Annotated in this window: 52 protein-coding genes (2 of these 52 running past the window's edge); 27 read left to right on the forward strand and 25 right to left on the reverse strand. The window is 72.0% G+C overall.

The features are described from left to right. The 3 genes from ACGFIB_RS16880 to map all read right to left on the reverse strand — a co-directional run. A protein-coding gene (locus tag ACGFIB_RS16880) for a hypothetical protein (protein ID WP_393372576.1) crosses the window boundary here: on the reverse strand, positions 1–819 show its 5' portion. The gene continues 168 nt to the left of window position 1, outside the view; 819 of the gene's 987 nt are visible here — the first part of the coding sequence; the start codon lies at positions 817–819; its stop codon lies off the left edge, out of view. Continuing rightward, entirely contained in the window at positions 816–1,511 is a 696-nt protein-coding gene (locus tag ACGFIB_RS16885; RefSeq protein WP_357239576.1) for a VC0807 family protein, read from the reverse strand. Before ACGFIB_RS16885 ends, ACGFIB_RS16880 begins: the two co-directional genes overlap by 4 nt. Positions 1,512–1,678: 167 nt before the next feature. Next, the gene (map, locus tag ACGFIB_RS16890) at positions 1,679–2,446 is read right to left on the reverse strand and encodes a type I methionyl aminopeptidase (RefSeq protein ID WP_142569698.1); all 768 of its coding nucleotides are present in this window, start codon (positions 2,444–2,446) and stop codon (positions 1,679–1,681) included. A 54-nt stretch (positions 2,447–2,500) separates the two neighbouring features. On the opposite strand from map, the gene ACGFIB_RS16895 reads away from it, so the two are divergent. Then, positions 2,501–2,776, forward strand: a complete 276-nt coding sequence (locus ACGFIB_RS16895; protein WP_393372580.1) for a helix-turn-helix domain-containing protein — start codon at positions 2,501–2,503, stop codon at positions 2,774–2,776. Between the two features lie 254 nt (positions 2,777–3,030). After that, positions 3,031–3,567, forward strand: a complete 537-nt coding sequence (locus ACGFIB_RS16900; RefSeq protein ID WP_393372583.1) for a hypothetical protein — start codon at positions 3,031–3,033, stop codon at positions 3,565–3,567. A gap of 22 nt (positions 3,568–3,589) precedes the next feature. On the opposite strand, the gene ACGFIB_RS16905 is transcribed toward ACGFIB_RS16900, so the two are convergent. Then, on the reverse strand, positions 3,590–4,801 hold the full coding sequence (locus ACGFIB_RS16905) for a serine hydrolase domain-containing protein (RefSeq protein WP_393372585.1): 1,212 nt from the start codon (positions 4,799–4,801) through the stop codon (positions 3,590–3,592). 114 nt (positions 4,802–4,915) lie between these two features. Beyond that, the gene (locus tag ACGFIB_RS16910) at positions 4,916–5,788 is read right to left on the reverse strand and encodes a LysR family transcriptional regulator (protein ID WP_393372588.1); all 873 of its coding nucleotides are present in this window, start codon (positions 5,786–5,788) and stop codon (positions 4,916–4,918) included. A gap of 76 nt (positions 5,789–5,864) precedes the next feature. Here ACGFIB_RS16910 and ACGFIB_RS16915 point away from each other — a divergent pair, with 76 nt between their 5' ends. Next, positions 5,865–6,815, forward strand: a complete 951-nt coding sequence (locus ACGFIB_RS16915; protein ID WP_393372591.1) for a threonine ammonia-lyase — start codon at positions 5,865–5,867, stop codon at positions 6,813–6,815. A 43-nt stretch (positions 6,816–6,858) separates the two neighbouring features. Here ACGFIB_RS16915 and ACGFIB_RS16920 read toward each other — a convergent pair whose 3' ends face one another. Then, positions 6,859–7,644 carry a hypothetical protein gene (locus ACGFIB_RS16920; protein ID WP_393372593.1) on the reverse strand — a complete coding sequence of 262 codons (786 nt, stop codon included), beginning with the start codon at positions 7,642–7,644 and terminating at the stop codon, positions 6,859–6,861. Between the two features lie 31 nt (positions 7,645–7,675). Beyond that, positions 7,676–9,502 carry an extracellular solute-binding protein gene (locus ACGFIB_RS16925; protein ID WP_393372596.1) on the reverse strand — a complete coding sequence of 609 codons (1,827 nt, stop codon included), beginning with the start codon at positions 9,500–9,502 and terminating at the stop codon, positions 7,676–7,678. Between the two features lie 30 nt (positions 9,503–9,532). Here ACGFIB_RS16925 and ACGFIB_RS16930 point away from each other — a divergent pair, with 30 nt between their 5' ends. Together ACGFIB_RS16930 and ACGFIB_RS16935 are read left to right on the forward strand one after the other, a co-directional pair. After that, on the forward strand, positions 9,533–10,588 hold the full coding sequence (locus ACGFIB_RS16930; RefSeq protein WP_393372599.1) for an RpnC/YadD family protein: 1,056 nt from the start codon (positions 9,533–9,535) through the stop codon (positions 10,586–10,588). Positions 10,589–10,978: 390 nt separating this feature from the next. Continuing rightward, complete coding sequence (locus tag ACGFIB_RS16935) at positions 10,979–12,268, forward strand: pectate lyase (protein ID WP_393372602.1); 1,290 nt, start codon at positions 10,979–10,981, stop codon at positions 12,266–12,268. A 111-nt stretch (positions 12,269–12,379) separates the two neighbouring features. Here the strand turns inward: ACGFIB_RS16935 and ACGFIB_RS16940 are convergent, their stop codons facing one another. Further along, complete coding sequence (locus tag ACGFIB_RS16940; protein ID WP_357265675.1) at positions 12,380–13,732, reverse strand: M20/M25/M40 family metallo-hydrolase; 1,353 nt, start codon at positions 13,730–13,732, stop codon at positions 12,380–12,382. Positions 13,733–13,975: 243 nt separating this feature from the next. Here ACGFIB_RS16940 and ACGFIB_RS16945 point away from each other — a divergent pair, with 243 nt between their 5' ends. After that, on the forward strand, positions 13,976–15,358 hold the full coding sequence (locus ACGFIB_RS16945) for an aspartate aminotransferase family protein (RefSeq protein ID WP_142569720.1): 1,383 nt from the start codon (positions 13,976–13,978) through the stop codon (positions 15,356–15,358). A 68-nt stretch (positions 15,359–15,426) separates the two neighbouring features. Then, positions 15,427–16,542 carry an alanine dehydrogenase gene (gene ald / locus ACGFIB_RS16950; protein WP_393372605.1) on the forward strand — a complete coding sequence of 372 codons (1,116 nt, stop codon included), beginning with the start codon at positions 15,427–15,429 and terminating at the stop codon, positions 16,540–16,542. 25 nt (positions 16,543–16,567) lie between these two features. Here ald and ACGFIB_RS16955 read toward each other — a convergent pair whose 3' ends face one another. The 3 genes from ACGFIB_RS16955 to ACGFIB_RS16965 are packed head-to-tail and all read right to left on the reverse strand — an operon-like array spanning position 16,568 to position 19,487. Continuing rightward, the gene (locus ACGFIB_RS16955) at positions 16,568–18,124 is read right to left on the reverse strand and encodes a tetratricopeptide repeat protein (RefSeq protein WP_142569724.1); all 1,557 of its coding nucleotides are present in this window, start codon (positions 18,122–18,124) and stop codon (positions 16,568–16,570) included. 59 nt (positions 18,125–18,183) lie between these two features. After that, complete coding sequence (locus ACGFIB_RS16960; protein WP_357250869.1) at positions 18,184–19,284, reverse strand: urease accessory protein UreH domain-containing protein; 1,101 nt, start codon at positions 19,282–19,284, stop codon at positions 18,184–18,186. A gap of 2 nt (positions 19,285–19,286) precedes the next feature. Beyond that, the gene (locus ACGFIB_RS16965) at positions 19,287–19,487 is read right to left on the reverse strand and encodes a hypothetical protein (protein ID WP_357250866.1); all 201 of its coding nucleotides are present in this window, start codon (positions 19,485–19,487) and stop codon (positions 19,287–19,289) included. Between the two features lie 49 nt (positions 19,488–19,536). Between ACGFIB_RS16965 and ACGFIB_RS16970 the strand changes: the two genes are divergently transcribed. From ACGFIB_RS16970 to murQ, 7 genes are all read left to right on the forward strand, one after another. Further along, positions 19,537–19,674 carry a hypothetical protein gene (locus tag ACGFIB_RS16970; protein WP_357024604.1) on the forward strand — a complete coding sequence of 46 codons (138 nt, stop codon included), beginning with the start codon at positions 19,537–19,539 and terminating at the stop codon, positions 19,672–19,674. Positions 19,675–19,741: 67 nt separating this feature from the next. Next, positions 19,742–21,556 carry an ABC transporter substrate-binding protein gene (locus tag ACGFIB_RS16975; protein ID WP_393372611.1) on the forward strand — a complete coding sequence of 605 codons (1,815 nt, stop codon included), beginning with the start codon at positions 19,742–19,744 and terminating at the stop codon, positions 21,554–21,556. A gap of 3 nt (positions 21,557–21,559) precedes the next feature. Then, positions 21,560–22,567, forward strand: coding sequence for an ABC transporter permease (locus ACGFIB_RS16980; RefSeq protein ID WP_357024598.1), 1,008 nt, complete (start codon positions 21,560–21,562; stop codon positions 22,565–22,567). Beyond that, the gene (locus tag ACGFIB_RS16985; RefSeq protein ID WP_357250858.1) at positions 22,564–23,472 is read left to right on the forward strand and encodes an ABC transporter permease; all 909 of its coding nucleotides are present in this window, start codon (positions 22,564–22,566) and stop codon (positions 23,470–23,472) included. Before ACGFIB_RS16980 ends, ACGFIB_RS16985 begins: the two co-directional genes overlap by 4 nt. 2 nt (positions 23,473–23,474) lie before the next feature. Beyond that, positions 23,475–24,518 carry an ABC transporter ATP-binding protein gene (locus tag ACGFIB_RS16990; RefSeq protein WP_393372616.1) on the forward strand — a complete coding sequence of 348 codons (1,044 nt, stop codon included), beginning with the start codon at positions 23,475–23,477 and terminating at the stop codon, positions 24,516–24,518. Then, positions 24,515–25,531: an ABC transporter ATP-binding protein gene (locus ACGFIB_RS16995; protein WP_357265661.1), complete on the forward strand. Its 1,017-nt coding sequence runs from the start codon at positions 24,515–24,517 to the stop codon at positions 25,529–25,531. The genes ACGFIB_RS16990 and ACGFIB_RS16995 overlap by 4 nt, the downstream gene beginning before the upstream one ends. Before the next feature lie 65 nt (positions 25,532–25,596). Beyond that, on the forward strand, positions 25,597–26,655 hold the full coding sequence (gene murQ / locus ACGFIB_RS17000) for an N-acetylmuramic acid 6-phosphate etherase (protein WP_393372621.1): 1,059 nt from the start codon (positions 25,597–25,599) through the stop codon (positions 26,653–26,655). Positions 26,656–26,662: 7 nt separating this feature from the next. Here murQ and ACGFIB_RS17005 read toward each other — a convergent pair whose 3' ends face one another. Then, a complete protein-coding gene (locus ACGFIB_RS17005) occupies positions 26,663–27,562 on the reverse strand; it encodes a MurR/RpiR family transcriptional regulator (RefSeq protein WP_142569742.1) in 900 nt (299 codons plus the stop codon). Between the two features lie 243 nt (positions 27,563–27,805). Between ACGFIB_RS17005 and ACGFIB_RS17010 the strand changes: the two genes are divergently transcribed. Further along, positions 27,806–29,371: a glycoside hydrolase family 10 protein gene (locus ACGFIB_RS17010; RefSeq protein ID WP_393372624.1), complete on the forward strand. Its 1,566-nt coding sequence runs from the start codon at positions 27,806–27,808 to the stop codon at positions 29,369–29,371. A 91-nt stretch (positions 29,372–29,462) separates the two neighbouring features. On the opposite strand, the gene ACGFIB_RS17015 is transcribed toward ACGFIB_RS17010, so the two are convergent. After that, positions 29,463–29,882: a winged helix-turn-helix transcriptional regulator gene (locus ACGFIB_RS17015; RefSeq protein WP_393372627.1), complete on the reverse strand. Its 420-nt coding sequence runs from the start codon at positions 29,880–29,882 to the stop codon at positions 29,463–29,465. A gap of 132 nt (positions 29,883–30,014) precedes the next feature. Here ACGFIB_RS17015 and ACGFIB_RS17020 point away from each other — a divergent pair, with 132 nt between their 5' ends. Then, the gene (locus ACGFIB_RS17020) at positions 30,015–30,887 is read left to right on the forward strand and encodes an aldo/keto reductase family oxidoreductase (RefSeq protein ID WP_393372630.1); all 873 of its coding nucleotides are present in this window, start codon (positions 30,015–30,017) and stop codon (positions 30,885–30,887) included. Between the two features lie 57 nt (positions 30,888–30,944). On the opposite strand, the gene ACGFIB_RS17025 is transcribed toward ACGFIB_RS17020, so the two are convergent. Continuing rightward, on the reverse strand, positions 30,945–31,655 hold the full coding sequence (locus ACGFIB_RS17025) for a carboxymuconolactone decarboxylase family protein (RefSeq protein ID WP_393372633.1): 711 nt from the start codon (positions 31,653–31,655) through the stop codon (positions 30,945–30,947). A 76-nt stretch (positions 31,656–31,731) separates the two neighbouring features. Between ACGFIB_RS17025 and ACGFIB_RS17030 the strand changes: the two genes are divergently transcribed. Together ACGFIB_RS17030 and ACGFIB_RS17035 are read left to right on the forward strand one after the other, a co-directional pair. Next, a complete protein-coding gene (locus ACGFIB_RS17030) occupies positions 31,732–32,376 on the forward strand; it encodes a TetR/AcrR family transcriptional regulator (protein ID WP_357265649.1) in 645 nt (214 codons plus the stop codon). A 20-nt stretch (positions 32,377–32,396) separates the two neighbouring features. Then, positions 32,397–33,557 (forward strand): anhydro-N-acetylmuramic acid kinase, encoded by a 1,161-nt coding sequence (locus tag ACGFIB_RS17035; RefSeq protein ID WP_393372635.1) that lies wholly within the window; start codon positions 32,397–32,399, stop codon positions 33,555–33,557. A gap of 41 nt (positions 33,558–33,598) precedes the next feature. Here ACGFIB_RS17035 and ACGFIB_RS17040 read toward each other — a convergent pair whose 3' ends face one another. After that, on the reverse strand, positions 33,599–34,516 hold the full coding sequence (locus ACGFIB_RS17040; RefSeq protein ID WP_393372638.1) for an NmrA/HSCARG family protein: 918 nt from the start codon (positions 34,514–34,516) through the stop codon (positions 33,599–33,601). Between the two features lie 173 nt (positions 34,517–34,689). On the opposite strand from ACGFIB_RS17040, the gene ACGFIB_RS17045 reads away from it, so the two are divergent. Further along, the gene (locus ACGFIB_RS17045) at positions 34,690–35,337 is read left to right on the forward strand and encodes a TetR/AcrR family transcriptional regulator (protein ID WP_393372641.1); all 648 of its coding nucleotides are present in this window, start codon (positions 34,690–34,692) and stop codon (positions 35,335–35,337) included. Between the two features lie 21 nt (positions 35,338–35,358). Beyond that, on the forward strand, positions 35,359–36,177 hold the full coding sequence (locus tag ACGFIB_RS17050; protein WP_357250824.1) for a MerR family transcriptional regulator: 819 nt from the start codon (positions 35,359–35,361) through the stop codon (positions 36,175–36,177). A 14-nt stretch (positions 36,178–36,191) separates the two neighbouring features. Here the strand turns inward: ACGFIB_RS17050 and ACGFIB_RS17055 are convergent, their stop codons facing one another. Then, entirely contained in the window at positions 36,192–36,854 is a 663-nt protein-coding gene (locus ACGFIB_RS17055) for a response regulator transcription factor (RefSeq protein WP_357250821.1), read from the reverse strand. Further along, positions 36,851–38,008, reverse strand: coding sequence for a sensor histidine kinase (locus ACGFIB_RS17060; protein ID WP_393372644.1), 1,158 nt, complete (start codon positions 38,006–38,008; stop codon positions 36,851–36,853). Before ACGFIB_RS17060 ends, ACGFIB_RS17055 begins: the two co-directional genes overlap by 4 nt. A 173-nt stretch (positions 38,009–38,181) precedes the next feature. Between ACGFIB_RS17060 and ggt the strand changes: the two genes are divergently transcribed. Next, the gene (gene ggt, locus ACGFIB_RS17065; RefSeq protein ID WP_357250816.1) at positions 38,182–39,960 is read left to right on the forward strand and encodes a gamma-glutamyltransferase; all 1,779 of its coding nucleotides are present in this window, start codon (positions 38,182–38,184) and stop codon (positions 39,958–39,960) included. Positions 39,961–40,060: 100 nt separating this feature from the next. Here ggt and ACGFIB_RS17070 read toward each other — a convergent pair whose 3' ends face one another. Together ACGFIB_RS17070 and ACGFIB_RS17075 are read right to left on the reverse strand one after the other, a co-directional pair. After that, on the reverse strand, positions 40,061–41,524 hold the full coding sequence (locus ACGFIB_RS17070; RefSeq protein ID WP_393372648.1) for a flavin-containing monooxygenase: 1,464 nt from the start codon (positions 41,522–41,524) through the stop codon (positions 40,061–40,063). 204 nt (positions 41,525–41,728) lie between these two features. Continuing rightward, on the reverse strand, positions 41,729–41,905 hold the full coding sequence (locus ACGFIB_RS17075) for a hypothetical protein (RefSeq protein ID WP_191054634.1): 177 nt from the start codon (positions 41,903–41,905) through the stop codon (positions 41,729–41,731). 138 nt (positions 41,906–42,043) lie between these two features. Here ACGFIB_RS17075 and ACGFIB_RS17080 point away from each other — a divergent pair, with 138 nt between their 5' ends. Together ACGFIB_RS17080 and ACGFIB_RS17085 are read left to right on the forward strand one after the other, a co-directional pair. Then, a complete protein-coding gene (locus ACGFIB_RS17080; protein ID WP_357250811.1) occupies positions 42,044–42,844 on the forward strand; it encodes an SURF1 family protein in 801 nt (266 codons plus the stop codon). Between the two features lie 68 nt (positions 42,845–42,912). Continuing rightward, positions 42,913–43,233, forward strand: a complete 321-nt coding sequence (locus ACGFIB_RS17085; RefSeq protein ID WP_357250808.1) for a DUF3817 domain-containing protein — start codon at positions 42,913–42,915, stop codon at positions 43,231–43,233. A gap of 69 nt (positions 43,234–43,302) precedes the next feature. Here the strand turns inward: ACGFIB_RS17085 and ACGFIB_RS17090 are convergent, their stop codons facing one another. Both ACGFIB_RS17090 and ACGFIB_RS17095 read right to left on the reverse strand, forming a co-directional pair. Continuing rightward, entirely contained in the window at positions 43,303–43,524 is a 222-nt protein-coding gene (locus ACGFIB_RS17090) for a hypothetical protein (RefSeq protein ID WP_357250805.1), read from the reverse strand. A gap of 265 nt (positions 43,525–43,789) precedes the next feature. Then, complete coding sequence (locus tag ACGFIB_RS17095; protein WP_223853051.1) at positions 43,790–44,383, reverse strand: hemerythrin domain-containing protein; 594 nt, start codon at positions 44,381–44,383, stop codon at positions 43,790–43,792. A 200-nt stretch (positions 44,384–44,583) separates the two neighbouring features. On the opposite strand from ACGFIB_RS17095, the gene ACGFIB_RS17100 reads away from it, so the two are divergent. From ACGFIB_RS17100 to ACGFIB_RS17110, 3 genes are read left to right on the forward strand one after another with little or no spacing between them, the layout of a single operon-like run. Further along, positions 44,584–45,273 (forward strand): response regulator transcription factor, encoded by a 690-nt coding sequence (locus tag ACGFIB_RS17100; protein ID WP_142569770.1) that lies wholly within the window; start codon positions 44,584–44,586, stop codon positions 45,271–45,273. Between the two features lie 24 nt (positions 45,274–45,297). Then, entirely contained in the window at positions 45,298–49,254 is a 3,957-nt protein-coding gene (locus ACGFIB_RS17105) for a DUF4153 domain-containing protein (RefSeq protein ID WP_393372655.1), read from the forward strand. 13 nt (positions 49,255–49,267) lie between these two features. After that, a complete protein-coding gene (locus ACGFIB_RS17110; protein ID WP_393372658.1) occupies positions 49,268–50,824 on the forward strand; it encodes an N-acyl-D-amino-acid deacylase family protein in 1,557 nt (518 codons plus the stop codon). A 161-nt stretch (positions 50,825–50,985) separates the two neighbouring features. On the opposite strand, the gene ACGFIB_RS17115 is transcribed toward ACGFIB_RS17110, so the two are convergent. Next, positions 50,986–51,669 (reverse strand): response regulator transcription factor, encoded by a 684-nt coding sequence (locus tag ACGFIB_RS17115; RefSeq protein WP_357265632.1) that lies wholly within the window; start codon positions 51,667–51,669, stop codon positions 50,986–50,988. Between the two features lie 4 nt (positions 51,670–51,673). Beyond that, on the reverse strand, positions 51,674–52,807 hold the full coding sequence (locus ACGFIB_RS17120) for a sensor histidine kinase (protein WP_393372662.1): 1,134 nt from the start codon (positions 52,805–52,807) through the stop codon (positions 51,674–51,676). A 229-nt stretch (positions 52,808–53,036) separates the two neighbouring features. On the opposite strand from ACGFIB_RS17120, the gene ACGFIB_RS17125 reads away from it, so the two are divergent. Next, a complete protein-coding gene (locus ACGFIB_RS17125) occupies positions 53,037–54,614 on the forward strand; it encodes a nitrilase-related carbon-nitrogen hydrolase (RefSeq protein WP_393372665.1) in 1,578 nt (525 codons plus the stop codon). A gap of 133 nt (positions 54,615–54,747) precedes the next feature. Here ACGFIB_RS17125 and ACGFIB_RS17130 read toward each other — a convergent pair whose 3' ends face one another. Continuing rightward, on the reverse strand, positions 54,748–55,614 hold the full coding sequence (locus tag ACGFIB_RS17130; protein ID WP_393372667.1) for an alpha/beta fold hydrolase: 867 nt from the start codon (positions 55,612–55,614) through the stop codon (positions 54,748–54,750). 138 nt (positions 55,615–55,752) lie between these two features. Then, a protein-coding gene (locus tag ACGFIB_RS17135; protein ID WP_393372669.1) for a hypothetical protein crosses the window boundary here: on the reverse strand, positions 55,753–56,197 show its 3' portion. 260 nt of this gene lie beyond the right edge of the window; only the last 445 of its 705 coding nucleotides appear in the window; its start codon lies off the right edge, out of view; it ends in the stop codon at positions 55,753–55,755.

Genomic DNA, 56,197 nt, shown 5'->3' on the forward strand with positions numbered 1-56,197 from the left:
GCCCTCCTCCTGGAACACGCCGAGCAGTTCGCGCAGGTAGCGGACCTGCTCGCCCTCGTCGCGGCGGTAGTCGCCGTCCAGCCGGGGCGGATTCGCGGTGTGGTCCACGATGGCCCACGCCATGCCCCCGCGTGCGCCTGCCCCTGTGTAGGCGCACGTGCCGAACTCGGTGACCGCCACCGGCTTGCCGAACCGGAAGCGGGAGCGCAGCTCCTCGCGGTAGGACGCGGTGTTGCGCTCGTCGCGGTAGGCGTCCACCGCGACGATGTCGAACGGGCCCCAGTCGACGCCTTCCCAGTCGCCCGAGGCGTACGTCACCCGGCCGCCGAAGCGCTTGCGGGCGGCCTCGGCGGTCTCCGCCAGGAAGGGGTTCAGCCGTGCGGGGATCTCGGCGAACCGGGCGTACAGCTCGGGATCCTTCTTGACGACCGCGGCCATGCGGTCGAAGAAGGTGTCTCCAGGCAGGAAACCGGCCGCGAAGAAGCTCAGCTCGCACCCCGTCACGAGCACCACCTCCGCGCCGTCGCGCCGCACCTGCTCTGCCCGCTCAGCGCATTCGGCGAAGAACGGCGCGAGCTCCCGCGTCGTCATCTCGCAGGGGAACGGCGCGAACCACACCTCCAGACCGGCGTCGGCGGCGTGCCGAGCGGCGACGCTGAGCCGCTCCGGGTGGCCGCCGGTGATGCGGACCGCGGTGCAGTGCAGCTCGTCGGCGATGACCCGCATCTCCGCGCGGACCGTCTCCGGGTCGAACGTTTCCCGGCTGGTGTGCCCGCCCGGCAGGAACCCGGTGTCGTAGTTGATGCCCCTGCCCCTCATCGGGCGGCCCGCGTCTCGTTGTTGATCATCCACATGATCTGGCCGGAGCCGAACACACCCGCCACCACGAGCCCCACCGCGAGGGCGGCGATCAGCAGCACGTTGGACAGCCAGACCATGGTGGACACCGGCAGCGTGAACGCGCCGATCAGCCGGGCCACGCAGTCGGCGAGCATGGCCGCGCCCCAGATGCCGGTGAAGCGGCGCTCCGCGCGGCGGAACCGGGTGGAACTCGCGAGCCGTTCCCAGGCGGCCTCCCGCACCGCGTTTCCCCGGGTGATGAACGCGCGCATGCCCGGCGTCATCACCGGGCGCGCGGTGAACGCCGTGAGCATCATGAACAGGCTGATCACGCCGCTGAGGGCCGAGTCCTTGGCGATCATCATGCGGGCGTCGCCGGTGACGAAGCTCAGCGCGATGCCCGCCACGTTGACCGCCAGCGTCAGCCCGGCCAGCCCGTTCAGCGTCCGGTCCCTGACGATCCCGGCGATCACCCGGACGGCCGGGATCACGCCGCTCAGGGTCAGCGCGGCGACCTCGCTCATGCCGAGCGCGCCGTGCAGGAGGTAGTAGCACGCCATCGGCGCGGCGACGTCGAGCACCAGCGGCATGAGCACCGTGCGGAGGTTGCCCCGCCGGGGCTGCGCGGCCGTCGCCGGGGCGGTCAGGGTCTGGGCCATCGGTTCCTCCATCGCGTCTCCTTGTGCGCATCTAGCGTCTCGAAAGCCGGAGGAGCCGGGCAGATGCAGCGATCCCGATTGCGGCAGTACAAATGTCCCGGGTAGCCGCCCTGCCGTGCGCGGCCCGGGCGGCGGCTCGCCGCGTTCTCGCCCCCCTGCGATGCGTGCACCCGAGGTCTCTAGAGCAGGGTCAGCACGCGGGGGCCGTCCTCGGTGATCGCGATGGTGTGCTCCATGTGCGCGGCCCGGCTGCCGTCCACGCTGTGCAGCGTCCAGCCGTCGCCCGCCGTGCGGTAACCGTCCCGGCCTCCGGCGACGAACATCGGCTCGATGGCCAGTGCGAGGCCGTGCCGCAGCGGGTAGCCCCGGCCGGGCCGGCCGTGGTTCGGCACCGACGGGTCCTCGTGCATGCGGCGGCCGATGCCGTGGCCGCCGAAGTCCCTGGGCATGCCGTACCCGGCATTCGCGGCGACCGCGCCGATCGCCGCGGAGATGTCCCCGATGCGGTTGCCTACGGTGGCGGCGGCGATCCCGGCGTCCAGCGCCCGGCGCGTGGTGTCGACGAGCTCCAGGTCGCCGGGCCGTGGCGTGCCCACGATGAACGTGACGGCGGCGTCGGCCGTCCAGCCGTCGAGTTCGGCGCCGCAGTCGACGCCGACGACGTCACCGTCACGCAGCCGGTAGTCCGTCGGGATGCCGTGCACGATCGCGTCGTTGACGGACACGCAGATCACGGCGGGAAACGGGGTCGGCGCGAAGGGCGGGCGGTAGCCGAGGAACGGGGAGCTCGCCCCGGCCTCGCGCAGCACCGCCCGCGCCGCCTCGTCCAGGCCGGTGAGCCGCACCCCCACGGCCGCGGCCTTCCGTACGGCGTCGAGTGCGCGGGCCACGACGCGCCCCGCCTCCCGCATCGCGTCCAGCGCGGCGTCGGTCTTGATTTCCACCATGACACGGCCCTCCCAAGTGGCGCCAATAACAATACCGGTATTAGTATCACGGTCATGGTGAGAGTGCCCCTGACCCCCGAGGAGCGGCTGCGGGGGGAGCGGTTCGGCGCCCTGCTGCGGCAGGCGCGCGGTGAGCGCAGCATGGTCGAGGTCGCCGCGGCGGCAGGGCTGTCGGCCGAGACGCTGCGCAAGATCGAGACCGGCCGCGCGCCGACTCCGGCCTTCTTCACCGTCGCCGCGCTCGCCGCCGCGCTCGGCCTGTCGCTGGACGAACTGGCCGTCGCCTGCGCAGAGGGTGCGCAGGCCGGCGAATTCCGCCAAGCCGGCTGACTCCTGCCTCTGAATCTTTCACCGGTCGTCGCCGGGCGGCGACTCGTGCCGGGTGGCGTTCGCCGCAGGTGAACGGCCGGCCGCCGGTCGTACGCCCGGGGCCCCGGGCCGCCGCAGTGGGGCGCTTGCTGTACAGGCCGCGACGCAGACCGGACGCTGGGATCACCTGGGATCACCTGGGATCACCGGGGATCATCGCCGGCGATCAACGGCAGCCGGCCCGAGGCGGTTGTCAGCTCACCATGGAGGTGCCGATGCGATTCCCCCACGGCCGGTTACGTCGCTCGGTCGTCCTCGCGTCCGTCGTGGCCACCGCGTCCGCGGTGACCGGGCTCGTCCCGGGCACGGCCGACGCCGCGCCGCGCGGATCGGCCGGCGTGGTCCGCCTGCTGCCGAGTTCGGTTCCCACTCCCACTCCCACGCCGAGTGTGAGCGCCACGCCGAGCGTCATGGTCACGCCCGCCCAGGTGGTCGTGCCCGAAGGAGGCTCGGCGCTCATCTACGTACGGCTCAGCCAGAGGCCGTCGTACGGCTGGGTGACCGTCGACAGCCAGCGGCTGTCCGGCGACTCGGACCTGTCGATCGGCCCCCGGCTGCTCTTCCCCGCGGACCGGTACAGCGAATGGCAGTCCCTCCTCGTCTTCGCCGAGGAGGACGACGACGCGACGGACGGCACCGCCACGTTCGAGTCCAAAATCAGTCAGCTGCCGGGCAGCGGCGTCGCCGTGTGGAGCGCCATCGAGCTGGACAACGACGCGCCCACGCCGTCGCCCGCACCGAGCCCGAGCTGACCGGAGCCATGAGCGGGCGGCGTCAGAAGTAGCGCGGGAAGAGGTCGGTGGCCGGCCATGTGGTCACCTTGCCGATCTGCGCGTTGACGAGCGGACTGAGCACGTCGAAGTCGAGCGAGCCGGTCTCCTCGCGGCGGTTGAACAGCGCGGCGTAGGTGAAGCCGTTCTGCAGGCGGGCGGTGTAGGTGTAGGTCCCGGGCAGCGAGCCGTCGTGCCAGGTGTTGACGTGCCCGGTGACCTGGCGGACCCACAGCCCCGCGCCGTACCAGGAGCCGCTGCCGGTCACGCCGGTCTCCGGTTTGGCGATCATCCTGCCGATGGAGGTCGAGTTGAGCACGGTGTTCGGCGCGTCGAGCACCATCGCGAGGCGCACCAGGTCGACGGCGGAGGCGAGCCAGCCCCCGCCGGGCGCGCGGTTGGGCATGCTGAACCCGCCGTACGGCGTGGGCACGATCGTGCCCGAGGCGTCGGTGACGGTCTTGCTCGTGTACCGCGACTCGTAGACGACCTCGCCGAGCGCGGCCTCCGACCGGAGCGTGCGGCCCAGGCGGAGCCGGGTGATCCCCAGCGGCGCGAGGATCTTCTGCTTGACGTACGCCTCGTAGCTCATGCCCGAGACCTTCTCGATGATGCGGCCGAGCAGCATGTAGCCGTAGTTGCTGTAGGCGTACCGCGTGCCGGGGTCGAAGTCGAGCGGGCGGGCGCAGGCGTACTTGATGATGTGGTCCTGGCTGATCGGCAGCGGGACGCCGAGCGCGGCCGCGATCTCGTGGTCCATGTACAGGTAGTCGCCCGAGACGTCGCGGTCCCACCCGCCGGTGTGCTGCAGCAGCCGCCACACGGTCACCTTCGCGAGCCGCGGGTCGGCCGTGGTGGACAGGCCCAGAAGCGTCGCGGCCGAGGCGGTCAGGCTGAGCTTGCCGTCCTGGGCCAGCCGCATGATCGCGATGGCGGTGATGTGCTTGCTCAGGCTCGCGAGCCGGAACAGTGACGTGGGCGACACCGGGGGGATGTACCGGCTGCCGTCGGAGTAGCGGTAGCCCCTGGCGAGCACCAGCTTGCCGTTCTTGGTGATGGCGAGCTGCGCGCAGGTGATGCCCCGCTCCTTGACGTAGGTCTGCATCAGCGTGTCGAACCCGGCGAGCGCGGTGGGCGCCACTCCGGTGGTCTCCACGACGGGCGAGGGGAGCGCCCGCGCACCGAACGTGAGGGCGGGCACCGTCAGGGCGCCCATCTGGAGGAAGCTCCTCCTGCTCAGGCCTCCCTGATCCTCAGATACGGACATGTACGGCGGCGTTCTCCACATGTCCCAATTTCTAGTGGATCTTTGACTCGCCGCGCAGACAATTCACGTGATTGCCTGCAAAGCGGCGACCAGGGCGGCCACGGCGGGCGGGTCGGGCGGCTGGCCGTACGTCGCGGCGTAGACCCCGCGGTCCGATCCCGGCAGCTCGGACACCCGCACGTCCGGGCGGCGGTGGGCCGACAGCGCCAGCCGGGGGAGGAGCGCCACGCCCAGCCCGGCCGCGACCAGGGCCTGCACGGCCACGTAGTCGTCCGTGGTGAACGAGACGCGCGGCGCGAAGCCCGCCTGCGCGCACAGCGCGAGCAGGTGCGCGCGGCACCGCTCACACCCCGCGATCCACGGCCCGTCCGCGTACGCCGCCAGATCCCCCGCGCCGCCGTACGCCGCGGGCGTGACGAGGAAGCTCGGGTCGTCGAGCAGGTGAACGAGGCGGACGCCGTCGTCCTCGGGCGCGCTCTCGCCGTAGTGGAAGACCACGGCGACGTCCACCCGGCCGGCCCGCAGCAGGCGCAGCGCCTCGGGCGGCTCGGCCTCCATCAGGTGCAGGTCCAGCCCCGGATGGTCCCGCGCGAGCCGCGCGGCGGCGTCCGGGACGAACGTGCCGAGGGCGGAGGGGAACGCCGCCAGTCGTACGCGTCCGGCCCGCAGCCCGACGTGCGCGGCGAGCTCCTCGGACGCCGCGTCGAGGCGGCCGAGGATCTCCGCGCTCCGCTCGGCGAGCAGGCGGCCCGCCTCGGTGAGGCGGATGCCGCGCCCCGCGCGCTGCACCAGCTTCGCGCCCGTCTCCGCCTCCAGCCGGGCGAGGTGGTGGCTCACCGAGGGCTGCGAGTAGTGGAGCTCCCGCGCCGCGGCGGTCACCGTGCCGGTCCTGGCCACGGCCACGAGCACCCGCAGTCGTACGACGTCGAGCGGCATTCATCGATCCCGTCTATGGGTTCGCCTCGGAACTTCAGTTGGACCTATTGTCCCGTCGGCGGCCAGGCTGAGCGTCATGACCGAAATTCGCGACATCCTGGACGCTCGGCGGCTCATCGCCCCGCACCTGCCCGAGACTCCCATGTGGTCTTATCCCGTGCTCGACGCGGCGGTCGGCACCGAGGTCCACGTGAAGCACGAGAACGTCCAGCCCACGGGGGCGTTCAAGGTGCGCGGCGGCATCACCCTGCTGGCCCGCATGGCGGATCGCCGTCGCGGGGTCGTCACGTACTCGACCGGCAACCACGCCCAGTCCGTCGCGTACGCCTCCCGCCTGTACGGCGTGCCGTGCGCCGTCCTGATGCCGGAGAACCCGAACCCCGCCAAGGTCGCCGCGGTCCAGGCGCTCGGGGCGACCGTCGAGGTCCGGGGCGCGACGATGGTGGAGACCGCCGAACACGCGCGCGACCTCGCCGAGCGCGCGGGACGCAGGCTGATCAGCCCGGCCGACGAGCCGGACATCCTGGCCGGGGTGGGCACGCTCTACGTCGAGATGTTCACCGCACGGCCGGACCTGGAGGCGGTGTTCGTGCCGGTGGGCAGCGGCAGCGGGGCCGCCGCCGCGTGCCTCGCCGCCGCCGCGCTCGCGCCGGACTGCCGGGTGATCGCCGTCCAGTCGGCCCAGGCTCCGGCCGCGCACGACTCCTGGCGGTTGCGGACACCGGTGACCAGGTCCATGAAGACCGTCGTGGAGGGGCTCGCCACCGGTTCCGCGTTCGCGCTCCCGCAGGCGGTGATGCGGGACGGTCTGGCCGACTTCGTGCTGGTGGACGACGACGACATCCTGCGGGCCCAGCGGCTGCTGCTCACCGAGGCCCACACCCTGGCGGAGGGAGCGGGGGCCGCCGCGCTCGCCGGACTGCTGGCCCGGCGCGAGGAGTTCGCCGGGCGCAGGGTGGCCGTGGTCTGCACGGGCGGCAACGCCGGCCCGGCCGAGCTCGCCCGCCTTCTGGGCACGCTGAATTAGGCGACCGGCCGCCTCCCCGGGCTGAGCGGGGAAACGAGGGGGCTCAGGGGCCGATGTCGTGCCGGGCGGCCTTCTCGACCTCGTGCAGGCTCTGCCGGGTCAGATCGAGCTCCGAGGTCAGCTCGTCGAGTGCGTGGGCGCCGTCGCCCACACCGTCGCCCACGCCCACGCCGTCGGAGGCCGTCGTCATGGCGGAGATCTCGACGGCCCGCGCGACCAGGCCCTCCAGGCTGATGGCGCCCGACTGCAGCCGGGCCAGCACCCGCTCCCGCGCGCCCGACAACCTGTCGTACACCTCGCGCTGCGCGTCCAGGGCGGCGATCGACCGGTCGAGGTCGCCCGCGACCTCCTGCCGGGCCGTCTGCCGCGCCTGCGCGAGCCGTACGCGCTCCTGCTCCAGGAACCGCGGGTCGAAGCGGGCCAGCGCCGAGGCGGTGACGGAGGCGTGTCCGGCCAGCCGGCGCAGCGTGCCGACGGTGTCGTCCACCTGCGGGCGCATCGCCGCGATCCGGTCGAGCAGGAGCTGTCCGCGCATCGAGGCGGTCAGGTCGGCGAACGACGCAGCGGCCCGCTCCGCCCGCCGCAGCCACGCCTCCTCCGCGCTGCCCGGTGTTACGGCGCTTCCAGCTGCGACCGGCCGCGCCGGTTCCGTACGGCTCTCGCCTCCGGTGGACTGCCACGCGGAGGCGAACGCCTTGATGAGCCAGACCGCGACCCCGGCGACGGGCACCCCCACAGGAGGGACGCCGACCGCCCAGGCCGCGCCCGCGGCGGTGGCGCCCAGGAGCAGCGCCCAGGGGTCGCGGAGTTCCTCGGTGAAGCGGGACAAGGGGGCTCCCGGGTCGGAAGGTGGCGGTCGTTCAGAAGTTGGAGATCACGGCGGTGAAGACCTCGTCGATGCTTCCCGGCTTGCGCGAATCGTAGGCCGCCGCGTCCGTGGTCTGCGAGATGCGCCGCAGGACGTCGAGGTCGGCGTCGGCGCCGTACGCGATGGTGAACATCCGCACGGTCTCCTGCCCGGCCTCCTGGCGCAGGTCGGGCAGCAGGTTGTCGAGCGAGATGGAGTTGTTGTCCTCGTTCTTGCCGTCCGTCAGGAACACGACCGCGTTGATCGCGTCGTCACTCTGGTGCCGCGTCACGTACTGGTAGGACGCGAGGGCCGTGTCGTACAACCCGGTGCCGCCGCTGGGGATGAGGCCACCGATACGGCTCTTGAGCCGCGACTGGTTGCCCCTGCCCAGGGGGACGAGCTCGCGGTAGTCCTTGTCGCCGTCCTGCTTGAGGCTGAACAGCCACAGCCCGACCCGGTCGTTCGGGCCGAACTGCGACAGCGCGTTGATGGCGGCCTGCTTGGCGAGGTCGAGCTTGGTCTTGCCGGTGCCGGCGACGTCGGCGCCCATCGAGCCGGAGACGTCCATCACCATCAGCACGTTGGCGGGCTTGCGCAGCTCGGCCCAGCTCTTGAGGATCCGGTCCAGCACCTGGGGAGTCGGGGTGTTGAGTGTGGTCGCCGGCTGCCTGGGGTCGAGGCCGTTGGCGGTCGTGATGAGGTCGCCCGGCTTGCCGTCGAACGACCGGAAGGCGTACTTCTCGAACACCCGCTGCCGATCGGGCTCCCGCAGATACTTCAGGAAGTCCGCCGCGGCGGCCTTCTTCGCGGCGTCCGCCGAGGACAGCACGGCGTACGGGTGGTCGGACAGGAGCGTGCCCTCCTTCGGGTAGATCGCCACCAGCGGGACCTTCGGCTTGGCGTGGTCGCCGAGCGTCGTGGGATCGCCCGTGGGGTTGCCCTGGTTGTAGTCCCACACCGACTTCTCCTCCACCGTCACGGCGGAGATGTACGACATGGCCGTTCCCGAGTCGTCGGCGTGCTGGAGGTTGGACAGGAAGGTGAGGGTGGTGTCGCCGTAGTGGACGATGGACCGCTCGACCCCTCTCACGAAGTCGCGGGTCTTCGCCGCGGCGACGTCCCGTTCCGTCAGGTCGCCGGACAGGCCGGTGGCCGCGAAGTACGCCCCGACGGTGGCGTTGAGGCCGGACGTGGAGAAGTTCGGGTTCGTCTTGCCGAGGCGGAACGCGCCCCACTCCGGGTGGTCGTACTTCGCCCAGCCCTTGGGGTCGTTGGCGAGGTCCAGGACGTCCGACCAGCCGATCTTCTTCGACGGCCACCCGAGCGCCTGCGCCATCGGCTTGGGCATCGCGATGACCAGCGGAGACGTGGCGATCGTCGGATTGTCCGCGGCCACCGGAGACGCCTGGTCGCCGCCCTCGACGCGCTGGCGCAGGAGGGTGACCCAGCCGGTGCTCGCCGGTGTCCAGACGTCCGGCTCAGGGCCGTCCTGCCGCTCGTCCCAGCCGCGCGCCAGGGCCTGCATCGCCCCACCGGACGCCTTGGAGTTCACGACCACGTCCACGCACTGCCCGTCCACCTCGTGGCCGTTGTAGTCGTTGGCCATCGTGCGCAGCAGTTCGGCCTTCTCGCTCGACGCGGCGATGGTCAGCGTGATCCCGTCGTCGCCGCAGGCGCGTCTGCTTGCACTGCCGCCGTTCTCGTCACCGGCGTTCCCGCCGCCCGAAGTTCCGCCGAACAGCAGTTTCAGTCCGACGATGAGTGCTCCCGCGAAGATGACCGCGATGACGAACGGCGCCACGCTGCGGCGGCGCTTCTGCTGCGGTGGGGGATACACCGGTCTCCTCCATTGTCACGGGATACCTGCATGTATCCCGACGAACGGCGGATCACGTTAGTTGCCGATCATCTCGTCCTGCTAACGCCCCAGCGCCGTTCCCACGCCCATCCACAGGGCGGGGTAATTCTCCGTAATCAATCGAACACAAAGAGTAAAGTCCATCGGGTGCCGAAACTCATCCATCAGCAGACCGTTGACTTCTTCCACGAGCAGCCCATGGCCGCCGTGGAGTTGTTGCGCGAGGTCGGCGGCATCGAGCCGCCCGAGTTCGCCATGGCCACGGCGGAGGCGGTGGACGCCACGCAACTGGCCCCCGTGGAATACCGCGCGGACGCGGTCGTGGTGCTCCGCGACGACTCGGGAACGGCCCGCCTCGCGGTGATCGTCGAGGTGCAGTTGCGTCGTGACGTGAAGAAGCGCTTCAGCTGGCCCGTGTACGCCGCCGCGCTCCGGGCCCGGCTGAAGTGTGACACCGCCCTGCTGGTGGTCTGTCTGAGCCGGGCGGTGGGCCGCTGGTGTGAACAGCCCATCTCCATGGGGCCGAGCGGGACCGTCACCCCGGTGGCGATTCATTCGGACCGTCTGCCTCTGATCACCGATCTGGACGAGGCGCGCAGGCGCCCCGAGCTGGCCGTGTTGTCGGTGGCCATGAACGGCGACCACCCCGACATCGACAAGGCGCTGGAGGTCATGCTGCAGGGTCTGAACGAGATGGACCGGCAGGGTGTGCAGCTATATTTGAGCTACGTGTTCGGTCTGGTACCCACAGTAGTGGGTGAGCGCCTGAAGGAGCTTCTGATGACAGCGTCAGCCGACTACGAGAAGGTGATCGGCGCCCGCTACTTCTCCGAGTGGGTGAACAAGGGCCTGGAGCAAGGCCTGGAGCAGGGTCTGGAGCAGGGCCGCGCGGAAGGGCGCGCGGAGGCGGAGATCGATGCTGTCCTGGCGGTGCTCGACGCCCGCGGGCTGGACGTTTCCTTCGAAGCGCGTGAGCGGATCAGCCGATGCTCCGACCTGAATCTACTGGAGAGGTGGATTCGCCGGGCGGCGACGGTGACGTCGGTGGACGAACTCTTCCTCTGACGCCTACGCCCGTTGAGGGCGAGACGCCCCGCACCGGCTCGCCCGCACCGCTCCGGCTCGCCCGCACCGCTCCGGCTGGCCCGTTTCGCGATCGCGTCGACGGTGGTGGCGGTGAAGCTCCGTGGGCTCCTCCGGCGTGTCCGTGTTTCATGAAAATTTCACCGCCGAATGGGGGGTGCGTCGGCTCTCACCTGCCCGAATCGGCGGGTGCCCGGCTCACTCGTGGGCCGGTCGGCACGCAGCATTGACCCGGGTTCCCATGGTCCGTACTTTTGGCCGTGTTCCGACTCATGGATGTTGTTCACATTCATGAAACTCCCAGCAGGATCAGGAGTGGCGCCGGCCACCGCCTCGGTCAGGGGTCCTGCACGACCTGCGAGGAGCTCGGCTTTGAGAAGGAGAACCAGAACCGGAGTCGGGGTGATCGGCACCCTTGCCGGGGTCGCCGCCCTGGTCGGCGGCGTCTTCGCCGGCGTCTCCAACGCGGCCCCCAGCGCGGGCGCCTATCGCATCGTGAACGGCGCCAGCGGCCTGTGCCTCACCGTTCCCGGCGGCAGCACCTCCGACGGCGTGCAACTCACGGTTTCCAGCTGCAACGGCGCGAGCAACCAGACCTGGAACCTGTCGGCCCAGGGCAGCGGCTTCCGCCTGGCCGCGGGTAACAGCGGCAAGTGCGCCGGCGTGAAGGACGCCTCCACCTCCGCCGGCAAGGCCGTCCAGCAGGAGTCCTGCACCGGCGCCTCCTCCCAGACCTGGGAGCCGACCGCCTCAGGCTCGAACTACCGCCTCGTCAACGCCAACAGCGACAAGTGCCTCAACACCACGGACAACTCCACCTCCTCCGGCGCACTCGTGCAGCAGAACTCCTGCGACTCGGTGTCCACCAAGCAATGGTCGCTCCAGCCCGCCGGATCCCAGCCGTCCTCCACCCCCACCGTCACACCGACGAGGAGCCCGTCGCCCACACCGACCGGCAACCCGACGTCGCCGTCGGGCTGGCCCAGCGCGAACGGCTCGCAGGCGGTCACCAGCACGATCAGCGTCTCCGGCACCATGGACGGCGGCCTGAAGCGCTACTACGCCGGCGGGGCCATGGGTGACGGAGGGCAGAGCGAGAGCCAGGACCCGATCTTCGAGCTGGCCAACGGCGCGACACTCAAGAATGTGATCATCGGTTCGCCCGGCGCCGACGGCATCCACTGCCTGGGCAGCTGCACCCTGCAGAACGTCTGGTGGGAGGACGTCGGCGAGGACGCCGCGACCCTGCTGGGCAGCTCGTCGTCGCAGGTCATGACCATCGACGGCGGCGGAGCCAAGAGCGCCTCCGACAAGGTGTTCCAGCACAACGGCCCCGGCACCATGGTCATCAAGAACTTCCAGGTGGACAACTTCGGGAAGCTCTACCGCGCCTGCGGCAACTGCACGAACTCCTACCAGCGGCACGTCCAGATGTCGAACATCGTGGCGACCTACCCCGGCAAGGCGCTCGCGGGCATCAACACCAACTGGGGCGACACCGCGCGCTTCTCGAACATCACGATCAAGAACGACCCCAACCACAAGATGATCGTGTGCTTGAAGTACAAGGGCGTGCCGAAGGGCAGCGAGCCGACGGAGATCGGTAGCGGCGCCGACGGGACGAACTGCATCTACAGCTCATCCGACATCCACTACCAGTAGACGCCCCCGCCCGGTCCCGAGATCTCCGGGGCCACGTGTGCCGGCGGTGTGAAAGGACGGAAGGCCCGGTGGCTTCCCCAGCCACCGGGCCTTCCGCTTCAACGATCGGCGTCAGGCCGTGCCGTTCCAGCCGCCGTAGTCGGCGAGGAACAGGGCCTCGGTCGTGATGATGCGGCGCAGTTCCTCCAGCACCACCCGCTCGTTGGGAGCGTGGATCGAGGCGCCGTCGTCCTCGGCGCCGTACAGCAGGATCTCGGCCTTGGGGAACTGCCGGGCGAGGGCCGCCACCAGCGGGATCGAGCCGCCCTGGCCGACCTGGCGCGGCGCCCGCCCGAAGGCGCGCTCCATCGCGCGCTCCGCGGCGTTCATCGCCGGGCCGCCCGGCTCGATCTGGAAGCCCGAGCCGCTGACGAAGTCGCTGAAGGAGACCTTGACGCCCCACGGCGCGACCTTCTCCAGGAAGGCCGTCACGTCGTTCAGCGCCTGCCTGGCGTTCCCGCTCGCGGGGATGCGGATCGTGACGCGGGCCCGGGCCACCGCCTGAACCGCGTTGATCGCGCCGGTCACCGTCGGCACGTCCAGCCCGGTCACCGTGATCGCGTACGACGCCCAGAGCCGGTCGGAGAGCGAGCCGTTCCCGATCAGCGACACGCCGTCGAGCACCCCGGCGAGCGAGCGGAACTCCTCCTCGGACGCCGCCACGCCGGGGAAGGTGCCCGGTTCGAGGCCGGGGACCCGGACGGTCCCCTGGTCGTCGTGCAGGGCGGTCAGCATGCGCATGAGCGCGGCCAGGGCGTCGGGCGTGGCGCCGCCGAACGAGCCGCTGTGCACGGCCTCGGCGAGCGTGCGGACCTCCACGGTGAACGCGGCCATGCCGCGCAGCGACGTGGTGATCGCGGGGTCGCCCACCTCGGGGTTGCCCACGTCGGCGATGACCATGGCATCGGCGCGCAGCAGGTCGGGGTTGGCCTCGACGAACGCCTCCAGGCGCTCGCCGGCGTACTCCTCCTGGCCCTCGACGATGACCTTTACGCCGACCGGGAAGCGGCCGTTGAAGGCGCGCAGCGCGGCCACGTGGGTCATGACGCCGCTCTTGTCGTCGGCCGCACCCCGGCCGTACATGATGCCGTCGGCGACCGTGGGCTCGAACGGCGGCTTGCGCCACAGGGCGAGGTCACCGGAGGGCTGCACGTCGTAGTGCGCGTAGAGCAGCACGGTCGGGGCGCCGTCGGGGGCGGGCGCCTCGGCGAACACGGCGGGGAAGCTGCCCTCGATGGGGATCTGCCGGACGTGCGGGAGACCGGCGGCGCGCAGCAGTCGCTCCACGAGCGCCGCGGCCTCCAGGACGGGGGCCTCGGAGTGGCCGGGGAACGCGACGGACGGGATGGCGACCAGGCGCTTGAGGTCCTCGACCGTCTGGGGCATGCCCTCCTCGACGGCGCGCTCGATCTCCTCTGGTGTCACGGCGTTCTCCCGAATGTACGCGGATCTTCCCGGCTGGGTGGACCCCATTTGACCATAGGTCCGGCCGACCCATCTCCCGGGGTCGGGCGGCCTCAATCTACCGTGACGGATTTCGTTGCCGTTACATGACGATGTCGCGGAATCCGAACTTCTTTCACAGTGACGCCACGTAATCACTTGGCAAAACGCGGAAGTGGCATGCAGACTGTCCAACAGCGACGGATCACCTGAGGGAAGGTTGCGATGACGCGCCCCGACGTTCTCAAGGCCGCACAGGACAATCTCTGGATGCACTTCACGCGCCACTCCTCCTACGAGGGAGGGGAGGTGCCCATGATCGTGCGCGGCGAGGGCGCCTACGTCTACGACATCCACGGCAAGCGGTACCTCGACGGGCTGGCCGGCCTGTTCGTGGTCCAGGTCGGCCACGGCCGCGCCGAACTCGCCGAGGCAGCCGCCAAGCAGGCCCAGGAGCTCGCCTTCTTCCCCCTGTGGTCGTACGCGCACCCGAAGGCCGCCGAACTCGCCGCGCGACTCGCGGAGCTCACCCCCGGCGACCTGAACCGCGTCTTCTTCACCACCGGCGGCGGCGAGGCCGTCGAGTCGGCCTGGAAGCTGGCCAAGCAGTACTACAAGATCAAGGGCAAGCCGCTGAAGACCAAGGTCGTCAGCAGGTCCATCGCCTACCACGGCACCCCGCAGGGCGCACTGTCGATCACCGGCATCCCGGCGCTCAAGCAGATCTTCGAGCCGCTGGTGCCCGGCGCGATCAAGGCTCCCAACACGAACCTCTACCGCGCCGACGAGATCTCCGGCTTCCCCGGCCTGGAGAAGGACCCCGAGGCGTTCGGCCGCTGGGCCGCCGACCAGATCGGCAAGGCCATCGAGATGGAGGGCCCGGACACCGTGGCCGCCGTCTTCGTCGAGCCGGTGCAGAACGCCGGCGGCTGCTTCCCGCCGCCCCCCGGATACTTCCAGCGCCTGCGCGAGATCTGCGACGCCCACGACGTGCTGCTCGTGTCGGACGAGGTCATCTGCGCCTTCGGCCGGCTGGGCACGATGTTCGGCGGCCAGAAGTTCGACTACGTGCCGGACATCATCACCTGTGCGAAGGGCCTGACCAGCGGTTACTCGCCCATCGGCGCCATGATCGTCTCGGAGCGGCTGTTCGAGCCGTTCAAGAGCGGCACCGAGACCTTCGCGCACGGCTACACCTTCGGCGGCCACCCGGTGTCGGCCGCCGTCGCCCTGGCCAACCTCGACATCTTCGAGAGGGAGGGTCTGCTGGAGCACGTCACGGCCAACGAGCCGGTGTTCAAGGCGACCCTCGACCGGCTGACGGACCTGCCGATCGTCGGCGACGTCCGCGGCTCGGGCTACTTCTACGGGATCGAGCTGGTCAAGGACAAGTCCACCAAGCAGACCTTCAACGAGGAGGAGTCGGAGCGCCTGCTGCGCGGCTTCCTCTCGAAGGCGCTGTACGACGCCGGCCTGTACTGCCGGGCGGACGACCGTGGGGACCCGGTCGTGCAGCTCGCCCCGCCGCTGATCTGCGGCCCCAAGGAGTTCGACGAGATCGAGTCGATCCTCCGTGCGGTGCTCACCGAAGCGTGGGCCCGCTTGTAGACCATGGAGCTCGTGCGGCCGGGTAGGGGGGCGACCGTGACGAGTGACCGTTTGAAAGGACACCACTCATGAAGATCGGCGTGCCCGCCGAGGTCAAGAACCACGAATACCGCGTCGCCGCCACCCCGGCCGGCGTCCACGAGCTCGTCCGCCACGGCCACGAGGTCGACGTCCAGCGCGGCGCCGGACTCGGCTCCCACATCACCGACGAGGAGTACCTCGCGGCCGGCGCCAAGCTGGTCGAGAGCGCCGACGAGGTGTGGGCCGAGTCCGAGATGATCCTCAAGGTCAAGGAGCCGATCGCGGAGGAGTACCACCGGCTCCGCGCGGACCAGATCCTGTTCACCTATCTCCATCTGGCCGCCTCGCGGCCCTGCACCGACGCGCTGCTCGCCGCCGGCACCACCGCCATCGCGTACGAGACCGTCCAGGTTGGCGGCAACCTGCCGCTGCTGGCCCCGATGTCGGAGGTCGCCGGGCGGCTGGCGCCCCAGGTCGGCGCGTACAACCTGATGCGCTTCAACGGCGGCCGCGGCGTGCTCCCCGGCGGGGTGCCCGGCGTGGCCCCCGCCAAGGTCGTCGTGATCGGCGGCGGCGTCTCCGGCCTGAACGCGGCGCAGATCGCCGTCGGCATGGGCGCCGAGGTGACGATCCTCGACGTCAACATCGACCGGCTGCGCTTCATCGACGCGATCTACCAGGGCCGGCTCAGGACGCTGGTCTCCACGTCGTACGCGATCGAGCGGGCCGTGCTCGAGGCCGACCTGGTCATCGGCGCCGTGCTCATCCCGGGAGCCAAGGCCCCGACGCTCGTCTCCAACGAGCTGGTCTCCCGCATGAAGCCGGGCTCCGTGCTCGTCGACATCGCGATCGACCAGGGCGGCTGCTTCGAGGACTCCCGCCCGACCACGCACGACCAGCCGACGTTCCGCGTGCACGAGTCGGTGTTCTACTGCGTGGCGAACATGCCGGGTTCGGTGGCCAACACCTCCACCTACGCCCTGACCAACGCGACCCTGCCCTACGCCGTGAAGCTCGCCGACAAGGGCTGGAAGGACGCGCTGCGCGGCGACGAGGCGCTCGGTCTGGGCCTCAACACCCACGCCGGCGTGCTCACCAACGAGCCGGTCGCGGCGGCGCACGACCTGCGGTACACGCCGGTCGCGGAGATCCTCGCCGCCTGACCGCATCCGCGGAGGATGTGGGGGATCAGCGCAGTCCGAGGCGTCTGCGCAGGTCCCTCGCGGTGCCGAGCACGTGCTCGACCTCGGCCGGGGTGGGCCATGGGGCCGTGCCCGGCCGCAGCAGCGTCGCGCGCACCAGGCCGAGGTGCTCGATCGCGGCGCGGTGCACCCCGCTCGCCCTGGCGAGCCACCCCACCGTGTCCGCCGCGCCCACCTGGTTGCCGGCGGGTAACGGCCCGCTGGGGACGTCAGCGCTCGACAGGCTGCCGGCGCCGAGATCCCCGGTGACCGGGTCGCCCGCCCCCAGACCTCCTGTGAACAGACCTCCTGTGAACAGATCTGCTGTGATCAGGTCTCCTGTGACCGGGTCGCCGGTGACCAGATCCCACGTGCCGAGGATCTCGACCAGGTCCGCGGGCTCCGCCGCCGGGTCGCCGCGTCTGCGCGCCGCCGCCACGGCGAGCTCCGCGCGCGCGGCCTGCCCGGGTTCCGCGGGCCGGCTCCAGTACGGCGCGGCCGGGTCGAGCAGGCATTCCTCGGTCTCGGGCGAGGCGCCCAGCAGGGGCAGCAGCGTCCGCAGCTCGACCATGGCGCCGTGGTGCCCGCGTTCGGCCGCCCGCCTGAACCAGTGGCGCCCGCCCTTCAGGTCGTTGTGCTCCGCGACGAGCAGCAGCCCGAACCGGAAGGCGGCCTCGGGGTCGTCGGCCGCGGCCCGCCCATACCAGTGAGCGGTCGCCGCCTTGTCGTCCATCCGGGCGCAGACGAGGCCGGCCATCCGCCGCGCGTCCGATCGCCCGGTCTCCGCCGCCCGTTCGAAGCAGACGCGCGCCGTGTGCAGGTCGCCCCGGCACAGCGCCATGTCACCGAGCCGGAAGGCCGCGCCCGGGTGGTCGGCGCGGGCGGCGAGCCGGTAGAAGGCCTCCGCGCCGTTCTCGTCGCGGGCCGCGTGCAGGAGCAGGGCCATGTGATAGGCGGCCTCCGCGTGGCCGCCGCGCGCCGCGTACTCCCACCAGTGCAGCGCCTCGGGCTCGTCGCCCGCGGCGTAGCCCAGAAAGCCCAGGTCGTGGGCCGAGCGCAGGTCGCCGTCCACGGCGGCCCTGAAGTGCCAGCGCCGGGCGGCGATCCCGTCGCCCTGGTCCTCGCACAGCAGGGCAAGCCGCCGGGCCGCGTGGCGGGAGCCGTCCTCGGCCGCCCGCTCGAACCACGTGCGCGCTCCGTCGGTGTCGCCACGCCGCTCCAGCAGCAGCGAGGCCAGGTTCGTCGCCGCGTCGGCGTCGCCGGTGGCCGCGGCCAGCTCGAACCAGCCGATGGCCTCCTCGGTCGTCCCATGCGTGCGGTGCCACAGCCCCAGGTTGTAGGCGCTGTCGACGTTGCCCGCCCGCGCCGCCCGTTCCCACCAGTGCCGGGCGCCCAGTCGGTCGTCGCGCTCCGCGCACAGCCGGCCCAGCCGGTGCGCCGCGTCGCGGTCGCCGTCGCGGGCCCTGTCGACCAGGTACGCCTCGGCCGGGTCCAGGGGTTCAGGGGTACGCGGGACCGGTATCCCGGGCCACGCGGTCGCCTCCGTCGCTCCCACTAGTGTCATGGGAGACAGGGTGACACGTAACCGAGTCGTCACGGAGGGTTATTGGTGAGACGTTGGTGTCAAGGGACGCGCTCGAACCTGACGAAGCCCACGTACATTCCCATCCCGCAGGCGTAGCGCAGCCGTCCCTCCGGATGGGCGGCGAGCCGCACCACGCGCTCGCCCGTAACGGGGAGCACGACGTCGCGGTCGTCGATGGCGAGCGTGCGCGTGCAGCCCCGGTTGCCGTCGGTCCTGAACGCGATTTCGACGGGCCGGCCGGCCGCGGCGACGACGATGCCGGGCCGGAAACCCTCCGCGGTCGCCCATATCGTGAGCCGCTGGACGCCGTCGGTCCCGGTGTGGGCGCGCCCCGCGGCGGCGGCGGGGGAGCCGAACTGCGGCGGCGAGAAGTCCGGCAGCCAGCCGCCGAGCCGCAGGCCTGAGCCGACGGTGAACAACCCGGCGGTCAGAGCCGCGATCCCCGCCAGGGCGGCCAGCCTGGTCGAGGCGAGCGTGCGCAGCAGCAGCCCCAGGGCGGCGAAGGCGGGCGCCGTGCCGAGGGCGAGCCCCGCGAGCGCGGCCGCGCCCCCGGACGCCGACCCCGAGGAGACGGCCACGACCTCCATGCCGACCGTGACACCGCAGGGCATGAAGATCGTGGCCGTGCCCAGCGCCGCCGCCCGCGCGAGAACCGGCCAACGGGCGCCGCCGCCCGGGGAGCCGGTGCCCAGGGCCGCACCACGCACCGGCGCGTGACCCTCGCGCCCGCCGTCCGGGCACTGGCATCCGTCCGGGCACTGGCATCCGCCCGGGTCGCCGCCGGCCGGGGCGGGACCCTTCCCCGCCGGCGCGCAGCTCGCCTCGCGGCGCCGGCGGAGCATCCGTACGGCGAGCACGACCACCGCGGCTCCGGCGGCGACGAGCAGCGCTGCGCGGGTGCGCGGGCCGACCTGGACGACCGCGCCCGCCAGTCCGAGCAGCGCCCCGAGGGCGGTGTGGGCGGCGAGCCTGCCGGTCAGGAACGCGGCCACCGGCGGGAGTCCGCGCGACGGGCCGTGCCGGTTGCCGGTGGGGGAGACCAGGCCGATGAGGAGACCTCCCTGGACCGCGGCGCACGACGCTGTGCCCGCGGCCAGGCCGGCGACGAGGCCCCCGGCGAACAGAGCGGCCGGGTTCACGGTCAGCCGGTGAGCGCGAGGTCGTCCAGCGCGCCGGTCTTCGCCGCCTCCACGAGCGAGCCGAGCCGGTCGAGGCTCATCTCCACCTTCTGCCCGAAGTCGTCGGTGATGACGACCTGACGCTCCGCCGGGGCGGACGCGTCCACGAACAGCTCTGGGCAGCCGCAGCCGCGGCTGCCACGGAATCGGGCGATGGACTTCACGCCAGTCCTCCTCCTGCGGGGCCTTCTGCTCGCAACGTAATGTGATCGCATGGAAGCGACCAGTAACAGTTTGCTGGCCGGTCGGAGAGAAGGCCGCGACTCCCGCCGAGCGATGGCGGCGCTCGGTTTCGCCGAGATCGAGATGAAGGAAAGTTGCAGAACCTTCACGAGCTTTGCAGATTATTGACCGACACTTGGATGGCCGCATAAGGTCCGGGCAAGATCCGCATCAGCACAACCCCCCGGAGCGGTCAATGAAACGTCTGACAGCGGTCGCGGCGTTGCTCAGCCTCGCGGCCGTCGCGGCATGCAGTGGCGGCGGCACGAACGGGAACTCCACCGGCGGCGGTGGCGGCGTCTACACCACGGTCGATCTCAACAAGCCGTCGCTCGACGTCAACGCGCCGATCAACCCGTGGAACCCCAAGGGCAACGCGTTCTGGGGCTACAACGCGATGAGGATCGCCTGGGCGAAGAACACCCTCACCGACCCGAACCAGTTCTATCCGGGCATCGCGGCGAGCTGGGACATCGCGCCCGACAACTCCTCCATCACCCTGCACCTGCAGCCGGGCAACAAGTGGTCCGACGGGCAGCCGGTCACCGCCGAGGACGTGAAGTTCTCCATCGCGCTGGCCTACACCCAGGGCAGCACCGCCTTCGCGGTCGATCCCGGCGCGGCCGGCGCCGCCTCGGACGTCGAAGTCGTCGACGACACGACCATCAAGATCACCCAGGACATGAAGAACCCCAGCGTCACGTTCGTGCGCGGAGTCATGGACGCCTTCGTGGTGCCCCAGCACGTGTGGCAGAGCGTCGTCCCCGCCGGCTTCTGGGACACGCTCAAGGCCGCCCGCGGCGACGGCCCGGAGGCGGAGGCGGCGCGCGGGCAGGTCAAGGCGCTCTCGGAGAAGGTGCTCGCGTTCGCCCCGGCCCAGGACGTGTCGGCGGGGCCGTTCGTCCTCAAGCGGATGAACCCCGGCGAGGCGCTGCTGGTGAAGAACACGAACTTCTACAACGCCGCCAACGTCGCGCCCGACCAGCTCAAACTGCTCAACACCACCGGGAACGAGCAGATCTGGAACTACCTGACCTCCGGCACGCTCGACAACGCGCCGTTCACCGCGGTGCCCGCCGACGTGATGACGCGTATCAAGGCGACGCCCGGCAACCAGGTCGTCAAGGGCTACTCTCCGGTGGCCGTCTCGCTGGCGTTCAACCAGGCGAACAAGCCGTACGACAACGTGCACGTGCGGCGCGGGCTCGCCTTCCTGATCAACCGCGAGGAGGTCACGCGGATCGCCTCTCCGGAGGGCGGCACGGCGGCCGTGACCACCTCGGGCATCCACCAGAAGGCCGCCACGGAATGGCTCGGCGCCGAACTCGGCGCGCTGGAGCCGTACGCGCTGGACCCGGCCACGGCGGACAAGGAGTTCACGGCGGCCGGTCTGCAGAAGAAGGACGGCAAGTGGACGCTGGCCGACGGCAAGCCGTGGAAGGTGACCATCCACATCCCGGCGCCGTTCTCCGACTGGGTCTCCGCGGCCAAGGCCATCACCAGCCAGCTCACCACGGCCGGTGTGGACGCCGAGGTGGTCACCACCGCCGACTATCCGCTCTATCTGTCGGAGCTCGCCGAGGGCAAGTACGACCTCGGCTTCTGGCTCATCGCGCTCGGCCCCGCGCCGTACAACATCTTCCAGCGCCTGTACGGCTCCTCCAACGGCTGGAACATCCTCGGCGGCAAGGTCAAGCACTCGGCTCCCGGCAAGGACGGCAACTGGATGGGCGGCCCCGAGACCATCGACGTCGACGGCGTCGGCGCGGTCAACCCCGGTGAGCTGACCGCCCGGCTCAACAGCGTCAGCGGCGACGAGCAGAAGGCCGTCATCGCCAAGCTCGCCAAGGCGGCCAACCAGGACCTGCCGGTGATCCAGCTCTGGGACTACGTGAACACCCAGTTCGTCAACACCAACCGCTTCACCGGCTTCCCCGAAGACGACAGCGACCTGCTGCGCCAGCCCTCCGGCGTCTGGATCCAGCTCGGCATGATCAAGAAGAAGCAGTAGTCCATGGCGGTTCTCCTCCGGCGGCTCGCGGGTCATGTGGCCCGCGGGTTCGTCATGATCCTTGTCGTCACGACGATCAGCTTCCTGATCATCAGAAGCGTCCCCGGTGACCCGCTCGCGGCGCGCTACCAGAAGCTCGTCGAGCAGGGCATGGCCCCCGACGCCGCCCAGCGCGCGGTCGAGGCGCTGTACGGCTTCACGCCGAAGGGCAGCCTCTGGGAGCAGTACGTCGACTACATGGGCGGGCTGGCCCACCTCGACCTCGGGCAGTCGCTGTCCGTGCCCGGCGCGGGCGTGTCCACCGTGCTGTTCTCGGCCGCCAAATGGACCGTGATCCCGGTGCTCGCCGGGACGCTGCTGAGTTTCCTCGCCGGCGTGGTCATGGGCGTCTACGCGGCGATCAGACGGACCGGCGTGCTGGGCGACCTCCTCGCGGTCTCCGGATCGCTGCTGCACGGCGTCCCGCAGTATGTGCTGGCGCTGCTGCTTGGGGCGATCTTCACCACGCTGGTTCCGATCCTCCCCGCCGGGGGGACGGCCGACATCATGATCGACCCCGGCTTCACCGCCGACTACGTCGGCTCGCTGGTCCAGCACGCCACCCTGCCCGTCGTCACGTACGCGCTGGCCGGCTACGGCGGGTGGATCCTCGCGATGAAGTCGAGCGTGGTCACCGTGCTCGGCGACGACTTCATCCTGGCCGCCGAACTGCGCGGGATGAAGCGGTCGATCATCTTCCGTTATGTGGCGCGCAACGCGATCCTGCCGCTGTTCACGATCCTGGCGCTCTCGCTGGGTCTGCTCTTCGGCGGCGCGATCTTCATCGAGCGCATCTTCAACTACCCGGGCCTGGGGCTGATGCTCATCGACAGCGTCAACAACCGCGACTACTCCCTGATGGGCGGGGCGTTCCTGCTCATCACGGCGGCGGTCGTCGTCGCGAACATCGCCGCCGACCTCCTCTACACGGTCATCGACCCCCGGGTGCGCAGCGGAGGGGAGGCGGCATGAGCTCGACCATTGTGCCGGAGGCGGAGGCGGGGGGCGCAGCCGCGGTCCGCCGCAACTTCTGGCGGGGCGTCTGGCGGGTCATGCGGCGCAAGCCGAGCCGGATGGCCGGCGCGGTCATCCTCGCGGTGTTCGCCTTCATGGGGATCTTCGGGCCGATGCTCTATCCCGACCCCCTGCCCCGCGACACGAGCGCGCTCTACGCCTCGCCGAGCCTGCGGCATCCGTTCGGCACCGACTTCGAAGGCACGGACGTGCTCGCCCTCGTCGTCACCGGCTCCCGGTACGTCCTGCTGACCGCAGTCGTGACGGCCGTGATCACGGTCGTGGTCGGCGCGGGCGTCGGACTATTCGCCGGGTTCCGGCGGGGCCGCTGGGACACCGTGCTCATGCGGTTCACCGACATGAAGCTCACCATCCCGGGGCTGCCGCTGCTGCTGGTGCTGTCGACGGTGTGGAAGTTCACCGGCGCCGTCGAGATGGGCCTGGTGCTCGGGCTGCTCGGCTGGGGCGGCGTGGCCCGGGCCGTCCGGTCGCAGACGCTGTCGCTGCGCGAGCGCGGCTTCATCGAGGCCGCCCGGGGGCTCGGCCTGTCCACGACGCACATCGTCGGCAGGGAACTGCTGCCCGGCATGGCTCCGTACATCGCGATGAACGCGCTCATCGCGGTGACCGGCGCGGTCTACGCGCAGGTGGGCCTGTTCTTCCTGGGCGTGCTGCCGTTCGAGTCGAACAACTGGGGCGTCATGCTCAACTTCGCCGTCTTCGGCGGGGGCGCGCTGACCACGACGGCCGCGCTGCCGTACCTGCTGGCGCCGCTGCTGGCGATCCTGCTGCTCACGCTCGGCATCGTGCTGGTCGTGGACGCCATGGACGAGATCTTCAACCCGCGGCTGCGTGAGGAGTGAGCATGGCTCCCGAGCAGGGTCCTCCCGGCGTGCGGATCCGCGGGCTGACCGTGGTCTACCGCACCGCGGCCGGCGAGTTGCCCGCGATCTCCGGCGTCGACCTCGACCTCGCGCCCGGCACGATCACCGGCGTCGTGGGCGAGTCGGGATCCGGCAAGTCCACGCTCGCGCTGTCGCTGCTCAACGCCGTCCAGCCGCCCGGCAGGATCGCGGCGGGCAGCGTCGAGATCGACGGACTCGGCGACGTCGTCGCGCTCGGCGGCGAGGGGCTGCGCCGGGCCCGGGGACGGCACGTCGGGTACGTCTTCCAGGCGGCGCAGAACTCCCTCAACCCGCTCAAGACGGTCGGCAAACAGGTGCTCGACCTGGGTCGCTCGCACGGCGTCGAGAACCCGCGCGGACTGCTGGCGGACGCCCGCGACCTGCTCGGTCGGATGGGCCTGGACGGGGCCCGGGTGCTCGACTCCTACCAGCACGAGCTGTCCGGCGGCATGCGCCAGCGGGTCGGCATCATGCTGGCCCTGGTGCTGAACGCCCGCCTCGTCGTGCTGGACGAGCCCACGACCGCCCTCGACATGATCACGCAGGCGACGATCCTGCGCATCGTCCGGGAGGTGCACGCCGAGCGCGGCCTCACCACGCTCGTCATCACCCACGACCTCGGGGTGGTCGCCGAGGTCGCCGACCGGCTCGCGGTCATGTACGGCGGCCGGGTGGCCGAGCAGGGTCCCACCCGCGAGGTGCTGGCCGGGCCGCGCCACCCGTACACGCGGGGGCTGCTGGGGGCCGTCCCGCGTCTCGTCGGCGACATCGGCGAGGCGCACGCCCTGCCGGGCCGTCCGCCGACGCTGGCCGACATCCCGGCCGACGGGTGCGTGTTCCGCGGGCGCTGCCCGCTGCGCATGGACGTGTGCGAGACCGGCCGGCCACCGGTGGTCGTCTCGGGCTCCCGGTCGGCGGCCTGCCACGCACTGCCGGACGACGACGGGCACGACGACGGGGACGGGCCGGTGGTGGCCGCCGCCACGGGGGAGGAGCAGGCATGATCAGCGGGACCGGCATCACGAAGACGTTCCGGCAGCGAGGCGGCGTGCTCGGCGCCCGGGAGGTGCCCGCGCTGCGCGGCGTGGACTTCGCCGTTCCGAAGGGCGGCGCCGTCTCGTTCATCGGCGAGTCGGGCTGCGGCAAGACCACACTCGGCCGGATCGTCGCCGGGCTGGAGACCTGCGACTCCGGGGAGATCGTCATCGACGACGTGGCGATGTCGTCGCTGAGCCACCGCAGGCGGCAGCCGTACTTCCGCCGGGTCCAGCTCATCCACCAGGACCCCTACTCCGCGCTGAACCCGACGCGCACGATCCACCAGGCGCTGGCCGCGCCGCTCGCGCTGCGGGCGAGGCAGACCGGCCGCCCGCGCTCGTGGGCGGACGGGCGGGCCCGGGAGCTGCTCGGGCTGGTCGGGCTCGACCCGGGCTACGTGCTGCCGCGCTATCCCCACCAGTTGTCGGGCGGCATGCGCCAGCGCGTGGTGATCGCCCGCGCGCTCACCGTCGACCCCGAGGTCCTGGTCGCCGACGAGGCCGTCTCCATGATCGACGTGTCGCTGCGCCTGGGCATCCTCGCGCTGCTGAAGGACCTGCGCGAGCGGCTCGGGGTGAGCGTGCTGTTCATCACCCACGACGTGGCGACCGCCCGTTACATCGGCACGGACGGCGAGCTGTACGTCATCTACCGCGGCCAGGTCGTCGAACGCGGCCCGGTCGAGACCGTCATCTCGGCTCCGGTGCATCCCTACACGCAGGCGCTGCTGTCGGCCATCCCGGTGCTGCACGGCCTGGAGTCGCCGGGCGACCAGCGGGTCGTGCCGGTGGAGGCGTCGGTGGGGGCGTCGGGGGAGCACTCGGACGGCTGCCTGTTCGCGCCGCGCTGCCCGTTCAGAACCGAGCGGTGTGAACGCGAGCGGCCCACGCTCGGCCGGGACGGCGGCATGCCGCAGGAGCACGCCTGCTTCCATCCCGAGCGCCGCAGCGTGGTCGCCGTGCCGGTGAGCCGCCGGTGAGGAGTCGCTTCGGACACGTACGGCGATCGGGGAGGCCGGAGTTGGAAACCGACGACAGGGACAAGATGACTGACCCACTGACGGGCCTGTCCACACAGCGGAGCGGTCTCGACGCAGAGCAGGGCGGCTTGGGCACGGAGCAGAGCGGCTTGGGCACGGAGCAGAGCGGCTTGGGCACGGAGCAGAGCGGTCTCGACGTAGAGCAGAGCGAGCTGGGCACAGAGCATGGCGAGCTCTATACGGAGCAGAGCGATCCGCGTTACCGCGAGATCGACCGGTTGCCGACCGAGGAGATCGCCCGCCTGATGAACGCGGCCGACGCCACGGTGCCCGGCGCGGTGGCCAGGGCCATTCCGGCCGTCTCGGCCGCCATCGACGCGATCGCCGGCCGCATGGGTCGGGGCGGGCGCCTGTTCTACGTGGGGGCGGGGACGTCCGGCAGGCTGGGCGTCCTCGACGCCTCGGAATGCCCGCCGACCTTCGGCACCGACCCCGAACTCGTGCAGGGTGTCATCGCGGGCGGCGAGGCCGCGCTGACCCGGTCGATCGAGGGCGCCGAGGACGACCACGACGGCGGGGCGGCGGCCGTCGCCGGCCGCGGCCTGGGCCCGCTCGACTCGCTCGTGGGGATCTCCGCCAGCGGTCGCGCGCCGTTCGTGCTCGGGGCTCTGGGTGAGGCCGCCCGGCGCGGTGCCCTGACCGTGAGCCTGTCCTGCAACCCGGGGTCGCCGCTGTCGGAGCGGGCCGAGCACCCGATCGAGGTGGTCGTCGGTCCCGAGGTGGTGGCCGGCTCGACCCGGCTCAAGGCGGGGACCGCCCAGAAGCTCGTGCTCAACATGATCTCGACGATCGCGATGATCCGGCTCGGCAGGACGTACGGGAACGCCATGATCGAGGTCTCGGCGGTGAACGAGAAGCTCGCGCGGAGGGCGACACGGATCGTCGGCGACATCACCGGCGCCGGGTCCGCCGCCGCGCGGGCCGCGCTGGAGACGGCGGACTGGAACGTCAAGGTGGCCGTGCTGATGATCGAGCGCGACCTCGGCCCGGACGGCGCCCGGGCGCTGCTGAAGGCCAACGGCGACCGGCTGGAGGCGGCCCGCCACACCGGAGGCGCCGCCTGAGGGTGGGTCAGGCCGAGCGGGCGCGGCGGTGGGCGTCGCCGAGGTAGTCGGCGAGCGCGTCGCGGGTCGCTCGTAAGGCGGCGTCGGAGGTGTCGAACGTGCGCTGCGCGACGCCGACGAAGACGCAGTCGACGATGAGCAGCTGGCTGATCCGGCTGGCCAGCGCGCCCGGCCGGAACGCCGTCTCGCGTCCGGCGGAGATCAGGACGTGGTCGGCGAGCCCGGCCAGCGACGAGCGCGGGTTGTTCGTGATGGCCACGACCGTCGCGCCGGCCTTGCGGGCGATCCGCGCCGGGCCGAGCACGTCGGGCGTCTCGCCGGTGCAGCTCACCCCGACGGCCACGTCTGCTTCGCGGAGCAGCGCGGCGCTGGTGAGCGCGAGGTGCGCGTCGGTGTAGGAGTGGCCGGGCAGCCCGATCCGCATCAGCTTCTGCGCCATGTCGGCCGCGACGAGGCCGGAGGCGCCCACGCCGTACACGTCCACGCGGCGCGCGCCGGCGACGGCGTCCACCACCGCGCCGAGCCGGTCGGGGTTGAGCTGGGCCGCCGTGTCGGCGAGCGCCTGCGACTCGGCCCGGGTGACCTTGGCGATCACGTCGGTCAGGGGGTCGTCCGGGGCGAGGTCGCCGGGCACGAGCCGCTCGGGGGTGTCCCTGGCAACGGCCGCCGCCAGGGCGAACCGCAGCTGGGAGTAGCCGGCGAAGCCCAGGGCCCGCGCGGTCCGCACGATCGTCGCCTCGCTGATCCCCGAGACCGCGCTGACCTCCGTGATGGTGCTGCGGGCCACCATGGCGGGGTCGTCGAGGATGAGGCGCGCGATGGTCTGGGCGGCGGGGGTGAGCGAGGGCAGCACCGCACGCACCGTCGCGATCGGGTTGACCGGTGCGGCGCCCTCGTTCTCGTTCATCACCTGCAGCCTCTCCTGTCGCGCGATCAGCTTAGATCCATGCGCCCACCGGTGCGGGACAACGGGACCAGAAGTCCACATGTCGAGACATGTACGGCGTGACCTGGACGCCCGCCGCTGTCTCTCATGAGGAGCTCTTGGGGCAGATTACACGTCGATGACACTTTCTTTTATCCGCATTGATCTGAAAGTAAGTTTCTGTCAGTCTCGTGATCGCCGCATCCCCGGCCTTCGGAGGTCCGATTGAGCTCTCCCTCCCGGCGTGCCGTGCTGCGCGGCCTGGCCCTCGCCGCCGCGGCGTCGGCCGTCCCGCTGCCGGCCCTCGCCGCATCCCCCGCTTCCGCCCTCTCCGCCTCTCCCGCCGGGTACGTCCCGCCGCTGCGCCAGATGCGCGGCATGTGGATCGCCTCGGTCGTCAACATCAACTGGCCGTCCAGGACCGGACTGACGCCCGAGCAGCAGCAGGCCGAGTTCACGGCCTGGCTCGACCTCGCCGTGGCGCGCCGGCTCAACTCCGTGTTCGTGCAGATCAGGCCGACCGCCGACGCCTTCTGGCCGTCGCCGTACGAGCCGTGGTCGCAGTATCTGACCGGAGTGCAGGGGCAGGACCCGGGCTACGACCCGCTGGGCTTCGCCGTCGAGGCGGCCCACCGGAGGGGCCTGGCGTTCCACGCCTGGTTCAACCCCTACCGCGTGTCCATGCAGGCGGACCCGGCCAAGCTGCACCCCGGCCACCCCGGCCGGCGGCATCCCGAGTGGATCGTCCCGTACGGCGGCAAGCTCTACTACAACCCCGGCATCCCCGAGGTCCGGGCGTTCGTGCAGGACGCGATGATGGACGCCGTCACCCGCTACGACATCGACGGCGTGCACTTCGACGACTACTTCTACCCGGTCAACACGACGGCGTTCGACGACAGCGCGGCCTACGCGGCGTACGGCGCGGGCTTCCCCGACCTGGCCGCCTGGCGGCGCGGCAACGTCGACCTGCTGGTCCGGGAGATGCAGCAGCGCGTACGGCAGGCCAAGCCCGAGGTGATCTGGGGCATCGGCCCGTCGGGCATCTGGCGCAACAAGGCGACCGACCCCCTCGGCTCCGACACCAGCGGCGGTCAGTCGTACGACAACCTGCACGCCGACACCCGCGGCTGGGTGAAGAAGGGCTGGCTCGACTACATCGCGCCGCAGCTCTACTGGTACATCGGCCAGTCGAACGCCGACTACGCCAAGCTCGTCCCCTGGTGGTCGGGCGTGACCGCCGGCACCGGGGTGCAGCTGTGGATCGGCCAGGCGGCGTACAAGGCGGGGACGGCCGGGCAGCCCGACGAGTGGTTCCAGCCGGACGAGCTGTCCCGGCACCTCACGCTCAACCGCGACCATCCAGAGGTCGGCGGGGACATCTGGTACAACGCGGCCGACGTCCGCGACGACCGGCTCGGGTCGATCGGCGCGGTCGTGAGCGGGCACTACACGCGTCCGGCGCTCGCGCCGCTGCTGCCCAGGCTCGCGGGCGGCGAGCCGCCGCGCCGTCCCGTGCTCGCCTCGGCCCGCCGCGTGAGCGGGGGTGTGGAGCTGCAGGTCGAGGCCACGGGGCCACGCGCCCCGTTCCAGTTCGCCGTCTTCCGGTTCGACCGGCCCGCCCGCCGGCAGGACTTCGCCGACGCGGCGCACCTGGTCGCGGTCGTCCCGGCGGCCGGGCACGTCCGCTGGGTGGACCCGGACGGCGCGCCCGGCCACCGCTACCACGTCACGGCCGTGGACCGGGCGTCCCGGCAGAGCGAGCCGAGCCGCGAACGCGGGGTGCACTGAGCGGGGTGCACTGAGCGGGGTGCGTTGAGCGGGGTGCACTCAGCGGGACGCGTTGAGCAGGGCCCACGGGCCGTCAGACGGTGTAGCAATCTCAGGCGGTGCGGGCGTCGTACGTCGCGCGGTGGGCGAGCACGTCGTCCATGTGCACCTGGGCCCAGGTCTTGAGGCCGCGCATCATCTGCCGCAGAGAGAGACCGAGGTCGGTCAGCTCGTAGGTGACCGTGACGGGCACGGTCGGCGTCGCGGTGCGGGCGACCAGGCCGTCACGTTCCAGGGAGCGCAGCGTCTGGGTGAGCATCTTCTGACTGACGCCGGCGAGCAGCCGGGACAGTTCCGAGTAGCGCATCGGCCGGGGCTCACCGTCGCGGTCTCCGCCCAGCGCGGCCAGGATCAGCGTGACCCATTTGTTGGAGATCCGGTCGAGCAGCTGGCGGCTGGGACACGCCGCCAGGAAAGCGTCATATTCCATCTTGGCCTGCTCCCTCTTCTGGGCCGCCGTCATCGTCGCCATCGACCGCTCCTCTGACCCGGGGGTGCCTTACGCACTCTGAAGTGCGTACTTCCCGTCAGGATGTTACCCCTCCAAAATGCAGCAAGGGGGCCGTGAGGCACCACCATTCAGCTCACGACGAAAGACAGAGGCATGAGCACGCTCTCCATTTCGCTTCCCGGCGGCATCTGGACCCTGGGCGACCTGACCGTCACCCGGTTCGGCTACGGCGCCATGCAGCTCGCCGGCCCCGGGGTCATGGGGCCGCCCGCCGACCACGACGGCGCACTGGCCGTCCTGCGCGAGGCCGTCGACCTCGGCATCACCCACATCGACACCGCCGACGCCTACGGGCCGCGGGTCACCAGCCAGCTGATCCGCGAAGCGCTGCACCCGTACGCCGACTCGCTGCACATCGTGACAAAGGTCGGCGCGACCCGCGACGAGCAGGGAGGCTGGCCCCCGGCCCGCCGGCCCGAAGACCTGCGCCGCGCCGTCCACGAGAACCTGGAGAACCTCGGCCTCGAGACGCTGGACGTGGTCAACCTCCGGCTCGGCGACGCCCAGGGCCCCCGGCCCGGGTCGCTGGCCGAAGCGTTCGAGACGCTCGTCGACCTCCAGCGGCAGGGCCTGATCCGCCACCTCGGCGTCAGCAACGCGACGGCGGAGCAGGTCGCCGAGGCACGCTCGATCGCGCCGATCGTGTGCGTGCAGAACATGTACAACCTCGCCCACCGCCACGACGACGAGCTGATCGACGAGCTCGCCGAGCAGGGCATCGCCTACGTGCCCTTCTTCCCGCTCGGCGGCTTCAGCCCGCTGCAGTCCTCCGCGCTGTCGGCCGTCGCCGCCCGGCTGCACGCGACGCCGATGTCCGTCGCCCTGGCCTGGTTGCTGCGGCGGTCGCCGAACATCCTGCTGATCCCCGGCACCTCGTCGGTGGCGCACCTGCGCGAGAACGTCGCCGGCGCGGGGCTCTCGCTCTCCGACGAGGACCTCGCCGAGCTGGACAAGATCGGCCGCTGAGCGCCGGTCCCGCCGGTCCGCACGGTCAGGCGGTGCGGGCCGGGAGCGTACGCGGCGTCAGTGGACGGGGGTGAGGCAGGCGTTGAGCGCCTTCCACGCCTGCCATGCCCGCGTCGCCCCGAACTGCGCGTTGAAGCGCAGCACGGCCCGCACGTCCTCGGGTGACGCGCCGGCCCCGAGGGCGCGGCCCACGTGGATGCGGAACGTCTCGTCCAGCGTCTGGTAGTGCACGTCGACGCTCATCGTCGTGAACGCCCGCTCGCGGACGCTCAACGTGCCCGGACCCTGGACGCCCCGCATCCGCGACTGCAGGTCGAAGTACTCCAGGAAGTAGGGGTCGAGCTCGGTCAGTTCGGCCCGGACCGGCTCGGGCAGCGGGGTCGGCGCCGCACCGGGACCGGTCTCCAGCAGCTCCCGGGGCAGGGGCTCGGCGTCCGGGCGGGACAGCCCGGCCGCGGCCTCTATCTCGGTGAGCCGCTCCAGCGCGGCCAGCGCCGCGGGATACCCGCTGTCGTAGGAGATGAGGCGCAGCAGCGCCCGCATGTCCGCGGTGGAGACGCCGAGCCGCAGGCCCGCGCGAACGTGCCTTTCGAACGGGAGACCGAGGGACGGCTGGCAGACGTCCGCCACCAGGGCCAGGAACACCTTCTCGCGGTCGGTCAGCTCGGGCACCGCCCAGCAGTGACCGGCACTGGCGGCCGCCATCTGGGCGAACACCGGGTCCATCTCGTTGATCGCGTCGAAGTCCGTCGAAGCGTGGACGGTCACAAGAATCGCTCCTTTGGTGAACGGCTGTAGCGCTACGACTGTAGCCCGATGGTCGGCCTCATACAATAGGCCGGTCATGGAAGCCACTCCAACTCCGACAACTGGGCCCCCGACGCCCGCCGCCCGCCGCCGTCCGAACGCGCGGGGGCAGGGCGAGCGGCTGCGCGAGGAGATCGTCGCGGCGGCGATGCGCATGCTCGACGACCTCGCCGACGACGAGGCGCTGTCGCTGCGGGCCGTGGCGCGCGAGGTGTCCATCGCGGCCACCTCGGTCTACCTGCACTTTCCCGACCGTGACGCGCTTGTGCTCGCGGTGCTGGGGCGCTGCCACGAGGAGCTGGTGCGGACCGGTGACGAGGCGGACGCCGCGCAGGAGGACCCCGCCGCGCGGTTGCGGGCGCGCATCCTCGCGCAGGTCGCCTGGGCGCACGAGCATCCGGGCCTCTACAAGGTGCTGCACGAGAGCGCGGTCCACCGCCGGCTCGGCATGCCGTTCAAAGAGGTGCTGTTCGTCAGGACCGCGGAGGCGGTCGAGCGCTGCATGGACGCGGGGGTCGCTCCGCGCGACGACGCGGCGACGGTCGCGATCGACCTGCGCACGGCGGTGAACGGCATGCTGTCGCAGCGGATCAACGAGCCCGACCTGCCCTGGCCGCCGGCGGAGGAGCAGATCGACCGTTTCCTCACCAAGCTCGTCGGCCTCCCGCCGAGAGCCGGCTGAAGAACCCTTGCGAGGCAGGCGTGCGCGTACTCGGGCTGATGTCGGGGACCTCCCACGACGGGATCGACTGCGCGCTCGTCCACTGGTCGCGGGACGGCGACCTGCTCACCGGTGTCGTGGAGCACACCGGCACGGTGCCCTACCCGCCTGACCTGCGGGCCGCGATCGTCGCCGCGCTGCCGCCGAACCGCACGGACATGGGCGCGGTCTGCCGCCTCGACACGCTCGTGGGCCGGGCGTTCGCCGAGGCGGCGGCGACCTGCCCCGCCGCCGACCTCGTCTGCTCGCACGGGCAGACGATGTACCACTGGGTGGAGGACGGCCGCGTGCGCGGGACGCTGCAGCTCGGGCAGCCCGCCTGGATCGCCGAACGGCTCGGCGTGCCGGTCGTGTCGGACCTGCGGGTGCGCGACGTGGCCGCAGGCGGGCAGGGCGCGCCGCTCGTGTCCGCCTTCGACCTGCCGTTGCTGTCCGGGCTGCCCGCCTCGGCGGGCCGGACTGGCGCGCTGAACCTCGGCGGCATCGCCAACCTCACCGTGTGCGAGCCCCCGCTCGCCTACGACACCGGCCCGGCCTCGGCGCTGACGGACGCGGCCGTACGCGCCGCCACCGGCATGCCGTACGACGAGGACGGCAGGCTGGCCGCGGCGGGGAAGGTGCACGAGGGCCTGCTGACCGAGCTGCTCGCCGAGCCCTACTATCACCGGCCGCCGCCCAAGACGACGGGCAAGGAGTTGTTCCACGCGGGCTATCTGGACCGGGTCGCCGGGCCGTACGCGCTGGGCCTGCCGGACCTGGTGGCGACGCTCACGGCGCTCACCGCCGAGACGGTCGCGGCGCGGATCCGGCGGCACGGGCTCGGCACGGTCGTCGTCTCCGGTGGCGGCGTGCGCAACCCGGCCCTGATGAGCGCGCTGCGGGAGCGGGCCCGAGGCGTACGGCTGACGCCGAGCGACGACCTCGGCGTGCCCTCGGACGCGAAGGAGGCCGTCGCGTTCTCCTACCTCGGCTGGCTGACCGCGCACGGCCTGCCCGGCACGGTGCCCGCCTGCACCGGCGCGGCCGGATCGCGGGTGCTCGGCGCCGTCACCCCGGGCCGCGGGCCGCTGCGGCTCCCGGAACCGCTGGACCTGCCGCCCCGCCGCCTCCAGATGAGCGCCGTCGCGCCCGGCACCGGGTGAGGCACTGGGATCGGCGCCGGGATCGGAGACGGACGTCCTGATCAGCCGCCGGTCTGGCCGAGCCTGGAGCGGTGGGTCCGCGCCCATTGTCGGAAGCCGGTCAGGGCGACGCCGTAGGAGGCGAGCGCGTCGATCGGGGCGTGATATCCCACCTCGTTGAGCCATTCCTCGCCGCGGACGACCGCCGGTGGACGACCCGCGGTGACGGCCTGCGACGGGGTGAGCGAGACCGCCCTGACCGTCCGCTGCGTGACGGTGCCGATCGTGGCGGCCACCTCGTGCATGGTCGGCGCCTCGGCGGCCAGTTCGATGCTCTGCCCGGAGAAGCGGCCGGGCCGTTCGAGCGCCGCGGCGGCGAAGGCCGCGATGTCGCCGGCACTGATCATCTGCACTCTGACGTGCCGTCCGACGGCGGTGACGATCTCGCCCCGGGCCAGCTCGGGGAACATCAGCGGCGCCTTGGGCGGAAGGAGGTTCTCCATGAGGAACGACGGCTTGAGGATGGTGTAGGCGGGCAGGCCGCCGTCGCGGACGGCTTCCTCGATCCGGTGCTTGGTCTCCCAGTACGCCTCGTTCCAGTGGCCGGTGCCCCAGCGGGGCATGCGGGACAGATCGCCGGTGCCGGCCACGGAGGTCTGGACGAAGTGCCGGACGCCTGAGCGCCTGGCCGCCTCGATGAGGAAGGTGGCGTTCGCCAGTTCGGCGCGGTCGTCGCCGGGATCGCGGAGCGGCACCGCGAACACGGCGGTCACACCGTCGAGTGCGGCTTCGACCGCGGCCGGGTCGCCGAGATCGCCGGCGGCCACCTCGGCGCCCCACTCGGTCAGGTGGCGGGCGCGGGCGGGTTCGCGGGTCAGGGCGCGCACCCGGTGGCCGCGGCGCAACAGGCCGCGCACCGCGGCCGATCCCTGGGTGCCGGTCGCTCCGACGACCAGGACCGAATGCCGTCTGTCGTCCATGATTCGACCTTCCTGTCCATCTCGATGCGCGGCCGCTCACCCGGCCGTGGCGACGTCGAGCGGGCCGCGCCGGTAAACGGACCGTATGGTCAGGTTGAATCTGGCATAACCGGACCGGGCGGTCAACTTGTGCTAGGGTCGCCGGAAACACCAGTTGGGAGGCGAGGCGCCACGTGCCGACCCCATCGCAGACACACCGCCTGCGGGCCGACGCCGTCCGCAACCGCCAGGCGCTGCTCGCCGCCGCGCGTGAGGCGTTCGCCGAACACGGCATGGAGGTGTCGATCTCCGAGATCGCGCAGCGCGCGGGCATCGGGAAGGGCACGGTCTTCCGCCACTTCGCGACCAAGGAGTCGCTGGCGGCCGCGATCGTGGCCGACCGGCTCGACGAGCTGGCGGCCACGGGGCGCACGCTGCTGGAGGACGCGGACCCGGAGGCGGCCCTGCTGGAGTTCATGACGGCGGGCGTGGCCCTGCACGTGAGCGACCGCTCCTTCTGCCAGGCGGCGACCACGGACGTCCGCGGGGATCCGGTGGTTCGCGCCGCCGCGGACCGCCTGACCGGCGTCGCGGAGGCGCTCACCGGCCGAGCCAGTAGGGAGGGCGCCATCCGCGGTGACATCACCGGGGAGGACGTGATCCGGATGCTGACGGCGGCCTGCCAGGCCGCCGCGCCGGAGCGGGACGTCACAGGGGCCTGGCGCCGATACCTTCACCTGATCTTCGACGGATTGCGGTCCGAGGGAGCGCGCCCCCTGCCGCCCCTGTCACCACTGCCACCTCCCGCCTGGCAGGCGCCGCTTGACCCTGACACCGTGTGAGGCGCTGGAATCGGCCACATCATGTTCAGCATCGGAGACTTCGCCAGGCACGGCCGTGTGTCGGTCCGCATGCTGCGCCACTACGACGCGATCGGGCTGCTCCGCCCGGCCCACGTCGATCCCGTGAGCGGCTACCGCTTCTACGAGGCGGGCCAGCTCGCCCGCCTCAACCGGATCACCGCGCTCAAGGACCTGGGCTTCACGCTCAGACAGGTGCGGGAGGTCCTGGACGAGCAGGTGAGCGCCGGGGAACTGCGCGGGATGCTGCGGTTGCGGCAGGCGGAGCTGGAGGCGGCGATGGCCGCCGCGGCGGCCCGGCTTGCCCAGGTCGAGGTGAGGCTCCGGACGATCGAGAGTGAGGGACACATGAACACCGACGACGTGGTGATCAAGCGCATCCCCGCCGTCCGGGTGGCGGAACTCAGCGGAGTGGCGCGCAGCTACGAACCAGAGGACATCAGCCCGGTCGTCGGCCCGCTGTTCCAGGAGCTGTGCCGCAGGCTGGACGAGGCCGGGGTGCCCCCGGTGGGGCCGGGGATCGCCTACTACGAGGACGCCCCGGGCGGCGACGGGATCCTCGCGCACGTGGCGATGCCGGTCGCGGTCGCGCCCGAGGACGGTCACGACTTCGCGGTCGTGGACCTGCCCGCGATCGAGAGGGCGGCCACGATCGTGCATCGCGGTCCGATGGACGACGTCCTTCCGACCGAGCAGACGCTGGCCCGCTGGATCGCCGACGGCGGCCACCGCTCCGCCGGATACGCCAGGGAGCTCTACCTGGAGGCCGGGGAGGATCCCGCCCGGTGGGTCACCGAACTCCAGGAGCCGCTCGCCGGCTGAAGGACGCCGGAGTCTCAGAGCCAGCCGGGTTTGACCAGGCCCGACTCGTACGCGATGACGACGAGCTGGGCCCGGTCGCGGGCGTGGAGTTTGCTCATCGTGCGGCTCACGTGGGTCTTGGCCGTCGCCGGGCTCATGTAGAGCCTGGCGGCGATCTCGTCGTTCGTCATGCCGGTGCCCACGAGCGCGAGCACCTCCCGCTCGCGCTCGGTGAGCGGGTCGAGGCGGGTCACGATGCCGGGCTCCTTGGCGCGGGCGACGTACTCCGCGATGAGCCTGCGCGTCACGCCGGGGGACAGCAGGGCCTCGCCGGAGGCCACCACCCGGACGGCCTGGATCAGCTCGGCCGGCTCGGTGTCCTTGACCAGGAAGCCGCTCGCGCCGCCGCGCAGGGCCTCGAAGACGTACTCGTCCAGCTCGAACGTGGTGAGCATGACGATCTTCACATCCGCGAGGGCGGGGTCGTCGCCGATGTGGCGGGTGGCCGTCAGGCCGTCGGTGCCGGGCATGCGGATGTCCATCAGCACCACGTCGGGGCGCAGGTCCCGGGTGAGCAGGACGGCCTGCTCGCCGTCGCCGGCCTCGCCGACGACGGTCATGCCCTCCTGTGCGTCGAGCAGGGCCCGGAACCCGGCCCGGACCAGTGCCTGGTCGTCGGCGAGCAGGACGCGTATCAATTCGTCTCCTTCTGGTTGGCGGCGGCGGGCAGGGGGAGGCGGGCCTCGACGCGGAAGCCGCCGCCGGGCCGGGGGCCCGCCGTCAGCGATCCGCCGAGCGCCGCGGCCCGCTCACGCATGCCGGGAATGCCGTTGCCGCTGCCGAGGCCCGCCTCGGCCCGCGCCGCTCCCGCGCCGTCGTCCTCGATCACCACGGTCAGCTCCTCCGGCGCGTACGCCACGCGTACGGTCACCCGCGAGCCGGGCGCGTGCCGCGAGACGTTGGTCAGCGACTCCTGCACGATCCGGTAGCCGGCCCGGTCGATGCCGGCGGGCAGCGGGCGCGCCTGCCCGGTGACCTCCAGCGTGACCGGCAGGCCGCTGCGCTCGGCGAGGTCGGACAGGTGGGCCATCCCGGCCGTGGGGGAGCGCGGCGCGCCGTCCCTGAGCAGGCTCAGCACGCCGCGCATCTCGGTCAGCACGTCCTTGGACGCCTGCTTGATCGTGGTCAGCGCGGTGCGGGCCTGCTCGGGGTGGTCGTCCAGGATGTGCAGGGCGGTGGACGCCTGGACGTGGATCAGCGAGATGTTGTGGGCGAGCACGTCATGCAGCTCCTGGGCCATGGTGAGCCGTTCCTCGCTCGCCTGCCGCCGGGCCTCCTCCCGCGCCACCCGATCGCGTTCGGCGAGGCGCTCGCGGCGCACCCGCTGGAACTCCGCGACGGTGAGCGTGAGCAGCAGGTAGGCTGCGACCGCGGTGTGGTGGAAGAGGCTCGCCCGATGGGGGATGAGCCAGGTGGCGTAGGCGACCACGAACAGGAAGAACGCCCCCGACGACAGCCACGCCGCGCGCCGGTGCCCCGACAGCACCGCATTGAAGATCACGATGATCGGGCTGAGGAACACCGGCCCGTACGCGTAGCCGAACAGCATGTAGACCGAGGTGGCCGTGAGCGTGACGACCAGCACGGCGACGGGCGCGCGGCGGCGCAGCGCGATCGCGAGCGGCCCGACCACCAGCAGCGCATAGCCCCACCAGGTCAGCGGCACCCGTCCGAGGTCCGGGTTCCGCAACTGCCAGTACTGCGCGCCTATCGTCAGGAACACCTGGAGGATCCCGATGATGACCGGTAGAACGGGATCGATGCGGTGATACATCGCGGAACGGGAACGCACCCCCGCACGCTAGGCCATCGCCGCTGGTCACCGCATCCCCCCGTCGCGGCAGTCCGCCGTACGACGGAAGGAGTAGCGTGCGCCGGCGTCCAAAAGCGGACAATCCAGCAGCAATATTGACTACGTTGAGTCATGCTGGGGTAATCGGTCTGGTCGTGTGGAGGTGCCGGGGCATGAGGAGCGTCGTCGTCGCGTCGTTGGGACTGCTCACGTTCGCGGGCTTCCTCGCGCCGTCCGTCCACGCCGCATCGGTGGGATCGGCGGCGGAGGTCAAGCGGCCGGTCGCGGAGGGGTACGGCGGGGCCGTGGCCACCGTGGACCTGGACGCGAGCAAGGCCGCGCTCTCGGTGCTGCGCCAGGGCGGCAACGCGATGGACGCGATGGTGGCGGGGGCGGCGGCGCTGGGCGTGACCGAGCCCTACTCGGCCGGGCTGGCCGGGGGCGGCTTCATCGTCTACTACGACGCCCGCAAGCGGAAGGTGACCACGATCGACGGGCGGGAGACCGCCCCGCGGGCGATGACCTCGACGGCGTTCGAGGGCATCCCGTTCGACGAGGCCGTCACCAGCGGGCTGTCGGTCGGCGTCCCGGGCAGCGTGGCGCAGTGGGACATGGCGCTGCGCCGGTACGGCACGATGCCGCTGCGGCAGGCGCTGCGCCCCGCGATCGAGATCGCGGAGAAGGGCTTCGTCGTCGACCAGACGTTCCGCGACCAGACGCAGCAGAACTCCGTCCGCTTCGCCGACTTCACCTCGACCGCCTCGCTCTACCTGCCGGGTGGGCAGCCGCCGCCGGTCGGCTCGGTCTTCCGCAATCCCGATCTCGCGCGCACCTATCGTGAGCTGGGCATCCGCGGCCCGGCCTGGTTGTACGGCGGCGCGCTCGGCCGGGAGATCGTCACCACCGTGAAGAAGCCGCCGGTGCGCAGGGGAGCCACCAGGAACGTCAGAGCCGGCCTGATGGAGGTCTCCGACCTCAGCGCCTACCAGGCGATCGAACGGCCGCCCGCCAAGGTCACGTACAAGGGCCTCGACGTGTACGGCATGGCGCCGCCGTCGTCCGGGGGATCCACCGTGGGGGAGGCGCTGAATATCCTTGAGGCACTGCCGAAGATCGGCCCGCACGAATATCTGGAGGCGTCCCGGCTCGCCTTCGCCGACCGCAACGCCTACGTCGGCGACCCGGCGTCCGTGGGCGTGCCGCTGGATCAGCTGCTGTCCGACGGGTTCGCCAAGGAGCGCGCCTGCCTGATCGGCCCGCGGGCGATGGCGCACCCCGCCGCGCCGGGTTCGCCCGACGGCTCCTACGCGCCGTGCCCCTCGGCGATCCCGGGGGCGTCGGGGGCGTCGGTCCCCGAGGAGAAGGAGGGGCCGGAGACCACCCATCTCGTGGTGACCGACCGCTGGGGCGACGTGGCGGCCTACACCATCACGATCGAGCAGACCGGCGGCAGCGGGATCGTGGTGCCGGGGCGCGGCATCCTGCTCAACAACGAGCTGACCGACTTCACCTTCGGCCCGGCGCCGGGCGACCCCAACCTGCCCGCTCCCGGCAAACGCCCGAGGTCGTCCATGGCCCCCACCATCGTGTTCAAGGACGGCAGGCCGCTGCTCGCCGTCGGCTCGCCCGGCGGCGCGACGATCATCACGACCGTGCTGCAGATCCTGGTGAACCGGCTCGACTTCGGCATGTCGCTCCCGGAGGCCGTGGCCGCGCCGCGCGCCTCGCAGCGCAACACCGCCGCCACCCAGGCCGAGCCCGCGTTCGCCGAGCGGTACGGCGCGGAGTTGACCGCGCTCGGTCACACGCTGACGAGCGTCCCCGGGTCGCCGGTGGGGGAGATCGGCGCGGCGACCGGCCTGGAGTTTCTGCGTAACGGGCGGGTCCAGGCGGTCGCCGAGCCCGGCAGGCGTGGTGGAGGCAGCGCTCTCGTGGTCAGCCCGCACCGCTGATTCGCTCAGCCCCGGTCGGCCTCCCCGGGTCAGCCCACCGCTCAGCCCACCGGTCGCCCCCCGCCGCCCCAACGGTCGGCGCCCCGGGTCGGCGCCTTGGTCAGGCCTGGGCGCCGATGAGCTCGTAGGCCGCCGGATTCACCTTCCGGGTCCGCGCCCAGTATTCGAAGGTGAAGCCGGGCCACAGCGTGCGGTTCCTGCCGTGCTCGTCGAGGTACCAGCTCGTGCAGCCGCCTGCGCTCCACACCAGCCGGTCGAGCCGCCGCTGCAGGCGGTCGTTGAAGGCCCGCTGCGCCGACGGCCGTACGTCCAGGGCCTTCGCCCTGGTCTTCGACAGCAGCCGCAGGCAGTCCATGACATACCGGACCTGCGACTCGATCATGAAGACGACCGAGGTGTGCCCGAGGCCGGTGTTGGGGCCGAGCAGGAAGAACAGGTTGGGGAAGCCCGCGACCGTGATTCCGTAGTAGGCCTCGATGCCGTCGCGCCACGCATCCTGGATCTTGACGCCGTTCCTGCCGGCGATTCGCTGCGCGTCGAGGGAGTCGACCACCTGGAAGCCGGTGCCGTACACGATCGCGTCGACCTCGTGTTCGCGCCCCGCGGCGTCCACGACCGACCGCTCTGTGATCTCGGTGATCCCGTCGGTGACCAGCTCCACGTTGTCCCTGGTCAGCGCGGGATAGTAGTCGTCGGACTGCAGGATCCGCTTGCAGCCGATGGTGTAGTCGGGCGTCAGCTTCGCGCGCAGCCCCGGGTCGGGCACCTGCCGGGCCAGGTGCCGCTCGGCCATCGCCCGGTGGACCTTCATCAGCCGGGGATCGATCGTGAAGCCCACGGCACGGGTCTCCAGCAGCCAGTAGACGGCGTCGCGCAGCAGGCGGGCGCCGCCGGGCGTCTCCATGGCCCGCTTCAGCCGTCCGTCGATCGGCAGGTCCGGCCTGGGCTGGATCCACGGTGCGGTGCGCTGGAAGACGGTGAGCCGGCTCGCCTGCTCGGCGACGACCGGGACGAACTGGATCGCCGACGCGCCGGTGCCGACGACCGCGACGCGTTTGCCGTTCAGGTCCGCGGAGTGGTCCCACCGGGCGGAGTGGAACGCGGTGCCGGTGAAGCGCTCACGGCCGGGGATCTCGGGGAGCGACGGCACATGCAGGGCGCCGATGCCGGAGACGACGGCGTGGGTCTCGAAGGTCTGCCCGTCGCCGGTCGACACCCGCCACAGGGCCCGCTCGTCGTCGTACTCCAGCCCGCAGACCTCCGTGCCGAACCGCAGGTGGGGCTCCAGGCCGTACTTTCGGGCGCAGGCCCGCAGGTAGTCCCAGATCTCCTCCTGCGGGGAGAACAGCCGCGACCAGCCGGGGTTGAGCTCGAACGAGAAGGAGTACAGCGGCGAGGGGACGTCGCAGGCGCAGCCGGGATAGGTGTTGTCCCGCCAGGTGCCGCCGAGCTCGTCGGCCTTCTCCAGAATCACGAAGTCGTGATAGCCGGCCTCTTTGAGCTTGATGGCCATGCACAGCCCGGCGAACCCGGAACCGATGATCGTGACGCCCGGACTGGGCATGCGTCCTCCCCGTCCTATTGGAAGATCTGTCCAACGTATTCCGGCGCGTGGGCCGGGTCCAGGGGCCGGTGCGTCCGGCCGGAGCGGCCGGGGAGGTCCGTCATGGGGACGCCCTTGGCACCCCTCACTGTACGTACGCCGAGTCGTCGGCGGGCATGACAAAGCCGCCGACGGGCGCGGTCGTCGGCGGCTGGCACAGGTATGTCAGCGAACCAGCAGGTAGGCCACCACTGCGAGGATCACGACGACCGCCACACCGGCGGCGATCCAGATCGGCAGGCGGGAGGACGGCTGCTCCGTGGAGGCCTCTGTGTCCTGCTGGTGCGCGAACGCCCGGAATGCCTGGGTGTTTCCGGCCGGGTCGATTTGAGGGTCGGACATGGGCATGACTCTAGCGACACATGGTGCGCCCTGGCCGTGATTTGTCGGATTTTGCCCTCTCCTGGTGGTGGCTTGGTGTTGTCCCGAGGCACCGGCGCGAATACCGGACCGGTGTGGGCGGCGGATAGCGTTGTATCCATGCTCCGCACCCTCCTGGCTCCCCGGCTGGTGGCCCTGCACCTGCTGGTCATCGGGGTGCTCGTGTCCTTCACCTTCCTCGGCCGCTGGCAACTCGGCGTCTTCGAGGCGTCGGGCGGCCCACGACGGGCCCCCGACCCCGCGCCGGTGGCCGTCACCGAGCTGACCCAGGTGGGACAGCACATCGGCGGCACCGCGATCAGCCGCAGGGTGACCGCCACAGGGACCTACGACGCCGCGAACCAGCTGCTGGTGGCCGACCGGGTCGCGGACGTCGCCGCCCCCGGCGGCCGGGCGGCCAGGGGGAGCGGATTCTGGCTGCTCACGCCCCTGCGGCTCACGGACGGCACGGTCGTCTCCGTCGTACGCGGCTGGGTCCCCACGGCGGCAGATCCCGCCACGGCCGTGCCCGAGGGCACCGTCACCGTGACGGGCCGGCTGCGGCCGGCCGAGCAGACCGACGACGTGGTGCGCAGTGGGAATCTGCCACGTGGCCAGGTGGCGACGGTGTCGACGGCGGAGCTGATCAACGTGTGGCCGGAGGCGCGGGTGCGGGACGGGTTCCTCGTCGCGACCGCGCAGCAGCCGCCGTCCCGCGTCACGCCGGTGGCCGTGTCGGCGCCGACCGAAGGCGGCGGCTTCAACTGGCGCAACCTGGCCTACGCCCTGCAGTGGTGGATCTTCGCGCTGTTCGCCGTGTACATGTGGTTCCACTTCGTACGCGACGCCCTGCGCGGGCAGCGGGAGCGTAAGAGTGAGGAGCCGCAGCCCGCCGGGCCCGCCGCGCAGGTGGAGGCCTGAGCGGCCCTGGAGCCTGGACCACCAGGTGGCACGGATATCGTGTGGTGACCGTTTCCCCAGCAGAGGTAATGATTGACGTGGAATCCGCGCTCAACTTCTATCGCGTCATGGCGTACATCGTCGGCGTGATGCTGCTCGTGCTGTGTGCCGCCATGGTCGTCAAGTACGGCTTCGACAGCGACACCATGGTCGCGGTCGTCGGGCCGATCCACGGCTTCCTGTACATGATTTACCTCGTGGCCGCGATCAACCTGGGCCTGATCAAGGCCCGCTGGTCGGTGGGCTACCTGCTGCTGGTGCTCATCGCGGGGACGATCCCGTTCCTGTCCTTCATCCTGGAGCGGAGCGTCACCGAGCGGGTCCGCAGGAGGATCGCCACCGCCTCCTGAGCATCGCGAAACGGCCGGGCGCCGCGACGGCCGCCCGGCCGGTGTTCCCTCGCGGGTCTTGGCGGGGTCTCAGCCGCCGATCTGGCGGCGGCGGATGCGCCGCAGCCGCGCCCGCTGCGACTCGTCGAGCATGAAGTAGGCGACGACCGGCGCACCCAGCGCGCCGATCGCGATCAGCCAGGCCAGGAGCGTCGGCACCGGAAGGATGAAGACCAGCACGGCCACCACCGCCGCGCCCACGTAGTACTTGCCCAGTGGCGACATCGTCAGGCCTTTCGCGTCGGGTCCCACGCGGGACGTCGTCCCGCGTCGCCTGGGAGAACGTCCGAAGTCCCGGCGGAGTTCCGCGAACGCCCGCGGGGAGACGGCCGATCCCGGCCGGCGCCCTTCCGCGTCGCGGCGCCGCGGCGCCCGGGAGACGAGTGACCGCCTCCGGTCGGCTCCGCGGCGCCGCGACGCTCTCCGCTCCGGTCTCCGGTCTCTGATCTCCGGCTGGGCCGCGCTCCCGACGTCGACGGGACGAACTCCGTTCCCGCACGGCGGCCCGCCCGCAGACTCAGCCTTCGCCGGACTCCGACTTGCCCATCGCCTTGCGGATCACATCGCGAGCGCGATCCATCATCGCGATCGGCGTCCCCATCAGTACGTTCGCCGTCGCCGATTCGACCCCGGGGTGCGGGTGCGTGGGAGCCATCGCCTCGGCTGCCTTGACGCCGACGGCCATCGCCTTGCGCTCGCCCTCGGACGTGCTCGCCTTGAGCTCGGAGAACTCGTAGCGCTCCTCGGCGGCGGCGTGGGCGAACACGGCGGCCCGCAGCCTCTCCAACTCCTGGGAGAACTCCGGCGTCGTCACGTCCATGTCGTCGAGGCGGCTGAGCATCTCCTTCGCCTCTTCCTCCTCCTGGAGGCGGTTGTCCACGATCGTGTCACCGCCGACCAGCTTGCGCCGCGCGTAGGGGTGGACGATCTCCTCCTCCGCCGTCTCATGGACGGCGAGCAGGCGGACGAGGCGGCTGAACGCCTCCTTGCGCTGCTCCCCCTGGCATCTGTCGACCTCGTCGAACAACTCGCGGATGAGCACGTGCTGCTGTGTCAGGAGATCGATCACGTCGTTCTCCCGCATGGTCTCCGGTCTTGACTGGCGGTCCATAGCGCCTCCTATCTGGTCATATCGGGGCTACCCGCAACCGGGAAGCGAAACCCCTGACCTGCGGATTCGGCTCCCAGAAGCGATGCCATGGTCCGCGGCGCCCCGGCGTGGGCGGCGTGGGCGGCCGATATTCACCGATGCACGGGATCTGCACACTTCCGGACGACAGCTCTGCACAGAGGGCATCTACGCTTCCCTCCATGGCTACCCCTCAGCAACGCCGCGTCCTCGTGGTGGAGGACGACGACACCATCGCGAACGCCGTACGGCTCCGGCTCGCGGCGGAGGGCTTCGACGTACGTGTCGAGGGCGACGGGGAGGGGGCGCTCGCCGCCTACGCGAAGGCGGAGCCCGACGTCGTCGTCCTCGACCGGCTGCTGCCGGGCCTGGACGGGCTCGAGGTGTGCCGCAGGATGCAGGCCGCCCGGCCGGTCCCGGTGCTGATGCTCACCGCGCTCGGCGAGGAGACGGACGTGCTGGTCGGCCTGGGGGTGGGGGCCGACGACTACATCACCAAGCCGTTCAGCATGCGGGAACTCGTCGCGAGGATCCACGCGCTGCTGCGGCGGGTGGAGCGGGCCAGTCTGCTGGCTCACGAGGACACCGTGATCCGGGTCGGCGAGGTGGAGATCAACACGGCCGAGCGCCGCGTGTTCGTCCGCGGGGCCGAGGCCCAGCTCACCCGCACCGAGTTCGACCTGCTGCGGCGTCTCGCCGAGCGGCCTGGCCAGGTCTTCGAGCGCGAACGGCTGCTGTCGGACATCTGGGGCTTCTCCGAGGCCGCCGCGACCCGGACCGTGGACAGTCACGTCCGCGCGTTGCGCCGCAAGCTCGGCCCGGAGGTCGTCCGCACCGTCCATGGCGTGGGATACGCGCTCGTCCGTCCGTGACGCTTATTTAGGGAGAGCCAGGCGTTGAGGCCGCTCGACTTCCTCGGCAGGATCAAGGTCAAGCTCGGCATCGTGATCGTGCTCGCCGTGGTCGCGGCGTTCGTCGTCAACGAGGTCGGCATCACCTCCGGCCTGTCCCGGGACCTCAGGATCGCCATCGCCGTCGTGCTGGCGCTGATCATGGTGCAGCTCCTCGCCCGCGGCATGACCCGGCCGCTGCGCGAGATGGCCGCCGCCGCGCAGACGATCGCCAAGGGCCGCTACGGCCTGCGGGTGAGCGCGACCTCCCGGGACGAGGTGGGGGAGCTGGCGCGGGCCTTCAACGCCATGGCGGCCGACCTCGCCGAGGTCGATCGCCAACGGCGCGAACTCGTGGCCAACGTCAGCCACGAGCTGCGCACGCCGATCACCGGTCTGCAGGCCGTGCTGGAGAACATCGTGGACGGCGTCACGCCGCCCGACCTCGACACCCTGGGCACGGCCCTCGCCCAGACGCAGCGGCTCGGCCGCCTGGTGGCCCAGCTTCTCGACCTGTCGCGGCTCGACTCGGGGGCGCGGCTGATCGAGCCGGAGGAGCTGGACCTGGCGTCGTTGTGCCGGCAGGCCGTATCGGAGGCGACTCTCGCGCGTGACGACGTGACGGTGGCGAGCGCGGTCACGCCGGGGACGGTGCTGTCCGCCGATGCGGCCCTGCTCGCCCAGGTGCTGGCCAACCTGCTCGACAACGCCGTACGGCACAGCCCGCCCGGCGGCACGGTCCGGGTCGAGGCGCGGCCGGCCGGGCCGAACCTGGAGATCAGCGTGACCGACGACGGCCCTGGCATCCCGGCGGCGGAGCGGGCCCGGGTGTTCGAACGCTTCTCGCGGCTCGATGCCGGACGGGCCGCCGACGCGGGAGGGGCCGGGCTCGGGCTCGCCATCGCCCAGGAGATCGTCGAATTGCACGGCGGGTCGATCGCGGTGACGGACCCGGTCCCCTCTGCGATCAACGCCGCGATGCGGGCCGCGATCACCACCGCGATCCCCGCCGCGGGACGGGCCGCAGGCGGAGGCCGGAGGACGGCCCCGGGGTGCCGGATGGTCGTCGTGCTGCCACGTCACGGGGAGGCCGCGGCCAGGGAGAGCACTGCCAGGGAGACCGTGGCCGGGGAGAGCACGCCCAGGGAGATCGCGGCCGGACTCGCCCTCACCGGAAGGGGACACATGGACGTCCGGAAAGCGGGCGCGGGCCGCACCGCCGGTCGGCCCGGCGGGAAGAACTCAGCCGGGGGCGACGGTGCCGAGCTGGAGGGTGCCGAGCTGGAGGGTGCCGACCTGCGCGGTGCCGACCTGCGCGGTGCCAAGTTGGGTGGTGCCGAGCTGCGCGGTGATGGTGACGGTGCCGTGGACGGTGACGCTGCCATGGACCGTGCCGTCCTGACCGAAGGCGCTCTCGTCGTGGCCGAAGAGCGGGGGGAGACCAGTGCCGTACCCGCTCCGACAGGCGGCGGTGCGGAGCGGCACGCATGCGGCGCACGGGACGAGGATGCCCGGCCGTCCGGGAGCTCGGACGGTGGTGAGCGATCGGAGGACAGCCCAGGGGAGAGGTCGGAGTCCCTCGGATCGGAGTCGCTCGGGTCGGAGTCCGGCAGGCAGGAGTCGCTCGGGTCGGAGTCTCTTAGGTCGGAGTCGCCCAGGTCGGAGTCCCTCCACGAGGGCCCGGCTCCGTCCCTGCGGGCCGAGAGCGCGCAGGCAGCCGCCGCCCGGATCGGTGACCAGGGCGTCTCTCCGGAGGGCATCGGTGCCGCCGGCGACGGCGAAGACCATGAGTCTCGGCGGCCCGACCTCGTCCACGCACGAGCGGACCAGCAGTCCGCGGCCGCGCCGGCCGGCGGTGCCGGCCTACGGACGCCCGCGCCGCCCATGTCCGCGTCACCTATGCCCCCATCGCCTATGCCCGGGTCGCCCGTGTCCGCGTCGCCCGTGCCCGCGTCGCCCATGCCCCCATCGCCCGTGCCAGCGTCACCTCCTGGCTACGACCGCGCCGGGCACCTGGCGCGGGTGGCGCTGGGGGCGGGCGTCGGCATGTTCGCCGGATTCCTCACCGGGCTGATCGTCTCGGTCATCCTCGGCTTGGGCGTCATGACGCTGCTGCTGTTCACCGTCGCCGGCACGATCGCGGGAATGATGCGCGGCTCGTCATCGGCCCACCGAGCCGCGACGGCGGGCGTGCCGCCGTCGCCCTGGCCCGCTCCCGGGCCGATGTCCGGGCCTGTTCCCGGGCCCGCCCCCGGGCCGTCGCCCTGGCCCGCCCCCGGGCCGATGCCTACGCCGATGCCCGTGCCGGTCGCTCGCATGGGCTCCGCCGAGGCCGCGGCCCGGGGCGTGGGAGTCTCCCTGCCGCCCGCGGTGCTCACCGCCCCGGCATCCGCGGAGCAGCGGCCGGTCTCCCCGGAGCCGCCCTCGACCGGCCCGCAGGGGCCGGGGCGATATCCGCCGCCGCCCGCGTATGTGCCGCCGCCGCTGTTCCCGAGGCCGGAGCTGCCGGACGCGCCCCGGTGGCTGCTGCCCGCCGCCGCGGCGGCCGGCCTGGTCGCCGCCGTCGCGCTGCCGGACGCGTCGCCCGGACTGGGATTCGCGCTGACGGCGGTTGCGATGGGGGCGGCGGCGTTCCCGGCGGTGCTGCCGCTCCGGCGAGGACGGATCGCGCCGTGGACGGTGGCCTTCGGCCTCCTGGCGTACGCGCTGGTCTCCGTGGCGCTGTTCCGCGACGCCGACTGGCTGGTCGGGCCGGTGCTGCTGGCCGCGTTCGGAGTCGGGTCCCTCGCGGTGTCGGGCGGCGGGCGGGGCTGGCTCGCGGTGATCAGGGGAGGGGTCTCGGTCCTGTTCGCGGTGCTGCCGTTGCCGTGGTTCCTGGCCGGGCCGCTCCGGACGCTGACGCGGCGGCGCCGGATGCTGCCTACGCTGGTCAGCGCCGTGGTGACTATCGTTCTGCTGGCCGTCTTCGGCCTGCTGTTCTCCTCCGCCGACGCCGTCTTCTCGGCATTCCTCACCGACCTGCTGCGTGCGCCGGAATGGGCGCGGAGCCTGCCCTACCGGGTCTTCGTGTTCTGCGTGTTCGCTGCGCTGGCAGGGGCGGCGGTGCTGGTGGGCCTGCGGCCGGTGGCCGAGCCCGCCGCACCCGACCTGCGGATGCCCCTCGGCCGCCAGGTGTGGGTGATCCCGCTGCTCGGGCTGAACCTGCTGTTCGCGGCGTTCGTGACCGTGCAGATCACGGTGTTGTTCGGCGGGAGCCGCAGGGTGCTGACGACGGCGGGCCTCACCTACGCGCAGTACGCGAGGTCGGGCTTCTTCGAACTCGTCACGGTCAGCCTCTTCGTGCTCGGCATCGTGGCGGGCGCGGTGGCCCTGCTGCGCCGCCAGAGCCGGGCCGACCGCTGGCTGCTCGCCGTGCTGCTCGGCCTGCTGTGCGCGTTCACGTTGGTCATCCTCGCCTCGGCGCTGCACCGGCTCGGCCTCTACACCGACGCGTACGGCCTGTCGCGGCTGCGCGCCTCGGTGGAGGCGACGATCTGGTGGCTCGCCGCGGTGTTCGTGCTGGTCCTGGCGGCGGGAGCGGTGCGCCTGTCCGGCGGCGGCACGTCCTGGTTCTTCCGCGCGCTCGTGCTGCTCACCGGGGTGTCGCTGCTGGCGTTCGCGGTGTGGGACCCCGACGCGCGGGTGGCCGAGACCCAGCTGACGGTCCGGGGTGTGGAGCGGCTCGACCACGGCTACCTGAGCGAGCTGGGGGCGGAGGCCGTGCCGATCCTCGACCGCCTGCCCGAGCCGGACCGCAGCTGCGTGCTGAGCGACGTGGTGGCGGTCAACGACCTGTGGAGGCCGGACCCCTGGAACGGCTGGAACCTCGCCAGGGCCCGCGCCCGCGAGGTGCTGGAGCGGCGGCCCGTCGTGCGGACCGGCCACTGCCCCGTCTCGTCACGTGTGCCCGGCCCGCACGACTGATCTAATCGGGGAGGTGACCTTCGATGTGCTGATCACCGGTGGCCGCGTCGTGGACGGCACCGGAGCCCCCGCGTTCGGCGCCGACGTCGGCGTGCGCGGGGGCCGGGTCGAGGCGGTGGGCCGACTCGGCGCGGCCGAGGCGGCGGTGCGGATCGACGCGGCGGGCAGACTCGTGCTGCCGGGCCTGGTCGACTGCCACGCGCACGGCGACGCGGCCGTGTTCGACCCGCTCGTGCAGCACGCCGCGCTGCGGCAGGGGGTCACGACGTTCGTGCTGGGACAGGACGGGCTGTCGTTCGCGCCGGCCACCTCCCCGGCCGCCTTCGCGTACGCGAGCCGCTACTTCGCGGCGGTCAACGGCCCGCACCCGCACGTGGACGGGCCGGTGAGCGTCGCCGAGCTGCTCGCCGGATACGACGGCGGGACCGCGCTCAACACCGTCTACCTGCTGCCGCACGCGACGATACGGTTCGACGCGATGGGCCCCGCGGAACGCGCCGCGGACGGCGACGAACTGCGCGCCATGCTGCGCGCGGTCGAGACGGGCCTGGCCGAAGGGGCGGCCGGACTGTCGTCGGGCCTGGAGTACGCCCCCGGCCGCTACGCCGACGCCGCCGAACTGGCGGCGTTGTGCGCACCGCTGGGCGGCCTGCCGTACGTGACCCACATGCGCGCTTACGGCGCGTCCGCGCAGGTGGGGATGGCGGAGGTCGTGGAGATCGCCCGGCGGTCCGGCGCGGCCGTGCACGTCTCGCACCTCCACGGCCCGGCGTCCATCCTGCTGCCGCTGGTCGAGGAGGCCCGGCGGCAGGACGTCGACCTGACCTTCGACACCTATCCCTACCTGCGCGCCAGCACGATCCTGGCGATGGTGACGCTGCCGCCGTGGGTGCCCGCCGCCGACCCCGACCGCGCCGTGGCGATGCTGTCCGCAGAGCAGTCCGCCGAGCGGGACCGCCTCGCCGGGGAGTGGGCCGGACGCGACGACCTGTGGCCGCGGATCACCCTCTCGCACGCCCCCGGGTTCGAGTGGGCCGAGGGGATGACCCTGCCCGCCGCTGCGGCCGAGTACGGCGCCACCCCCGCGGAGTTCTGCCGGGTGCTCCTGGTGGAGACCCGGCTCCAGGCGGGCTGCGTGCAGGCCCGCCCCGACGAGGGCCCGGCGGGGGAGGAGTCGGTGCGCGCCGTCATGCGCGACCCCGGCCACACCGGCGGCTCCGACGGCATCTACGTGGGCGGCCATCCGCACCCGCGCGGCTTCGGCGCGTTCGCCCGCTACCTGGGCCGGCACGTGCGCGAACTCGGCGACCTCACCTGGGAACAGGCCGCCGTGCACCTGTCCTCACACCCGGCGCGCCGCTTCCGGCTGCCCGACCGCGGTCTCGTACGGCGTGGCCAGGTCGCGGATCTGATCGTCGTCGACCCGGCCGCGGTGGCGGACACGGCGACCTACGACAGGCCCCGGTCGCTCGCCGTGGGCGTGGACGACGTGCTCGTCGGCGGCGTGCCGGTGCTGCGCTCCGGCGAACTCACCGGCGCCACCCCCGGCCGCGCGCTGCGCCCCGCCTGAAGGCCCGAGCGCGGCAGGGACGGCAAGCGGGCCGGCGCCGTGCCCGGCATGGGAAGCCCGGGAGCGCCGCCGGTCCGCCGCCGGTTCGCCGCGCCTCAGCATGCCCGGCCCGCAGCCGCGGCGTACCCCTGGGCATGCATGCCACTGGTCGGGCGCCGGGGTCATCGCCGCCGATCGGTGCGGAACCCGTCCTGGTCGCCGGCCACGACCAGGCCGGATTCGTACGCGAAGACGACGGCCTGCGCGCGGTCGCGCAGGTCCAGTTTCGTCAGCAGGTTGCTCACGTGACTCTTGACCGTGTGCTCGGTGACCACCAGATCCGCGGCGATCTCGGCGTTGGACCGGCCGCGTGCGAGCAGCCGCAGCGTGTCCATCTCCCGGTCGGTCAGCTCACCGAGTCGCTGCCGCAGCCCGGGCCGGGCATGTCCACGCCCGACGAAGTCGGCGATCAGGCGCCGGGTGATCGCGGGTGCCAGCAGCGACTCCCCCGTGGCGACCAGGCGGACGGCGCGTGCGAGGTCGTCCCGCCGTACGTCCTTGAGCAGGAAGCCGCTGGCCCCGGCGCGCAGGGCGTCGTAGACGTACTCGTCGGCGTCGTACATCGTCAGGACCAGCACCTTCGCGTCGGTCCTGCGGCACACCTGTGCGGTGGCCTCCACACCGTCCAGGCCGGGCATCCGGATGTCCATGAGCACCACGTCCGGCTCCAGTTCGACCGCCTTCGCGACGGCCTCGGCGCCGTCGGCCGCCTCGCCGACCACGGTGATGTCGTCGTGAGCGTCGAGGATCATCGCGAAGCCGCCGCGGAACAGGTCCTGGTCGTCGGCGACGAGTACGCGCAGCATGCCGTCAGCCGATCGGAAGGGTCGCGGTGACGGTGAGACCCGGGTTTCCCGGCCGGACGGCGAGCCGGCCGCCGCACGCCGTGACCCGCTCCCGCATCCCGATCATGCCGTGTCCTTCCCGTAGCTCCCGCGCTCCCCGGCCGTCGTCGGCGACCTCGACCTCCAGGGTGTCACCGGACCAGCGGAGCCCTACCTGGACGGTGCTCGCTCCGGCATGCCGGAGCGTGTTGGTCAGCGCCTCCTGGATGATCCGGTACGCGGCGATGTCCACGTCGGAGGGAAGGCGCCGCGGCTCGCCACGCACGTCGGCGCGGACGTCCAGGCCCGCCCTGCGGGCGTTGTCCAACAGGCCGGGCAGGGCGTCGAGCCCCGGCTGCGGCCCCCGGGCCGGAGCCTGGCCGCCGAGTGCCTCGCTTCCGCGCAGCGCGCCGAGGATCAGGCGGAGCTGGCCGATCGCGTCCCGCCCGGCCGCCGCGATCGCCTCGAAGACCGCCTCGGCCTTCTCCGGATGATCGCGCGCCACCAGCGGGCCGGTCTCCGCCTGGATCACCATGAGGCCGACCGAGTGGGTCACGATGTCGTGCATGTCGCGGGCGATCCGGGTGCGCTCGCGTGCTACCGCGGCGGCGCGTTCCTCGCGGATGCGGGCCTCGCGCTCCCGTTCCGCGTCCCGGCCGGCCCGCCGGGCCCGTGCGCCCACGCCGAGGGCGTACGCGGCGACGATCGCGGTGAGGAGGTAACGGTAGGTCTCCAGATTCTCGTGCGGGACGACGAGCGACACGGCCACGCCGGCGACGAGACCCGCGATGCCCACGGCGCGCCGAGCCCGGGAGAGATCCGTTTCCGCGAACGTGTAGGTGCACACCAGCACGCCGTATGGCAGCAGCAGCACCAGAGCCCCGGAGTGTGGCAGCGACTTCGCCGTGATCGCCATGAGCGTCGTGGCGCACCCCACGACCGCCCCGACGGAGAGGATGGCGCGGCGCCGCCACAGCACGGGCACCGACATCAGGGCGGCGAGCGCCACGGCCCACCACGGCTGCGGGTGAGGGACGAGGACGGGCGTCACCGTCATCACGGTGACGACGGCGGCGATCGCGACGTCGGCCCTTGATGGACTGAGAATGCTCGCCCGCATGACCGGCTCCGGGGTTGTCGGAGGGAACCCGGCAAGACTATGCGCGCGCCCCCCTCCCTCGCCTCCGCCGTTCGGCTGACGGCCGTCTCACTCCTTCGAGTGAAACCCGGTGCCACGAGTCTCCGAGCGGTCCCGGTCCCTGCGAGTGGCGCCCGGATCGCTCCCGCCGGTGATGTGCGTCCAGGCCGGAGCCGGGAGGGTCGGGGCGACTGGAGAAGGAGGCTGCACGATGCACTCACCGATTCGGCGTCCGGCCGTGGCGCTCGCCGCCACGGCGCTGTCGGCGACGCTGTTCCATTTCGGCACCGGGCTCACGCCGGTGCCCTGGCTGACCTGGCTCGCACCGCTGCCGGTGCTCGTCCTCGCTCACCGTGTCGGCGCCCGGGCCGCGTTCCTCGCGGCGTCGGCCGCCTGGCTCGGCGGTCAGACGATGATGTGGGGCTACTTCCTCGACACCGTGCAAATCCCGCCGCCGATGGTCGTGTCGCTGATCATCGGGTCGGCGCTGCTGTTCGGGCTGATCGTCCTGTTGTCGCGGGCGCTGCTGATGAGGGGGCGTCCGCTGACGGCCGTCGCCGTCGTGCCGGCTGCCTGGGTCGCCGTCGAGTACGCGTTCTCGGTGCTGTCGCCGAACGGGGCGTGGTGGAGCCTGGCCTACACCCAGGCCGGCGTCCTTCCGGTCCTGCAGACCGCCTCGGTCACCGGGCCGTGGGGAATCACCTTCCTGCTCCTCGGGGTTCCCGCGGCCATCGCCGCGGTCCTCGCGCCGCGGGCGCCAGGCCGGGAGGCCGGGCAGCAGACAGGCCGGGAGACAGGGCGGGAGGCAGGCCGGGAGACAGGGCGGGAGGCAGGGCGCGCAGGGCGGCTGCGGGTGGCGGTCACCGCCGTGACCGTCCTGGCCCTGGCGCTCGGCTACGGCGCCTGGCGGCTGCGCGCGCCGTACGGTGAGAGCTCGGAGAAGGTGGCGCTGCTCGCCACCGACCGGGACGGCTGGGTCCCCGTCGCCTCGGCGGAGGGACGTGCCCTGCTCGGGCAGTACACGGCGCGGATCCCGGGCCTCGCCGCGCGCGGCGCGCGGGTCGTGGTCATGCCGGAGAAGGTCTTCGTCGCCGACGACGCGACGCTGCCCGTCCTGGCGGCGCCGCTGGCGCGGCTGGCCGCCGACCACCACGTCGACATCATCGTCGGGCTGATCCTCAAGCGGGCCGGCAGCCTCCGCAACGCGGCCCTCGACTTCCCCGCCGACGGGAGCCGGCCGGTCGAGTATTTCAAGCACCACCTCATCCCCGGACTGGAAAGCGACTTCCAGCCCGGCAACCGCAAGGCCTTCGTGCCCGGTTCCGGTTCCCGCTGGGGGATCGCGATCTGTTTCGACCTGGACCTGCCCGGCCTGGTGCGCGACTACCGCAGGAGCGGCGCCACGACGCTCTTCGTGCCCGCCTGGGACTTCGACCGGGACCGCTGGCTGCACGGCAGGATGGCGGTCACCCGGGGTGTCGAGACCGGGCTCACCGTGGCGCGCGCGGCGCGGGACGGCGACCTGGTCGTGAGCGACGCCTTCGGCCGGATCCGGACGGAGGCGCACAGCGCGGACGCGCCGTTCGTGTCCGCCCTCACCGCGCTACCCACCGGCTCGGCCGACACGCCCTACACACGGTTTGGCGACTGGTTCGCCTGGGCCTGCGCGCTCCTGCTGTTGCTCGGACTCGCGTCTGCGACCCGCGCCCGGAGTGCCGCAGGCGCTGGGGGCGCTGAGGGTGCTGAGGGTGCGGCAGGCGACCGGCGTGCGCCGGCCGCACACGCCTGAAACCTTCGCGCCCCCGGCTCGACCAGCACCGGCCTGGCCGCGCACAGCCGTGCGGAGCCGTACACCGTGCACAGCCATGCACAGGTGTGCCCGGGGGCGCGTCGCCCGGGTCCTGGTCGACGGGCTCGCCGGGCTACTCGGCCAGGACCTGGCGCAGCGTGACGGCGAAGTTGTCCGGATCGCCCGGCATGCCGAACGTGTCGTCGAGGAACCCGCCGTGGTTGCTGGGGAAGATCACGGGCTTGGTGCCGAGCCGCTCGGCGACCGCCTCGCCCGCGCGGCGGGCCAGCTGCCCCTCCGACTCGACGCCGACGCCGACGACGACGCGGGTCGGAGCCGCGCGGAGCGCGTCGAAGTCGGGCTCGTAGTGCGTGCAGGTCATGAGGTTCTGCTCGAACAGCACGTCGCCACGCGCACCATCGTCCTGCGTCGGCAGCCCGAATTCGGCCGGGCTCCGCATGGGCCGATCGGCGAAGTCCGCCGGGATCTCGCCCTGGTGGCCGGTGACCGCGATGAACTTCATCATCGCCGGGCCGAAACCCTCCCGGTCGTAGGTCCGCCGGATGTCGGACACGGCGGCCAGCGCCTGCTCCCGGTCCGGCAGCGTCTGGGCGGCGGGCGGCTCGTGCGCCACGAGCGTGCGCACCTGTTCCGGATGCCGGGCGACGAGCGCGAGCCCGTTGACCGCGCCTCCGCTGCTGGCGAAGATGTCCACCGGCCCGCCTCCGAGCGCGTCGATCAGCCGGTGCAGGTCGTCGGCGTGCAGGCCGGGGGTCGACTCGGTTGCGCCGTCGGTCCGCGTGCTCCGGTCGCTTCCGCGCGGGTCGTAGGTGACCACCGTACGGTCCTGGAAGTGCCGCGCCAGGGCGGCGAACCCGGCGGCGCCCATCGGCGATCCGATCAGTAGCAGGATCGGCTCGGTGGTCGCCCCGGCCTCGCGCACGTCGTAGTGGAGAACGCAGCCGGGCACCTCAAGGGTGTGGGTCCTGGGCTCGGTCATGGGAGCGCTCCTCTGTGTGAACTGCGGAACCACGGAGCCCGGTAAGGGCGGTCACACCCTATCTCGAACGTGTCATCGAATGCGGGCCGACTCGCGGAACCGGTGGCCGCGGTGCGACCCGCCGCCGTCCGGCCGTCGTCACACCGCCGTACGCGCCTGTTCCACCTGCCGCGCGATGCCCAGAGCCCCGCTCGCCTCCGCGAGCGCGGCCGCCTCGTCGAGCAGGCGCAGGGCGTCGTCCCGGCGGTCCTCGGCGGCGGCGATGTAGGCCAGCCCGACCAGGTTGGCGGCGACGCCCGCGTCGAAACCGAGCTCCCGGCGCAGCCGGACCGATTCCTCCAGCCGTTCCCGCGCCGCCTCCAGCCGCCCGGCCCCGTGCTCGGCGATGCCCAGATGCCTGAGCGCGTAGGACATGGTCAGCCGGTCGCCGGCCTTCGCCGCGAGCTCGTACGACCGCCGCAGCGCGGGCCCGGCCGCCTCGTCGTCGTGCCGCACGACCTGGTGGAAACAGCCGATCCAGAAGATCGCCTCGCCCTCGCCGCGCTCGTCGCCGAGCCGCCGATAGAGCTCGGCGGCCCGCTCG

Source organism: Microbispora bryophytorum, assembly GCF_043197435.1.
Lineage (GTDB): Bacteria > Actinomycetota > Actinomycetes > Streptosporangiales > Streptosporangiaceae > Microbispora > Microbispora bryophytorum.

Excerpts from the sequence above, each read along its gene's own strand:
- ACGFIB_RS16885 (WP_357239576.1), bottom strand. The coding sequence starts at position 1,511 with ATGGAGGAACCGATGGCCCAGACCCTGACCGCCCCGGCGACGGCCGCG.
- map (WP_142569698.1), bottom strand. The coding sequence starts at position 2,446 with ATGGTGGAAATCAAGACCGACGCCGCGCTGGACGCGATGCGGGAGGCG.
- ACGFIB_RS16895 (WP_393372580.1), top strand. The coding sequence starts at position 2,501 with ATGGTGAGAGTGCCCCTGACCCCCGAGGAGCGGCTGCGGGGGGAGCGG.
- ACGFIB_RS16900 (WP_393372583.1), top strand. The coding sequence starts at position 3,031 with ATGCGATTCCCCCACGGCCGGTTACGTCGCTCGGTCGTCCTCGCGTCC.
- ACGFIB_RS16905 (WP_393372585.1), bottom strand. The coding sequence starts at position 4,801 with ATGGGCGCCCTGACGGTGCCCGCCCTCACGTTCGGTGCGCGGGCGCTC.
- ACGFIB_RS16910 (WP_393372588.1), bottom strand. The coding sequence starts at position 5,788 with ATGCCGCTCGACGTCGTACGACTGCGGGTGCTCGTGGCCGTGGCCAGG.
- ACGFIB_RS16915 (WP_393372591.1), top strand. The coding sequence starts at position 5,865 with ATGACCGAAATTCGCGACATCCTGGACGCTCGGCGGCTCATCGCCCCG.
- ACGFIB_RS16930 (WP_393372599.1), top strand. The coding sequence starts at position 9,533 with ATGTATCCCGACGAACGGCGGATCACGTTAGTTGCCGATCATCTCGTC.
- ACGFIB_RS16945 (WP_142569720.1), top strand. The coding sequence starts at position 13,976 with ATGACGCGCCCCGACGTTCTCAAGGCCGCACAGGACAATCTCTGGATG.
- ald (WP_393372605.1), top strand. The coding sequence starts at position 15,427 with ATGAAGATCGGCGTGCCCGCCGAGGTCAAGAACCACGAATACCGCGTC.
- ACGFIB_RS16955 (WP_142569724.1), bottom strand. The coding sequence starts at position 18,124 with ATGACACTAGTGGGAGCGACGGAGGCGACCGCGTGGCCCGGGATACCG.
- ACGFIB_RS16970 (WP_357024604.1), top strand. The coding sequence starts at position 19,537 with ATGGAAGCGACCAGTAACAGTTTGCTGGCCGGTCGGAGAGAAGGCCGC.
- ACGFIB_RS16975 (WP_393372611.1), top strand. The coding sequence starts at position 19,742 with ATGAAACGTCTGACAGCGGTCGCGGCGTTGCTCAGCCTCGCGGCCGTC.
- ACGFIB_RS16980 (WP_357024598.1), top strand. The coding sequence starts at position 21,560 with ATGGCGGTTCTCCTCCGGCGGCTCGCGGGTCATGTGGCCCGCGGGTTC.
- ACGFIB_RS16985 (WP_357250858.1), top strand. The coding sequence starts at position 22,564 with ATGAGCTCGACCATTGTGCCGGAGGCGGAGGCGGGGGGCGCAGCCGCG.
- ACGFIB_RS16990 (WP_393372616.1), top strand. The coding sequence starts at position 23,475 with ATGGCTCCCGAGCAGGGTCCTCCCGGCGTGCGGATCCGCGGGCTGACC.
- ACGFIB_RS16995 (WP_357265661.1), top strand. The coding sequence starts at position 24,515 with ATGATCAGCGGGACCGGCATCACGAAGACGTTCCGGCAGCGAGGCGGC.
- murQ (WP_393372621.1), top strand. The coding sequence starts at position 25,597 with ATGACTGACCCACTGACGGGCCTGTCCACACAGCGGAGCGGTCTCGAC.
- ACGFIB_RS17005 (WP_142569742.1), bottom strand. The coding sequence starts at position 27,562 with ATGAACGAGAACGAGGGCGCCGCACCGGTCAACCCGATCGCGACGGTG.
- ACGFIB_RS17015 (WP_393372627.1), bottom strand. The coding sequence starts at position 29,882 with ATGGCGACGATGACGGCGGCCCAGAAGAGGGAGCAGGCCAAGATGGAA.
- ACGFIB_RS17020 (WP_393372630.1), top strand. The coding sequence starts at position 30,015 with ATGAGCACGCTCTCCATTTCGCTTCCCGGCGGCATCTGGACCCTGGGC.
- ACGFIB_RS17030 (WP_357265649.1), top strand. The coding sequence starts at position 31,732 with ATGGAAGCCACTCCAACTCCGACAACTGGGCCCCCGACGCCCGCCGCC.
- ACGFIB_RS17040 (WP_393372638.1), bottom strand. The coding sequence starts at position 34,516 with ATGGACGACAGACGGCATTCGGTCCTGGTCGTCGGAGCGACCGGCACC.
- ACGFIB_RS17050 (WP_357250824.1), top strand. The coding sequence starts at position 35,359 with ATGTTCAGCATCGGAGACTTCGCCAGGCACGGCCGTGTGTCGGTCCGC.
- ggt (WP_357250816.1), top strand. The coding sequence starts at position 38,182 with ATGAGGAGCGTCGTCGTCGCGTCGTTGGGACTGCTCACGTTCGCGGGC.
- ACGFIB_RS17070 (WP_393372648.1), bottom strand. The coding sequence starts at position 41,524 with ATGCCCAGTCCGGGCGTCACGATCATCGGTTCCGGGTTCGCCGGGCTG.
- ACGFIB_RS17075 (WP_191054634.1), bottom strand. The coding sequence starts at position 41,905 with ATGTCCGACCCTCAAATCGACCCGGCCGGAAACACCCAGGCATTCCGG.
- ACGFIB_RS17080 (WP_357250811.1), top strand. The coding sequence starts at position 42,044 with ATGCTCCGCACCCTCCTGGCTCCCCGGCTGGTGGCCCTGCACCTGCTG.
- ACGFIB_RS17085 (WP_357250808.1), top strand. The coding sequence starts at position 42,913 with ATGATTGACGTGGAATCCGCGCTCAACTTCTATCGCGTCATGGCGTAC.
- ACGFIB_RS17095 (WP_223853051.1), bottom strand. The coding sequence starts at position 44,383 with ATGGACCGCCAGTCAAGACCGGAGACCATGCGGGAGAACGACGTGATC.
- ACGFIB_RS17100 (WP_142569770.1), top strand. The coding sequence starts at position 44,584 with ATGGCTACCCCTCAGCAACGCCGCGTCCTCGTGGTGGAGGACGACGAC.
- ACGFIB_RS17115 (WP_357265632.1), bottom strand. The coding sequence starts at position 51,669 with ATGCTGCGCGTACTCGTCGCCGACGACCAGGACCTGTTCCGCGGCGGC.
- ACGFIB_RS17120 (WP_393372662.1), bottom strand. The coding sequence starts at position 52,807 with ATGCGGGCGAGCATTCTCAGTCCATCAAGGGCCGACGTCGCGATCGCC.
- ACGFIB_RS17125 (WP_393372665.1), top strand. The coding sequence starts at position 53,037 with ATGCACTCACCGATTCGGCGTCCGGCCGTGGCGCTCGCCGCCACGGCG.
- ACGFIB_RS17130 (WP_393372667.1), bottom strand. The coding sequence starts at position 55,614 with ATGACCGAGCCCAGGACCCACACCCTTGAGGTGCCCGGCTGCGTTCTC.